Below are 55,984 nucleotides of genomic sequence, written 5' to 3' on the forward strand. Positions count from 1 at the left end.
AACCCTCCCCGGATCACCGGGCCAAATGGGCGCGACTGGACCTTGGACCGGACGTCAAGGGACTGTGGGGGATGAAGGAGCAGGTGCAGGTGGCCTTCCGATGCGACAGCCCGGCCAACGTGGATCCGGGGTACCCGTACCTGGAGGTCATGGTCGGCGCGTGGTCCGAGCAGGTCGACCCCAAGCAGGCGTCGGTTCACCAGGCCCGGCTGGACATCGCTCTGAAGGTGGCCAGGGCTGCCGCCGCGGCACGACCCTGTCAAAATCCTGTGGCCTTCCCGTCGGCGGATGTCGCCAGGAAGGTTCTGGAGACGGCATTTCAGGGAACCGCGATGACCCAGGCCGGCTCCGGCGCTCCGAGCACCCAAGCGGCGGGTGATCGCTGATGCAGATGGTCCGGCGCGCCCGAGGCGCGCCGGACCGTTTCTCTCGGTGGGGCGTCAGAGCAGGTCGAAGTCGAACTCGCCGTTGGCGACTGCGGCGATGAAGGCGGCGTGCGCGGAGGCTGTGAGGGCGAGAGCGGGCCCGGAAGCGTCCTTGGAGTCGCGAACGTACGTGACCGCGCCTCCGGGGGTGGCGAACTCGACGCAGTCGGCAGAATCGTTGCTTCTGGACGACTTGCGCCAGATCACGTTCAGTGCGGTCGAGTCGGGATGGAACGTCATGTGATCTTGTCCCTCTGATCGGTGATGATGGCGAGCGAGTCGTCGAGGCCGAGGGCATCGGCTCGAATGGCGTCGAACTTCGCTCCGTACATGTCCACGCCGGTGGCGTCCTCGACCCAGAGGTTGCTCAACGTGCCGTCGACCAGCACCACGTCGAGGTCCTGCCGTTGTGGAAAACCGAGGATCGTGAACGCGCCGCCCATTCCATGATGGGCAGGCGCACCGATCGGCATCACCTGGATGTTGATGTTCGGCCGGGCGGCGCGGTCGAGCAGCCGTGTCAGCTGCTCGGCCATGACACCCGGGCCGCCGACGCCCGCGCGGATGGCTGCTTCATGGATGACGGCCCAGAGCGTGATCGGCTCGGATCTCGTCAGAGCGCCTTGACGCGCCATTCGAACGTCGACCAACGCTTCGACGTTGACTTCGGGACGCATGTTGAGCTTCTTGATGATCTCGCGCGCATAGGCAGGCGTTTGGAACAATCCGGGGATGAAGGCGCCTTGGTAGGTGCGGATCGATGAGGCCGCGGCCTCCAGCGTGATCAGGTCGCCGAGCTCCGGGCTGATGTGGGCACCGTAGCTCTGCCACCACATGCCGCGCTGTGCTCCGTTCTTGGCGAGATCGACCAGGGTGGAGATCAGGTCGGTGTCCGCGCAGTTGTAGAGCGTCAGGAGCTTCTTGACGTCGTCGACCTTGGTGGCGCCTCTGCCGTTCTCAATGCGGGACAGCTTGGGCTGGCTCATGCCGCTCAGCGCTTCGGAGACTTCCTCGTGCGAGAGGCCGGCTTCCTCTCGTCTACGACGCAGCTCCGCGCCGAGTTGCCTCCGCCGAACCGTTGGACCTGTTGCTGCGGCCATCCCCGCCCTCTCTTGCTTTTCGGGGGCGAGCCGCCGGTCACACGGCGCCGAACTCCCCGGCCCGGACGGCGGATACGAAGGAGCGGGGCCTCGGGGAGTACTACCGAAGGCTCCGAAGCATGACCGCGTATCGCGGCGAGTCGGGAAACGGCTGTCGATCCCCCACCTTGCGGTAGCCCCATGATTCGTACAGTGCTTGAACCTTCGGGTGCTCCGGATCAACCAGCAGCACCGCCAGGGCCTCGGGGCGGTCCGCCATCAGTGCGGAGTGCAAGCGCTCAGCGACACCGGTCTTGCGCCACCGCGGGCGCACCATCAGCTCAGAAAACGAGAACGTCGAATCCCGCTCCGGGGCAGGCACCACGTGTTCCCGCCACCACTCCCGGCCGGTACGCGCTGGCGCGCCGTAGGCAAACCCGATTGGTTCCTCACCATCGAAACCCACCACGCACGCGAAGCCGTCCAGCGCTGACCAGTGATCAACGAACCAGGGGAAACGTTGCACGAACGGATCTTCCATCTCGGCCGCGTAGGCGTCCGCATGCACGTTGATCAACAGCTCTCGGAGACCTGCGGGCAGTTCGCCGTGATGGTAGTGCCGTAGTTCGATCATGGTCGGTTCCATTCGTTGCGGAAACGGTCCGCCCACTCTCGCGCACTGGGGGTGGTCGCGGAAAGGGTCAACAGCTCGCGGTGAAAGTCGCCCAGGGCTGTCCGGACCCGGCCCGATAGAGCGGCACCGCCCATCAAGTCGATGACGCTTGTAGCGGTGTGCGCGGCAAGCGCAGCGTCACCCTGGCGGACCTGCGCGAGTGCAAGTCGAGCTGTGGCCAGTGCGCGATTGCGGCGAAACTGCTCCGGCAACGTGCCCAACGCCCGGTGCGACGCACCCTCGGCCTGTTCAGCGTTACCAAGCCGTTCGTAGACGATAGCCGTCAACACGTGTAGCTCCGCGGGACCGTAGAACGCTACCCAGGACGGCCGAGGTTGGTCCGTCGTCCGTTCTAGCGCCTCGCCGGCGAACCCAATCGACCGCAAGGCGGCCTGACGATCTCCGAGGTTTGCTAGCGACACCGCCACCCGTGCGTGCGCCAGGGACGCGAACAGCGGGTCGCGGCGGGTGGTTCGGCTTGCCTGGGCTGCCCGCGCGGCCGCTACCGCATCGCCATACCGCTTCTGACTGTTGCCGAGGATCGCAATCGAGTTCCACACCCGAAGTTGGGCAGTTGAGTCCCGCGCGAGACCGGCCAGTGTCGCGCACCGGTCTAGGTGTTGCCGGGCTTGGTCGAACGCGCGGCTATCAATGCACGACCAAGCAGCGGTAGCGGTGTAAGCGGCAGCAACACCGAACAGGCGCTGACGTACGCGTTCGCTCGCGGTGCCGTTCTGTTGCAAGTCGATAGCTTGCTGAGCGCCCGCGAGTGCAGCGCGTTCAAGTGCGACGTGTCCGCCTTGGTGGTCGTCCAAGGCATCCAGAGTCTGAAGCCCGGCGTTCGCTCGCTCAACGTCAGCAAGTCCAACGGTGCGACGACTGGCGAGCATCGGAGCAACCACCGCCGCAACAGCGGGCGGTCCGGCGGTGATGAAGGTACGGCGTCGCACAGGTTCCTCCGGCGGCGACGCGGGGCGCTGGCCCCGGGGGGTGAAGCCGAGTTGTTCGGCCGGGCAGTCGAATACTGCCTCTAACCCTGCCCGCTGCTTGGCGTTCGGCCACCCGGTCTTACCCGCCACCCAGTTGTGCACCGTGCGTTCGTTGCAGGTTCCGTACTGCCCCGACACGGACTCTGTGTGCTCGTTGATCCGGTGGGCTAACTCGGCGTGACTGATGCCCAGCTCTGCGATGGCCTGGCGGAGCGCGATGTTATCTCCCACGTGCTCACCGTAGCGCCGAGGTTACCGGCCGTGCAGACCAACGAGTAAAGGGACCTTCAAAACTTCCGGTGCGTGGCAGGCAAATGGTCGTGAGTTCTTCCTCACGGCGCCCCGCTCGGCAGTCGTTCACTGGTTAGGCCCACCGCGGAGCAGTCACCTGCGGCTCATCGGTCGGCCGACAAGTAGCCCATGCGAAGCCGATATGACTGGCGCTCAGTGACCAAAGAGGATGTTGAACCATGGCTGAGTCGCATCTCTCCCGCATTGCCCGGGAGCAGCAGCGAGAGGCGGACGAAGCGCGCGCCGAGATCCGGGAGGCGGCCGAGGAAGCCGGGTGCCCGCTCCCGGATCTCGCCGTGGAACCGGCGGATCCGCTAACCGGGGTGGCGCGGGTTGACCTCGGGATGGTTGAACCGAGGACGGCTGCCCGCCTCGCCGAGGTCATCCGGGCCGGGGTCGACGCCCTCGCCGCCGAGGACCGGCCCGAGGGCGTGGTGACGCACCTCTGGCCTCCAGCTGTCGGCGACCTGTTGGTGGACGTCGTACGGGACCTAGTCGGCGAGTTCCGCGGCAAGGACGACACGGGACGGTGGCTGCTCGTCCCGCCGGCTGGTGGCGAGCCATGGCGTGCGGACCCCGAGGCCGTTCGGGTGGCGGGCCCGATGGACCAAGTCCGGGCCGATTCCGCCCGAGCAACTGCGCGCAGTAATAAGAGAGTTGGGTAGATGAGCCTAGGAACCCTGCCGCGCCGCGAGATTGGGGTCCGTCGGATCTTCCGGTTCCTTAACTGGACGATTCGGCAGGATCACGACCGCAAGGCGGTGCACCTGTTCTACTGCGAGGGCGAGGAAGAGGACGGCACTCGATGCCGGGCCGATTCCGGCGAGCTGACCGACCTTGAAGCCGCCCGAGAGTGGACGTTCACCCATCTCAAGGAACGCCAGGATCACCGGAGCTTCGGGCAGCTCGCCTACGTGCCAATGGAGATGGTCCCCGAACAGGCGCCGGAATGATGCGCTTACGCCGAGCACAGATCCTCGCGGGTGCGGTGGTCGTCCTGGTGGCAGTTACGGCCGCTTCCGTTGTCCTGGTGGCGGTCAACCCCGAGCCGGCGGGCTACCGGCGCGCGCTGTTCTGTTGGGTGCTGGTCCTGGTGCTTATGGTCGGGGTGCCCATCGGGGCCGATCTCGCAGACTGGTTGACCCGGCGGGGACGGCTACGGATCAACGTCCGCCACGTCTCCGGCCCGCGAGAGGACCAGCCGTGACCATGACGACCATGGCCCCTGCCGTGCTGTCCGAGGTGGCCGCGGCAGCCCTGCCGACTCCGCCCCGAGAGCACGACGGTAACCAGTGGGTCACTGGTGATTGCTGGCTCTACTGCCGCCGTACATCGGTGCCGGTGCTGTGGCTCGGCCCTGTTACTGCTGCGGGCGGGATCTGCGCGCCGCTGGTTGCCTGCGCGGACTGCATTGCTGAGCTTCACCGGCGAGCGGTAAAAGCGGTGATCAGCCGTGACGCACCCGCGCCCGTTCGACGTGGCAGCGCTCGGCATGCCAGACGCCGATGGCGCGCGCCGTGGGTGCCGTGGGCCCGTCTTCCCGCGGTCGAGCCCGCCCCCTAGACCGCCCGCTCTGGTGTCCCATCCATGAGGCTCCCCCACCCATGGACCAGAGCGGGCCCGAATCTCCCGTCCCGGACTTTGGTTGAGATCCATTCCGTCCGGGGCGGGGCTCCACCCCTGCCGACAGGCAGGTGATCGCTGCACAACGGCGTGCAGCAGCGCTGTTCCCCGGTGGGGAGTTCGCAACCGGCGCACGGCCATCCGCCAGACGTGGACGGGTGCACCGGCACCGGTCCCGCCCCGCCCGGCCGACGGGATGCCCCGCGAGGGGTGAGGAACAGCGGACGGTCCGCCCTGGTCGCCACACGGAAGGATGACCAGGGCGGACCAATCTTCGGCAACGACCAGTGAGAGGGAACGCCCCATGACCGCGATCATGGAACCGCCCGTCAGTGCAGGACTCGCAATACCGCACATGATCGAGCTGGAGATCACCGGAAAGTGCCAACTCCAGTGTGCGCACTGCCTGTCCGACTCGGCGCCGAGTGTTCCGCACGGCGTGATGAAGCTCGCCGACTGGTACGGAGTGATTGACCAGGCCGCCGAACTCGGCATCGGAAAGGTGCAGTTGATCGGTGGCGAGCCGACCACCTTCCCCGGGTGGGCCGATCTGGTCGACCACGCTCTGAGCCGGGGTCGCGCGGTCGAGGTGTTCACCAACCTGTTTCACGTGTCCGCCAAGGGGTGGGCCGTGTTCGAGCGCCCCGGCGTCAGCCTCGCCACGTCGTACTACTCGCCGAATCCCGGTGAGCACGACCGCGTGACGCTGGTCTCCGGCAGCCACGAACGAACCCGGGCCAACATCGCGGAAGCGGTGCGGCGCGGTATCCCGATCCGTGCCGGAGTTGTGGGCGTCCATGACGGACAGCTCGAACAGCTTGCGGTTGAGGAACTGCGCGCCCTCGGCGTCCAACACGTCACGCTCGACTATGCCCGTGGCGTCGGACGGGCAGCAAAGTCGACGCCCACGGTCGGCGAACTGTGCGGAAACTGTGGCCGTGGCCGGCTCGCAGTCATGCCGGACGGCTCGGTGTCCCCGTGCGTGCTCGGCAGGTGGATGAAGCCCGGACACGCGAAGCAACCCGGGGGAATTCGGGCGGTGCTTGACAGCCCCGAATGGGCCGCCGTGGTGGCGAGCATCCCTGAACGCCGACCGGCCACCCTCGGGGGCTGTCCGCCGAACGACTCGAACGACTGCTCTCCGGCCAACTCCCCGGCCTGTAACCCCGCGTACGGGTTCGCCCCGGCATCCCTCGGGGGCTGCCCGCCGAACGACTCGAACGACTGCTCACCTGCCAACACCCCGGCCTGTAACCCGGCGTACGGTGTCGCTCCCGTTGCCGTGGCGCTCGGGGGTTGCCCGCCGAACGACAGTCAGACTTGCAACCCGGCAAACCCCGCCCCGTGCAACCCTGTTTTCGGCGTCTCCGAGCTGTAGGAGAAGGAACCCATGAACTGGGAGCACCACGCCGCCACCCTGGCGGAACGTGTCACAGACCCGGACTCGCGGTGGCGCGCTGCCGTGGCCAGCACACCCCGACACACCCTGATTCCGAACTGGTGGGAGCAGGGCCCCAACGGATGGACGCTGCACCGAGGCGAGGACGACCCGAAGCGGTGGGCGCGCATGGCCTACGGCGCCGAGTCGGCCGTGACCAGCGTGGGCGGACACCATGCGGACCACGGCAAGCCCGACCAGCACCCGACCGGACTCCCCACGTCGTCCGCCACTCTCGCCGCCCTGGTGGTGAAGATGCTCCGCCACGGGCGCATCGGCCCGGAACACGACGTGCTCGACGTGGGCACCGGAGCCGGCGGGCTGACCGCCTACCTGTCCCACCGAATCGGCGACCGTCGCGTTACGAGCGTGGACGTGGACCCGTACCTAGTCGACGTGGCCCGGGAACGGCTTGCCGCCCTCGGACTTAACCCGCGCTTCGCCGCCGTGGACGCGACGGGCCCGCTTCCGGGCGACTTCGACCGCATCGTGTCGACCGTGGGCGTCCGACCCGTCCCGGCATCGTGGCTCGCCGCTCTCCGGAAGGGGGGCCGCCTAGTCACCACCATTCGTGACACCGCGCTGATCCTCACAGCGTGGGGAGCCCCGGACGGTGGAGCGGTCGGCCACATCGAACGGGACTGGGCCGGGTTCATGGGCACCAGACACGGCGCGAACTACCCGCCCGGACCGGTCGAGCTGTTCAAGACCGCTCGCGAGTCCGACGGCGAGGTAGTGACCACTGGCCGCTACCCCGTGGCGGACGTACGGGACGGGTGGGAAGTTTGGTCGTTCCTGTCTGTCTCGGTGCCCGGAATCGAGTACGACTACGAGGAACGGGACGGACTCCGGACCGCCTTCATGGTCCATCCGGATGGGTCATGGGCTCGGGCCAGTGCCACCGGGTTCGGACCGCCGACCGTCCACCAGGGCGGCCCCCGCCGGCTCTGGGCCGAGTTGGAGCGCATCCGGACCCGCAGCATGGTCGAGGGCGGACTACCGCTGTACGGATGCGACGCCACGGTGACCCCGGACGGGGTGATGCATCTGTCCCGGGGACGGTGGTCGGCCACGGTCGACTGACGGCGGGCGGTAGCCTCAGACCAGGGCGCGGGCGCCTAACTCACAGACGATCCAATGCCTACCCGCGCCTCTCGGCCCCGTCCCGCTGGTGAACTCCGGCAGGGCGGGGCTACGTCGTGCGGTCTGCGACGAAGCTCCCCATCCCCGTCTCAGTCCGGATCAGCCCATCTTCGCGAAGCGACGCCGTGACCTTCTGAACGGTCGCACGCGCCACGCCGAAGTCTCGTTCAAGCTGCACCGCCGAAATCAGGTGGCCGGGCGGGTACTCGCCGCTTTCAATCTTGCGGACGATCTCATCGCGGATCTGTCGCCATTTGGGGCGGGTCGGGTCGAACTCCATGTGACGAAGGTAGCCGTCGGCGGTGGCTGACGGGAGTCGGGTGCTATAGGGGGCCATGGACAGGGGTAGGGACCCATAGTAAGGTCGGCTCAAAAGAAACCCGGCGACGAAGGCGGCTGGTACCCGCTTGTCCGTCCCGGGGATGGCCCTAGCTTTCTCGGAGCTAAGACATGACTCAGCTTATCGTCCTGGCCACTGTCTGGGTGCTGCGCTGGTTACTGCCGGCACGCGGGGAGCACCGCGCCCCCGACGCCCAGGTGCCCCCGACACCGCCCGTCATCTGCGGGTGGCGCAAGCCGTTCGGCGCTCATCTGCTCATCCGTACGATGCCGCTCTCGGAGCCGCCCCGACTTGTCCCCCGATACCTCGAAGCCTGGGAACAGACCCCGGACGGCGAGAAGACGGCCGTGCTTCAGCGGCAAGCAAAGGAACAGGCGCCGTGCTGGGAGAAGATCCGACAGCGGGAACGGCAGGCGGCGGCGTTCGCGGCTGAGGCTGGCTTGCCGGACCCGCTCCACTACCTGGGTGACGCGACAAACAAGAACCGCGTGCTCGTTGGGGCGGTGGCGTGATGGCCGAGGAGACGCCCGAGAAGAAGTCGTTCTTCTGCTGCCAATGCGGTAAGGAGACCGCCGATGGTGTGGTGGTCGGCATCGTGGACCGCGTGAGCGGCCCGTCGTACGTCCGCTGGGCGTGCCGAACCCCATGTACCCCACGGCAACCCCGCTAGCCCGGTCCTTCGCACATGACGAGTTCGGATGAACGGGTGATGCGACCGGTACCCCGGCGGGGTGCCGGTCGTTGAACCCGGCGTGCCGATATCTCGTTCACGTCGCTCACGGGTCCAGCGTCCACGTTTCGCCGTGGAGTTGACGCCCGTGGTGGAGAGGCGTCTGGGCGCTCTGCCCGCCTCTGCCGAGTTTCTGCGCCGGCTGGACCTGGCCGGGATCGTCGACGGGCTGTGCCCGATCCGCGAGGTCGCGCACCTCACCCACGGCCAGGTGATCGAGGTGATGATCGCCAACCGGCTGTCCGCCCCGGCACCGCTGGTCAGAGTGGGCGACTGGGCCCGGGAGTGGGCCGTGGAGGAGGTCTTCGGCATCGACCCCGGCCTGCTGGGCGATGACCGGCTCGCGCGCGCCCTGGACGCGATCGCCCCGCACCTGGACGAGCTGGTCGGCACGGTCGGCGCTCGGGCCATCACGGAGTTCGGCATCGACGTGTCCCGGATCCACTGGGACATGACCTCGATGTCCCTCTTCGGCGCCTACGAGGACCAGGACGAGCAGTTCCCACAGGTCAAGTACGGTCACCCCAAGGACCGCCGGGTCGATCTGAAGCAGATCCAGGCCGGCCTCGCGGTCAGCGGCGACGGCGGCGTCCCGCTCTTCCACCGCGTCTACGACGGCGGCGCGGGCGAGGTCGCCCAAGTCGTCGGCGCCATGAACGCCCTGCGCAAGATGGCCGACCGCAGGAACTTCCTCCTGGTCGCGGACTCCAAGCTGGTGTCCTACCCCAACGTCACCGCCCTGCTGGAGGCGAAGGTCGCCTTCATCGCCCCCGCCCCGGCCTCCAAGATCCCGGACAGGGTCTATGCCGCCTTGAACCTCGACGACGCGCAGGTCGTGGACTACGTCCCGGAACGCGACGCCGGCAAACCAGCCGACCAGCGGGAGGTCTACCACGTCCTGGAGGACACCCACACCATCACCGGCCGCCGCAAGAGCGACCCGGTGCACACCCTGCGCAGAATCCTGGTCCACTCCGCCGGCAACGCCCGCGGCCAGCAGGCCGCCCGCGCCAAACGCCTGGCCCGCGCCACCGAGGACCTGGACAAACTCCAACACGGAGCTGGCGGACGCTTCTACGGCACCGCCGAGAAGATCACCGCCCGGATCGGCGTCATCGCCAAGACCCGCCGCGTCGAGGACTGCCTGCGCACCACCGTCACCACCGACGAGGCCGGCCGCCCCGCCCTGGAATGGCACTTCGACCAGGACGTCCTGACCGCCCAGGCCGCCACCGACGGCTGGTACGCACTGCTGACCACCCTCACCCCCGAACAGGCCACCGCCGAACAGGTCCTACTGCGGTACAAGGGCCAGGCCGTAGTCGAACGCCGCTACCACGACTTCAAGGGCCCCCTCGCGGTGGCGCCCGTCTTCCTCCAGCACAACCGGCGCATCGCCGCCCTCATCACCGTGATCTGCCTGGCCCTGCTCGTGTTCTGCCTGATCGAACGACAGGTCCGCCAAGCCCTCGGCCCCGAACAGACCATGCGCGGCCTCTACCCCGACAACCGCGCCGTCCGCCCCACCGGCCGCATGATCTTCTACCACCTGGCCAGCCTCATGATCCGGCCCGGCACCGCCACCAGCCCACCCATCGTCCTCATCAACCGAGGAGTCCAAGCACACCTGCTCGAACTCCTCGGCATCGACGAAACCCGACCCCGCTGGCTGGAGACCTAAAACCCCATGTGCGAAGTCACCAGCTAGCCCCTCACAGCCCCGTCCGGGCCACTCCGGGCGGGGCATTCATTCAGCCTCTCTTGCTACGGGAAGAGGCAGCAGGCGAATGCCTGGAAGCACGGGGGTAGTCCGGCTCCCCTGGTCGTCGTGGTTCTCCTGAACGACACCCTCCGGGTCTCCGTCAGCGACGGCAGCCCGAACCTCCCCGAGCAGCGCGACTCCGCCGACCCCTACGAGCTCTCCGGCCGGGGCCTCCACCTCGTCCGCTGCCTCACCCACCGGTTCGGGAGCGACCCCAGAAAGTCCGGCAAATCCGTCTGGTTCGAGTGCGCCCTGAAAGCGCCTGGTTGTATTCCCGGCAGAGCCGGGAGGAATTCGGAGGATATTCCTGGGTCCAATGGCTTACCTGGCGCCGAAAGGCTAAGGGGACCGTAGCATGCCAGAGAAGCGGTGGCCGGGTCCAGATATCAGGGACGGTGCACCGCGGGACCCGCGCGATACGGCGAAAGCTGGATTGCCTGAACCCCAATCTCCAGTCGATTCAAAGACAGATCCGCCGGAAAGATATCCGAAACCGGCGCCGCTCCCTGCATCGGGCTTCGAACACCGATGTAACTCCGGGGAGCGGGACGATGTCCAGCGAGGGCATTCGAGGAGATGAGTGGGGCGCCTAAGTCGCGCTAGCACGTACGGCCAGGATGAACAGGGGATCACCTAAAGGGCGCGAGCCCCATGGTGACGGAGTGTCCATAGTAGTCGCAGGAGTCACGACCTGCCAAGGAGGACGGGAAAGCCGCCCACAGGGCCAAGGGACACAGGTGACCGGATATCAATGAGACCGGAAGGTATGCGTAATGCAGAGCGCCGAAGCGGTACTTGATATCCTCCGTGAACGCGGCAGGCGAGGCCTGCCGTGCAATGAGCTCTATCGACAGATGTTCAACCCGCAGTTGTATCTCATGGCCTACGGGCGCATCTACTCCAACAAGGGGGCGATGACGCCCGGGGCGACAGGGGAAACCGCCGATGGAATGTCGCTAGCGAAGATCGGGCGCGTCATCGACGCGTTGCGCCACGAGCGCCACCGATTCAAGCCGGTCAAGCGGGTCTTCATCCCGAAGAAGAACGGGAAGCGAAGGCCGCTCGGCCTGCCATCATGGACGGACAAGCTGGTCGGCGAGGTGATGCGCCTCCTGTTGGAGGCGTACTACGAGCCGCAGTTCTCCGACCACTCCCACGGTTTCCGTCCCCGCCGGGGCTGCCACACCGCTTTACGCGACGTGGCCCGCACCTGGACCGGGACCAGCTGGTTCATCGAGGGCGATATCGCCCAGTGCTTCGACGCACTCGACCATCGGGTGATGCTCGAAACACTGGCGGAGAAGATCCACGACAACCGGTTCCTGCGGCTGGTGCGCAACATGCTCAAAGCCGGATACCTGGAGGACTGGAAATGGAATGCCACACTGAGCGGCGCTCCACAGGGCGGTACTCTGTCGCCCATCCTGTCCAACATCTACCTGCACCGGTTGGACACCTTCGTCGAGAAGGTTCTCGTGCCGGAATACACCCGGGGAAAACTCAGGGCGAGGAACCCCGAGTATCGCAGGGTCGAAAGCGATATTCAGCGTGCCCGGAGGCGCGGAGACCGCGTCTCCGTACGCGTCTTGCACAAGCGGCTGCATTCTCTCCCGAGTCAGGATATGAACGACCCGGGATACCGTCGCCTGCGCTATGTGAGATACGCCGATGACACCCTCCTCGGGTTCGCCGGACCCAAGGCTGAAGCCGACGAGATCAAACAGCGCCTCGCCCAGTTCCTGCGTGACGACCTCAAACTGGAACTGTCCGAGGAGAAGACCCTGGTCACCCATGCCAGAACACAGGCTGCCAGATTCCTCGGCTACGAGATCAGGACCCAACGGGACGATGGAAGGTCCGAGCGGAAGAAGGGAAACCGGCGGCTACGCCGTTCGGTGAACGGAACCATCGCTCTCCACGTCCCGAAAGACGTGATCAAAGCCAAATGCGCGCCCTACCTGACGCGCGGAAAGCCCGCGCACCAGCCATCGATGTACAAGCACGACGACTACAATCTCGTCGGCATCTTCGGCGCCAGGTATCGCGGGATCGTCCAGTACTACCTGCTGGCCGGCGACGTCCACCGACTGAACCGGCTGCACTGGGTCATGCAGTCCTCGCTGCTGTGCTCCCTGGCGGACAAGCACCGCTCGACCGTGTCGAAGATGGCCCGCAAGTACAAGGCCACCATCGACTCCCCGGCTGGGCCACGCAAGTGCCTCCAGGTCAGTCTCGCCCGTGCCCCGAGCAGCAGGCCACTGGTCGCCCGGTTCGGCGGAATCCCACTCCGACGCAGAAAGGACGCGGTCCTCAAAGACCGCGACCCCGCCCAAGCAGTCTCCGCGCCACGCCAACGCGAGCTGGTCAAAAGGCTGTTGGCCGGGTTCTGCGAGCTCTGCGGAGCGACCGACAACATCGCGGTCCACCAGATCCGCAAGCTCGCTGACCTCGACCTCTTCGGGCAGGGACAACCCAACTGGGCCGCCCTCATGGCCAGGAGACGGCGGAAGACCCTCGTGGTCTGTCCAACCTGCCATGACGGCATCCACGTTGACTGCGCAAACACACCTCACGGAAGTCACTGGAGAGCCCGTTGCGATTAACGTCGCACGACGGGTTCGGGAGGAGGCCGCTGGGAAAAGGACCAGCTCACGCGCTGGCACCTCGCCCGGCGGCCCACCTCACGCTGCAGTTGGCGGCCGCCGCATGAACGACAACCGCGCCCCGATCGCGCCGGACGACCCCCGGATGCGGGCCTACACCGAGGTCCAGGTCATGGCTCTTCTCGCCGAACTCCACGAGCGGGGCAAGAAGTCGGGCATCGTCTGGCCCTCCGCCACCACCGACAGCATCGTGGACGGCCGCGTCCTCATCCGCTTCGGCAACGCGCCCGTCTCCACCCTCCTCAACCTGCTGAACCGCCTTCTCGACCACGAGAAGGCGGCCGAGCAGTGTCCGTCCTGACCCACCCCGGCGTCGCCCGCGCTCTCGTCGGCCTCGCCCTGTTCCTCCTCCTGCTCCTCGCCTTCGGGACCGTCGCCCTCGGCGCGGTGGCCACTCTGCGGATGCCCCGCCGCCCGGAGGGCGAGGACCTGGTGAACGCCCCCGCACAGGAGAACCGCCCGACCCGCGGCAAACGTGCCTGAGAAGCACTGAAGCCGCCCGGCTCTCAGCACCGGGCGGCCTCAACTGTCTTACGTCCGAGGTGCTTGCTACTCGGTCACCTTCAGGGCCAGCGTCCGGGCGCCGTACTCGGCCCCGGAGATCCGGTAGCTCACCTTCGTGTCGCCGAGCGGTGCGTACGCGGCCACGACGTAGAAGGCCTGGTACAGACCCTCCCCGTTCACGGTGATGGTGCGCTCGACCTCGCAGCGGGCGTCGTCGTCCCCCTCCCACACCATCTGGAGGACGCTCCCCGCCGTCAGCGTCCCCATCGCCGGGACCACCACCGTGACCTGGGCCATCCGCCCCAGGGCGAGCGCACCCTCCCACGCCCCCTCGACCAGCGGCGCCGGCATCAGGCGCTCCGCGTCGCTCACGGTGAGGCCGAACACCGCCCGGTCGTCGCCCCAGGTGGCCGTCACCTCCACCGCACCGGGCTCCTCGCCGGCGATGAGCTCCACGGCGGCGAACCCGTCCTCGTCGGCCTTGACCGTGACCGTCGCCCCGGCTGCCCCTGCCGCGCCGGCGAACGAAGCCGCTCCGGAGACCGTGAACGTCACCTCCGCGTCCGGCACTGGCATCTCGTCGGTGAAGGCCCGCACCCTCAGCGCGTCCGGGAACCGCGAACCGACCGGCATCGTCCAGTCGTCGCCTCCGGTGATCTGCACCCTGTCCACGGTCGTCACCCTGCGCCACCCCATTCTGCTGCTGCCGGTTCCTGCCGTTGCGTACGGATCATTTCATCCGGCAGGCATCGGACTGTCCGTCAGATACGCATATCGACCGGACGGGCGGGGTGGAGCGGAACGTTTCCAGCCACCCCGGGTGACTGAAACGATCACCCCTGCCCGCATAATGCTCACCAATGCTCCGCAGACGCTCCATCAGCGCAACCGCGGCTCTCGCAGCGCAAGCGGGCCGAGCGCGACCGGGCCTCTATCACCCCTGGGGGAAGCACACCGTGCGTCTTCGTCATGCCGTCGGCCTGAGCGCCGCCGTGGTGTCCGCCGTCGTCGGGCTGCCGTTGCCCGCCGTCGCGGCCGAGCCGCCTGCCGTCCTGTATGTCAGGAGCAGCAACGGCTTCTGCACCGACAGTGGTCCGGGCACCGAGGCCAGGCCGTTCTGCACCATCCAGGCCGCTGCGGACAAGGTCCAGCCCGGGCAGACCGTGGATGTCTTCCAGGGCGACTACCTGGAGGACGTGGTCGTCCGGCGGTCCGGCGAGCCCGGCAAGCCGATCACCTTCCGGGGCCGGGGCCGGGGGCGGCTCGGCAGGGCCGCGTTGCACAGCCAGCCGAGCATCGCCGGCCCGTCGCGGCTGCCGGTGCGGATATCGGGCCAGCACGACATCGTCTTCTCCGGCTTCGAGGTGAAGGGCTTCGAGCTCGACAACGTCAGCCGGGTCGAGCTCTCGGGCAACTGGATCGGGAAGTCGGACAGTGAGACCGTCCGGCCTGGTGTCAGTGTCACGGGTCCGAGCGAGCAGGTCACGGTCGAGCGGTCGGTCTTCCACGAAACCACGGGTGGTGGCGTGAAGCTCGGCGCGGGCGTCACCGGGACGAGGATCTCCGGGAACGACTTCGCGACGGTCTTCGGCGCGCCCGCCGTCTCCGTGACCGACGCGCCCGGCACGCTGATCACCAGCAACACCGTGCACTGGCAGTGGTCGACCGCGATCGCCATCGACCTGGCCGGCGCCTCCGATCACGCGACGATCGCCAACAACCTCGTGACCATGGGAACGGTCCAGGTGTCCGCCGCTTCGACGGCTGGGACCAGTGTCGACTACAACAGTGTGAGCTCGGCCTCGCCGGGGGACCTCTATCCCGCTTACAAGTGGGCCGACGTCTCGTACATGCGGGCCGCGGACCTGACTGCCGCGACGGGGCAGGGCAAGCACGATGGCGGCGCCTCCGTCCAGTTCGACAGTGCCTACTGGCCGCTGTCCGTCCCCCTGGTGAATCTCTTCGGCGCCGGCCACGGCTCAACCGACTCCGCCGATCCGCAGGCTCCCGGCGTACCCGCCACCGACCTGCTCGGGCACGGCGCCGTCGACCACCCGGACGTCGCCAACACCGGCCCGGCCGGCAGCTTCCGCGACCGCGGGGCGTACGAGATCGTCGGCCTCGACGACGTGCGGCTGGAAGCCAAGGGCACCGTGTACGAGCCCCCGACCGGCCCCGCCCCGTTCACTGTCGAGCTGAAGGCCACCGCCACCAACACCTGGCCGACGAAGCTCGCCTACACCTTCGACTTCGGCGACGGCACCGCGCCGGTCACCACGGCCGATGCGACGGTCCGCCACACCTACACCACCCCGGCCGAGTACCACCCGCAGGTCACCGTCACCGACGACCGCGGAGGCAGGGTCACCGACCGGCTGGAGTGGCCGGTGCGGGTGGGCGAGGACAAGCCGCTGACCGCCAGCCTCACGGTGGCCGCGGACAGCGGACGCGACCCGCTCGCCGTCACGGCGGACGTCACCGCGACGGCGAGCAGCCCGTGGCCGATCTCGAACCTCTCCTACGACTTCGGCGACGGCACGGCCCAGCCGGTCGACGGCTACGGCCCCGCCCACCACGTGTACGCCAGGCCCGGCACGTACACCGTGAAGGGCACCGTGACCGACGCGTCCGGTGCCACCGTGACCAGCACCGGCCAGGTCACCGTCGCCTACACCCCGTCCGGCTTCACCGCGATCGCGCCGACCCGCATCCTGGACTCCCGCGAGCCCGGGAGCCGCTACCCGCGCCTCGGTCCCGGCGAGACCATGGACCTCTACGTCCGCGGCCGCAGCACCGGCGCGACCGACATCGTGCCGCCCGGCGCCACGGCCGTCGTGCTGAACCTGACCGCCACCGGGGGCACCGCCAACAGCCACCTGGACGTCTACCCGTCCCACCTCGCCCGGTCGGCCACCTCGAACGTCAACTTCGGCCCCGGCCAGGACGTCGCCAACCTGGTGACGGTCCCGATCGGCCCCGACGGGCTGGTGGTGGTCCGCAACAACGCGGGCTACGTCCACACCGTCGCCGACGTCCTGGGCTACTTCAAGGGCGACAGCCCCGACCGCTTCACCTCCGTCGCCCCGGCCCGGCTGCTCGACACCCGGAGCGACGACAGCGCGCTCGGCCAGGGCGCCACCCGCCGGCTGAAGGTGGCCGGGGCCGGCGGCGTCCCGGCCAACGCCACCTCGGTGGTGCTCAACGTGACGGCCACGGAGTCCACCTCCACCGGCTTCTTCACGGTCTACCCGGCGGGCACCGCGCGCCCCGCCGCGGGTTCCAACCTCAACACCGTCCCGGGCCGGAACATCCCCAACCAGGTGGTGGTCCCGCTGGGGGCGGACGGCAGCGTCGAGCTGTACAACCGGGCCGGCCGTTCGCACGCCGTGGTGGACGTCTTCGGCTACTACAGCCCGGACGGCAAGGGCCTGTTCACCCCCGTCACGCCCACCCGGCTGCTCGACTCGCGCGACGGGTCTCCGTTCGGCCCGGGCTCGGTCCGCACGGTGGGCGGCGTCCCGGCCGGCGCGACCGCCGCGGCCGTCAACCTGACCGCGACCGAGACCACGACGCCCACCCACCTCACGGCCTGGGCCGGCGGCAGCGCCCGCCCAGGCACCAGCAACCTCAACGCCACCCCCGGGCTGGACGTCCCCAACCACACCACGATCCCGGTCGACGCCCAGGGCCGGTTCGACCTCGCCAACAACGCCGGGACGACGCACGTCGTCGCGGACCTCTTCGGCTACTACCGGAACCAGTAGCCGCCCGGCCGCACGGCGGCCCGAGGCCCGGCACCCCGTCCACGGGGTGCCGGCCCTCGGGCGTTGCGGGGCGTTGCGGGTTGTTCCGGGTCGTTGCCGGGTCCGTGAGGCCGCCCGCAAAAACTTTCGGACCGACCTGCAACCCGGCCCGGGGCCGGACGTCCTAGGAATGCCGGAGCGTCCGGAACTGCCAGTCCAGCAGCATTACTTGGGGGGAACCAAGCATGCGCGCCCGCAACACGACCACCTTCGCCGTCCTCACGGCCCTCGCCCTGACCGTTCCCGTTCTGGCCGTCTCGCCGGCCGTCGCAGCCCCGACCGCGGCGTCGGGCTGGTCCGACAGCGTCACCGACGCGGGCGGCTTCGTGGGCATGGCCCCGACCCGGATGCTGGACACCCGGACCGACAACACGCCCAACCACTCGCCCCGCACGCCGATCGGCCCCGGTGAGCACTACGTCGCCCTGCTGCAGGGCGACGTGATCCCGCACGGGGCGACGGCCGTGGTGGTCAACGTGACCGCCACCAACCAGACCGCCACGGGCTACCTCACGCTCGGAGGCGGCGTGCCCGCGGGCGGCGGAGCGCCCGAAACCTCCAGTCTGAACTTCATCCCCGGCCAGACGATCTCCAACCTGGTCACGGTCGCGCTCGGTCAGGGCACGGGCCGGCCCACGGTCGACATCTTCAACAGCGCCGGGAGGACCGACGTCATCCTCGACGTGGTCGGCTACTACCAGCCCGGCGCGGGCGACGAGTTCGCCCCGCTGACCCCGACCCGGGTCACCGACACCCGGACCGACAGCGCCGGTCCGATCGGAGGCCGCACGACCCGCTCGATCAAGGTCGCCCGCCCCGAACTCGGCACCGCGGACGCCCGCGCGGTGGTCCTCAGCGTCACCGCCACCGAGAGCACCGCGGACACCTTCGTGACGGTCTACCCCGGCGGTACGGCGCGCCCGGCCGAGGGCTCGAACATCAACGTCCCGATCCGGCGCAGCACCCCGAACCAGGTGGTGGTGCCGGTCGGCGAGGACGGGCGGATCAACATCTACAACAACGCCGGCGCGGTGAACGTCGTCGTCGACGTCGTCGGCTACTACGGTCCCTCGGGCACCGGCCTGTTCCGCGCCCTCAAGCAGCCCGTCCGGCAGTTCGACAGCCGCGTCGCCGGCCGCGCGCTCGGCTACTACGAGACGAGGCGGATCGCGGTCCTCTCGTCGGACGGCTCCACCCCCGACGTCGTGGCCGTCGAGACCAACGTCACGGCCACCAACGTCTCCACCCCCGGCCACCTCACGGTGTACCCGGGCCCGAACCGGCCGGACACCTCCAACCTCAACGTCGAGCCGGCGACGACCTCGGCCAACTCGGTGACCACCGGGCTGAACGGGGGCACCTTCTCCGTCTTCAACGCCGGCGGCCCGCTCGACCTGATCACCGACCTGACCGGCTTCTTCACCACCGGCTGACCCCCAGGGCGAAAGGCCTCCCCGACCGGCCGGGGAGGCCGCGCGGTCAGAGCCCCTGCGGGTGCTTGGAGAGCCAGTCCGCGTGCCGCTCGCGGAGCCGGTCGCGCTCCTCCGTGCTCGTGAGCAGGACGTCGGCGCCGCCGTCGTACGGGTGGTGGATGCGCTCCAACTCCGTGTCGGTGATCAGTACATCGGCGGCCACGTCGTTGGCCACGGCGCGCAGCAGTCCGTCCAGGCAGCCGCGCTGCCAGGCGCGCCGGACGGCGTAGAGGTGCTGGTAGGTGCGGAACTTCGGGTTCGGGTCGTCGCTCATGAGCAGGGTCTGCCAGTAGCCCGCGCGTGGCCGGTGCCGTGGCGCGTCGGGCCCGGTCGTCCACTTGGAAGTGACGACGTGGACGTCCCGCCCGGCGAACAGCTCGTCCAGGACGGTGTTGTAGCGCTCCAGGACGATGGCGTACTCGCCCTCGTCGCCGGGGTAGCGCTTCGACTTCGGCAGGCTGTGGAAGCGCACCCACACCTCCCAGTACGGGTTGCTGACCATGTGCCCGACCGGCGGGCTGGCGGGCCAGCGGCTCTGCCAGAGCGCGGTCAGCTCCGGCTGCGCGTCGCGGACCAGCCGCGGGAGGCTCACGCCGCCGGCCCGGTGGCCGCGTCGACGGTGGGACGGAACGGGTCGTTGTTCATCCGGGGAGTCTAGGGCGCTTCCGGCAGTGCCCGGGCCCGCCCGGTCGGCGGGGCCAGACCCGGGGCCGGAGGCGCACCCGTCCCGAATCCTCGTCAGGGGGCTGCCACATGAGCACGGGTCAACGGCGTTAAAGGGTTATGAGTCAAACACCGAGTGCGGACACACCGGCCGAGCCGGCGCCGCCCGACTTCCCGGCGTTCGTGGTGTCCCGGGGCCGGCACCTGCAGCGGACCGCCTTCCTGCTCACCGGCGGCGACGCCCACCTGGCCGAGGACCTCGTCCAGGAGGCGCTCGGCCGCGTCTTCATGAAGTGGCGCAAGGTCTCCCGCCTCGACAACCCGAGCGGGTACGCGCAGACCGTCCTGGTCAACACCTTCCTGTCGTACCGCAGGAAGCGCAGCAGCTCCGAGCGGGTCACCGACAGCGTGCCCGAGACCGCCGTGGACGGTCCCGACCCGGCGCTGCGGCTGACGCTGCTGAGGGCGCTCGGCGAGATACCGGCGCAGGACCGGGCCGTGCTGGTGCTGCGGTTCTGGGAGGACCGCAGCGTCGAGGAGACGGCCGCCGCACTGCGTCTGAGCAGCACGGCCGTCCGCTCGCGCAGCAGCCGGGCGCTGGCCCGGATGCGCGCCGCGCTCGGCACCGACCTCGCCACGGCCGGGCCCGGCCGGGAACCGAACGCTCCGACCAGTGAGAAGGCGGTTGTTCGCCATGACCTTTGAGGACGATTTCGCCGTGACCCTGCGCGCCGCGGCGGACCTGGCGCCGGACCCGGCCCTGTACCGGCTCGTCGCCGACGCCGAGCGGCGCGCCCGGGTCCGGCGCAGCCGGCGGCTGGCGGCCGTGGCCGGCGGGCTGGCCGTCGTGGTCCTGGTCGTCGGGAGCTTCGCGGCCTTCGGCGGCGGCGTCGGGGCGGACGACGTCCGCCCGGCCACCGAGCCGGTGCGGCCGATGACCTCCGCAGAGGTGGTGGAGCTGGTCACCTCGCTCCTGCCGCAGGGCAAGGTCAGGTTCGAGCGCGTCGAGACGCCCGGTGTGCCCGGTCCCACCGGCGACAGGTACCGGACCGACGGCGGGCTCTACCTCGACGACGGCAAGGGGGAGAGCATCATCCACTACACCGTCGACCGTACCGAGCTGACCCCGGACGCCGCCGCCGTCTGCATGGACTCGTTCAGCACGCCGCAGGACTCCTGCGAGCGCACGACGGGCTCGGACGGCTCCGCGCTGGTGATCGACAAGTTGCGGGACAGGTCGGACGAACGCCTCCGCGAGTGGCGCGCGACCTGGGCGTCGGCGGACGGCCGGCGTGTGCAGGTCTTCGAGTACAACGGGCAGCGGGAGAACACCAACCGGGAGAACCCGCCGCTCGACGCCGACCAGCTGCGCGCCCTGGTCACCGCGCCGGCCTGGGACCGGGTCTTCGACGCGCTGCCGGCCCGGGAGAACCCGCCCAAGCCGCCGACCCCGGAGCCGGGCCCGAAGGCCGAGGAGCTGCTCGCGAAGCTCGTCCCGCTGCTTCCGCAGGGCGCGGTGCCGTCCGGGCAGGACGGTAAGAGCGACCCGCACCTCACGGTGACGTACGAGGGCCGCACCAGCATGCTCACGTTGAACGTCACCCAGCCGGGCAAGCGGGGGCAGCAGGACAAGGAGTACGCCGGGTCGCCGGGCTCGGCCGGACCGCTGGCGGTGCGGGAGCAGCGGGCCGACGGCAGCCTGGTCGTCACCAACAGCTTCGGGAACGGCAAGACGGCGACCGAACCGCTCCTGCACTGGTCGGCGGCGGTCTACTACGCGGACGGCCGGAAGATCGAGATCTTCGAGCAGAACGGCGAGAACGGCTACACCGCCCGGCCCGGCCAGCCCGCGCTCAGCCTCGAACAGCTCAAGGCGATCGTCACCGCCCCCTCCTGGCGTTCCTGAGCCCGTGGGCCTCGCGCCGCCGCTCAGGGGACGGCGGCGCGGGGCCTACCGTCCGTCGCCCGCGAGCGCCGCCCCGACGGCGGCCTCGGCGTGCAGGCGGGCCGTCGGGAAGAGCGGGACGGGGCTGTCCCCGACGCCGACCAGCAGCTCGATCTCGGTGCAGCCGAGGATCACGCCCTCGGCGCCGGCGGCGACCAGCTCCTCGATCACCTGCCGGTATCCGGCGCGCGACTCCTCGCGGACGACGCCCAGGCAGAGCTCCTCGTAGATGACCCGGTGGACGAGGGCGCGTCCGGCCGCGTCGGGGACGAGGACGGTGAGGCCGTGCGCCTCCAGCCGGCCGCGGTAGAAGTCCTGTTCCATCGTGAACGCCGTTCCCAGCAGGCCGACCCGGCGCAGGCCGGCGGCCCGGACGGCGTCGGCGGTCGCGTCGGCGAGGTGGAGCAGCGGGACGGAGACGGCCGCCTCGACCTGGTCGGCCACCCGGTGCATGGTGTTGGTGCAGATCAGCAGCAGTTCGGCGCCGGCCGCCTCCAGCGAGCTCGCCGCGTCGGCGAGGAGCTCGCCGGCCTCCGTCCAACGGCCCTCCGCCTGGAGGCGTTCGACGGCGGCGAAGTCGACGGAGTAGAGCACCAGCCGGGCGGAGTGCAGGCCGCCGAGGCGCTCGCGGGTGAGCTGGTTGAGCGTCCGGTAGTACTCGGCGGTGGACTCCCAGCTCATGCCGCCGATCAGGCCCAGTGTCTTCATGGGCACATATAAACACTTCCTTGATGGACGAGTAAAGCCATAAGGATTCCTTTTAGCCTCTATGCTGTCCTCCGCTTCGAGCACGAGGGGGAGAGCGGCGCATGGGTGGGACGACGGGCGTGACGCAGGGGCAACTGGCGGCTCTGGCGCGGGCGGCGTACGGGGCCGGGCGGCGGCTCGACGGCGTCGAACGGCTGCGGGGCGGGAGCAAGAAGGGCGTCTACCGGCTCGCGTTCGACGACGGCGGGACGGCGATCGCGTACGTCTGGGGCGACGCCGAGAACTACTGGCCCGGCGCGGTCGCGGACGACGCCGACCCGCTGGCGCACGCCTCCGGACTCGACCTCTTCGAAGCCGCGCACCGGCGGCTGACGGCCGTCGGCGTGCGGACACCGCGCCTGCACCTCGCCGACCGGAGCGGGGACCACGTCCCTGCGGACGCCGCGGTGGTCGAGGACGTCCCCGGCGAGAACCTCGAAACACTCCTCGACCGCGACCCGCGCGCGGCGCAGCCGGTCCTGGCCCGGCTCGGCCACACCCTCGACGTGCTGCGCGGCAACGGCGGCACGGCGGCCTACGGCAAGCTCGCGCTGCTCGACAACGGCGGTACGTCACGGGGTGGTTCCTGCGAACAGCTGGTCCACGACCGGGCCCTCGCCGACCTCGCCGAGGCGGCCCGCCGGGACGCGCGGATCGCCGCCGCCCGCGACCGGCTCGCGGCCCTGCTGCACACCCGGTACGCGGCGGTCCGCCCGCGCACCCGGTACGGGCTGGTGCACGGCGAACTCGGGCCCGACCACGTGCTCGTGGACACGGCCGGCGAACCGGTGCTCATCGACATCGAGGGGCTGATGCACTTCGACCCCGAATGGGAGCACGCCTTCCTCCGCATCCGCTTCGGCACCCACTACCACCACCTGCACACCGAAGACCTCGACCAACACCGCCTCGCCCTCTACGCGTTGGCGATGCGACTCTCCCTCGTCGCCGGCCCGCTGCGCCTGCTCGACGGGGACTTCCCGCACCGCGACGCGATGCGGGCGATCGCGGAGTACAACCTGGGGGAGGCGCTGGCGCTTGTGTTCCCGTAGGCGGCTGAGATCGGTCCCTGATCAGACCGTGAAGAGGCGGAGCTTGACTCCGATGGAGTCGGCCAGGTGGGTCAGGTCATCCGGGTCGCTGGTGACCACGGCGGCCTGGTGCTGGACGGCGGTTGCAACGACGATCGCATCGACGACGTCCGACGTTCCCGAGGCGCCGCAGGCGATGCCGGCGGCGCGGCCGATGCGCTGGTCATCGGGAAGGACATCGCAGCCCTTGAGTACTCGCGAGATCTGGTGCTGAGGTCCACCTCGCCAGGCCTGCGCGAGGACGACCACGGGAACGATCGGCCTGATGTGTGCAGCGGTCAGCTCGTCGTGCAGTGCCAGGAAGTCGGGGTTACGGCGCTCGGCGGCCAGGAGCGCGCCGGTGTCGTAGACGATGGTGCGCACTACCCGACCGCCGACCAGGGCTCGTCGTCCAGGAGCCCGGCCTCCAGGAGGAACTGGCGGGCCCGCTGTCGTGACTCCTGGGGCAGCTTGCCGTGCTCGCTCTCGTACTCCGCAACGAGCTCACGCGCGGCGGCGCGACCCTGTGCGTGAAGAGCGGCGACCTGAGCCTTCTCGACGGCGGCCTCCGCCAGCCAGGCGGACACCGGCTTGCCCTCTTCGGCCGCTGCTGCCTTGATCGTCTCCTCGACCTCCGGCGGAACCGAGATCGACAGTTTCCGTGCGGTCATGCCTCCACGGTAGCGCATGGTAGGAAGTCGTTCCTACCGTTTTACGTGACGTGGGTGGTGGCTTGTCAATCGCTCTCCCGGGGGATCTGCTGCTGCCAGTCGCGGGTGAAGACGACGTCGCCGGCTTCGAGGGCGGTCAGCCGGGTGTGGGCGAGGAAGTGGGTGGGGGTGCAGCGGAGTTCGGTGCGGGTCTGGAGGGTGATGTCCCAGCCGATGGCGGGGCGTTCGAGGCGGACGGTGCGGTCGGTGCGGGCCTGGGCGCTGGTGGGGGTGGCGGTGAGGATGCGGTAGGCGGTGACGGTGTGCTCGTCACGGACCAGGCCGTCGGGGTGGGTGCGGGTGCCGTCGGCGGCGGGGGAGAGCTCGGTGCGCCACTCGTGGCGGGCGATGTCGTGGATGGTGAGGCGCTCGGGGCGGGCGGTGAGGGGCTCGGTGGTGTGGACGGGGGGCGGGAACGGGAGGGTGGGGGAGGCGAAGGTGACGGGGGCGGCGCCGGAGTCGGCGGCGAGGTGGCGGACCGGGAGCGTCAGCGTGCTGTGCGACGGGTCGAGGCCGAAGCCGGCGGGGTCGGGGTCGGGCCAGAGCCACGGCCAGTAGGCGGAGGAGAGGGCGAGCCTCAGCCGGTGGCCGGGCGGGACGGTGGTGCCGGCGGCGGCGAGCTCCACGGTGGCGTCCGGCTCCGACGGGGAGGTGACGAGGGCGCCGCGGGTGAGCAGGACGGAGGTGCCGTCGGGGGCGACGTCGCAGAGGCGGGCGACGACCAGGCCGGGGGCGGGCGAGGGGCGCAGGCGCAGCCGCAGGGACGGCGTGCCGAGGAGTTCGAGCGGCTCGGGCAGGGGCTGGGAGTCGAAGCAGACGGAGCGCCCGTCCTCCTCCCGCTGGTCGGGCGGCTGGTCGGCGGGCCGGCCGGCCGGGACGTAGGCGCCGGCGTTGAGCCCGGTGTGCTGGGGGGAGCGGACCTGGACGTGGCGGTCGTCCGAGGCGGTGCCGGCGGTGCGCAGCGGGCCGTCGAGGCCGTAGTGGATGTCGCGGACGTCGGGGGAGGGCCAGGCCTCCTCGCCGGTCCAGCGGGTGCTGATCCAGCTGCGCAGGACGGGGGTCTTGAGGGCGCCGGCGTCGATGTCCCGGAGCCAGTGGTCCCACCAGCGGAGGGTCTCGGGGAGGATCTCGTCGGGCAGGCCGTGCGGCCAGGGCCCGAGGACGGCACGGACCGGGACGGCCCCGGAGGCGAGCAGGCGCAGCAGCAGCGCGCAGGACGGATCGCCCCAGCCGGCGACGGCGAGGGTGGGAACGGCGGCGGTGGCGGGCGGGTCGTCGGGCGGGGCGTCGGCGAGCCAGCCGGGGAAGGGCGGTTCCAGGGAGGCGAGCCGCTCCTGCCACCGGGGCCGCCAGTCGTCGCCGAGGTACTGCGGGTCCGGCGGGCGGGCCGCGTCGGCGAGGTGGGCGGTGGCGCGGGCGTGCAGGTCGGCGGCGGGGACGGCGCCGCCGGGGCGCAGGCCGGTCTCGGGGCAGGCGGCGACCACGGCGTGGACGGCGTCGGGGGCGTGGGCGGCGAGCCGCAGGGCGGTGGCGCCGGCGGGGCCGGTGCCGAGCAGGCCGATCCGGCCGCTGCACCAGGGGCGGCCGGCGAGCCAGGCGAGGACGGCGGCCCCGTCCGGGAGGTCGGTGGCGTCGCCGGGGGTGCCGCCGGAGTTGCCGTGGCCGCGCCGGTCGACCCGGGCGGAGGCGTAGCCGTGCCCGGCGTACCAGGGGTGGCGGCGCGCGTCGTCGGAGGCGGTCCAGTCGGTGAGGCGTCCGGCGGAGTACTCCAGTAGGGCGGGGACGGGGTCGTCGGTCACCGGGCGCCAGAGGCGGGCGTACAGCCCGGTGCCGTCGGGCAGCGGGACGCGCAGGTCCTCGCGGATGGTGCGGTAGGGGTACGAGGGCATGGCCGCTCCCATCGGGTCCCGGGAGTCCCGGGTCGGCGGGGAGCCCGGCTGGGGCGGGTCCCCGCTCGGCGGGCCACGGTGCGGGGCGGGCCGGGTGGGCCCGCCCGCGCCGCAGGCGTCAGCATTCCGACCCTAGGGGAGGATGCCGCCGATTTCCTGGTGAGCCGGAGCGGGCCCGGGCGTCACGCCCGGCCGGGCCCCGGAGCCCGGCCCAGGCGAGGCCCGGCGACCGGGCCCCGCCGAGGCCCGGTGCCGTGCTCTGACGGGCCCCGGTGTCACGCCTTGCTGAGCCAGGAGGTGGCGTTGAGCGCGAGGGCGGCGTCGGTGCCGGCCGGGTCGTTCCAGCCGTTGTAGAGGGTGTTGCCCGACTGTCCGGTGCCGTCGTCGGCGGGGGAGCTGTCGCCCCAGATCGCGACGCGGCCGGAGCCGTAGCCGCTGGTGACGAAGAAGGCGCCGGTGTTGCCGCTGTAGCCGGTGCGGTAGAGCAGGCCCTTGACCGACGGGTTGTCGGCCGGCTTGAGGGTGAACGTGGTGCCGGCGCGCAGGATGGAGCCGGTGACGGTGCCGAAGGGGCCGTGCAGCACCGGGTCGGCGGCGTCGTTGACCGCGCGCGGGTTGTCGGTGGAGATGTTGAGCAGGTCGACCGAGAAGCCGAAGGGGTCGTTGTTGTTCACCCCGTTGTTGGTGAGCAGGTCGTTGATGATCTTGGGGGAGTCCCAGCCGTCGTTGTTGCGGTCGCTCTGGTTGTGGTCGGAGATCAGGAAGAGCCCGCCGCCGTTCTGGACGAAGCGCATCAGGGCGGACTTCTCGGCCGTGCTGAACCGGATGTTCGGCTCGGGGATCACGAAGGTGTCGAAGTTGGCGAGGTCCAGCGCGGCGCCGGTGCCGTAGCTGATGGTGTTGCCGGCCGGGAGGGTCTTGAGGCTGTACTGGCCGGTCTTCTGGAGGGCGACGCCCCACGCGGAGAGGGCGCCGGTCCAGCTCTTCTCGGTGGTGGGGTTGGCGTTCTGGGCCAGCGGGTCGGGCTGGGCGGTGGAGATGATCCAGTCGGCGTTGCCGGCGGTCTCGCCCTTGCTGTTGTCGAACAGCACGCGGTGGGGGGTCGCGCTGACGGCGGTGGCGGCGGTGGCCGGGGCGGTCGCGGCCGAGGGGGTGGCCGAGGCGGTGGGGGCGAGGCTGGTGAGGCCCGCCGCGAGGAGAGTCGAGGCGGCCAGGGCAGCGGCCGTTCGAATGCGGATCATTTGCCGTTCCTCCGTGGGGAGTTGAGGTGTCGGCGCCCGAGTATTCGCGCGTAGAACCTGAGTATCCGCGCGTAGACGCGCAGGTGAAAGGTTTCGGAGGTTACGGGTGTTTGTACGGTGCATGACGATCTTCGGGAGGGCGTACGCGCTTCCGGAACGCACCCCTTCGCGCTCCCGTGCACCGCTCGCCCCCATCCCGTAGTTGCGCATGACTTGCAAGTACTTCCCCATCAGGGGAAAGATGGCCCGGCTCCGCATGTACCGCCGAAAGGACGACACGATGTCCAGCCCCGCCGCAGGTGCCACCGCCGTCAGATGGCGCGACCGGCTCACCCGCGAGGAGTGGATCCGCCTGGCCGGCATGGGCGGCTTCATCCTCGCCCTGCACGTGATCGGCTGGGTCACGCTGCTCGCGGTCATCGCGCCCGAGCACTACGACGTCGGCGGGCAGGTGTTCGGCGCCGGCATGGGCCTCACCGCCTACACCCTCGGTATGCGGCACGCCTTCGACGCGGACCACATCGCGGCCATCGACAACACCACCCGCAAGCTGATGGGCCAGGGCAAGCGGCCGCTCTCGGTCGGCTTCTGGTTCTCGCTGGGCCACTCGTCGATCGTCTTCGGCCTCTGCGCGCTGCTGGCCTTCGGGATCAAGTCGCTCGCCGGGCAGGTCGAGGCGGACGACTCCACCCTGCACGAGGCCACCGGCCTGATCGGCGTCACCGTCTCCGGGACGTTCCTGCTGCTGCTCGGTCTGATCAACCTGGGCGCCTTCAACGGCATCCTCAAGGTGTTCCGCAAGATGCGGGAGGGCGAGTACGACGAGGCCGAGCTGGAGGCGCAGCTGGAGCGGCGCGGCTTCATGAACCGCATCCTGGGCCGGGTGACCAGGGCCGTCACCAAGCCGTGGCACATGTACCCGGTCGGCCTGCTCTTCGGCCTCGGCTTCGACACCGCGACCGAGGTCTCGCTGCTGGTCCTGGCCGGCGGCGCGGCGGCCTTCCAGCTCCCCTGGTACGCGCTGCTGGTGCTGCCGGTCCTGTTCGCGGCCGGCATGAGCCTGCTGGACACCATCGACGGCTCGTTCATGAACTTCGCCTACGAGTGGGCGTTCTCCAAGCCGGTCCGGAAGATCTACTACAACCTGACCGTGACCGGCCTCTCGGTGCTGGTCGCGCTGGTCATCGGCTCGATCGAGCTGATCGGGCTGCTGGGCGAGAAGCTGGACATCACCAGCGGGCCGGTCGCCTGGGTCGGCGGGCTGGACCTCAACCTCGTCGGGTACGCCATCGTGGCCCTGTTCGTGCTGACCTGGGCGGCCGCGATCGCGTACTGGAAGTTCGGCAGGGTCGAGGAGAAGTGGTCGGCGGGGCTGGCCGCGGCGGCCACCGACGCCGAGTAGCCGCCCGCCCGCCCGTCCACGACGCGGACGAGGGCCCGCCGGCTCCGGGAGACCCCGGGGGCGGCGGGCCCTCGCCGTACCGGTGGCCCCGGGCCCGGTCGCCCCGGGCCCGGTGCCCGTCTACAGCCAGCCGCGCTGGGCCGCCTTGAGGCCCGCCTCGAAGCGGCTGGCGGCGTCGAGGCGCTCCATCAGGGCGGACATCTGGCGGCGTACGGTGCGCACCGAGATCCCGAGCCGCTTGCCGGCGGCCTCGTCGGTCAGGCCCGTCCCGAGCAGCCGGAGCAGGTCGCGCTCGGCCGGGGTGAGGCCGGTGTCGTGATGGGTGGGCTGGTCGGCGCCGAGCGGCACGGCGGTGGACCAGGCCTGTTCGAACAGGGCGACGAGGGAGGCGACCAGCCCGGGCTCGCTGGTGCAGAGGGCCCCGCGCCTGGTCTGCGTCGGGTCGATCGGGACCACGGCGGTGTGCCGGTCGAACACCAGCAGCCGGGGCGGCAGCAGCGGCGCCGTCCGCACCTGACCGCCGAGCCCGGTGAGCCACTGGGCGTACGCGTGGGTGGCCTGGTCGTTGCGGGCGCTGTCCTGGTAGAGCGTCCGCATGGCGACGCCGCGCTCCAGCGCGGCCCGGTCGAGCGGGCGGGCGGCGTCCATGCTGGCCCGGGACTGCGCCCCGCCCGAGATCGCGGCGAGGAACTCCTCCCGCAGGTCGCGCGCCAGCATTTCGAGCTTGGCCTGGATCGCGTCCATGCCGACCAGGCGCTCGGTGGCGTCCGAGGCGGTGTTGGGCACCAGGTCGGCGTAGGCGGCGACGGCCTGGGCGACGGCGGCCTTGCTGGCGGCCAGCTCCTGCTGGCGGCGGGCGAGGTCGTCCTCCTGGCGGCGGATCACGGCCTCCAGGCCCACGGCCGGGCTGACCGGGCGCAGCGCGCCGGAGACCTCCTGGGAGGGGCGCAGCAGCGTCAGGTCCGCGAGTTGGTCGAGGGCCTCCCTGACGGCGGTCTCGGAGAGGCCGAACCGGCGGCACAGGTCGGTGACCCGGCACCCGGGCTCGGCCAGCAGGGCCGCGTACACGGCTTCCGCGGTTGGGCCAAGTCCCAGCGCTTCGAGCACGATTCCCCCCGGTCCCGACGGTGCGCGCGGCCCTCTGTAAGGGCCGCATGTGCGATTCTCACAGTTCGTACATGTGTGTGCAAGGTGATCTGACGATGCGCCCGGGGGGCGGCGGGGGCGGCAGGGGCGGGTGGGGTGGCGCCATGCTGCCAGGCCTGATGATGCCTCAGGGAGGGGCTTCCGGAGCACCGGTCCGGGCTTGCAGGATGTGAGTCACCGAGTCGCGGGGCGCAGAGCCCCGGGTCCGGTGGACGGCGGGGACGAAGCCGCCGTCCGTCCGAAGTACCGACCGACCAGCAACCAGGGGGTTGTTCTCCATGCGGATTACCGCTCGCGTCTCCGGTGTCCTCGCGACTGCGGCAGTGGTGGCCACGTTCGCTCTGCCTGCCGTCGCCGCCTCCGCCTCCGCCGCCCCCGCCGCCGCACCGACCACCGTGGCGGGCGTGTCCGCGGCGAGCGACCCCGGCCTGGGCGACCCGGGCAGCATCAGCTGGGACGACAAGAAGTGACCGCCGCGGGCGGCACCGGCAGTCTGAACCGAGCCCGATGCACATTGTCCGACTCACCCTGACGAGCCCCGACCGGCGTGCGCCCACCGCCGCCGACGCCCATGTCCTGAAGGACGTGCTCTGGGCCCACGCCGATCCGTGCGGCGGCCTGGAGCACGTCCAGTCGAGAGCCGGCCAGGACTCGATCGACCTCGTCCTCTTCACCAGCGGCGGGAGTGGCGCCCACGCCCCCGCCCATTCGCTGGCCATGTGTTCCGCCGCCCTCTCGCGGTCTCCGGCCTTCCGGTCCTGGCGCGTTTCCCTCGTCTGCTGACGGCCGTCCACGCCGCGCTCTTCCACGCCGCGCTCTTCCCTGTGCCGCGCGTCCGCGAAGTGGCCGTCCACGCCGCACCCCGCCATGTCGTGCCGGGGTTCCTCCGGCGCTCTCCTTCCGGTGATCCGTGCGTCCCCGCGCCGCGCCGCGCCTCGGTGTCTCATTCCAGGAGTACTCATGTCCCGCAAGGCCTGCCTCCGCACGTCCGCCGTCGCCCTCACCCGGAGCGAGGCGGTCCGCCGCACACGGGTGGCTGGAACGGGACCTCCCACTGCGCCGGCGCGGACTTCACGGGCGGCGGCACCGGTGACCCGGCGGCGGGGGACTCCGGCCCGGGCGAAGACCCGTGCGCAACCGGGAAGCCCCACCTCTGCAGGGGCACCGGCCATGGCCTGAGCTCCCGCACCGAGATCGGCTCCGGCGGCTGGTAAACGGGGGTCGGACGGCGTCGGTCCGGTAGCGGGGTTCAGTACGGCGGGCCCGCCGGTCAGGGGATTCCCCGGCCGACGGGCCCGCGACTGTGTGACCGTCAGCACGGCCCGTGGCGGTGATTGTTCACCGCCGGGGTCTTGTCGCGTCATTTTCTACGCGCGTATCTTGAGAGCGCTGCGGGGGGCGGTTGCCGGCTCCCGTCTGCTCTCTACGCGGGTAGTGCGCGATGTGCGCCTGCCCGGCGTACCTCTGACCCACTCTCACGGTCCGGCGGCCCCACGTCCGCCGGACGAACGTGCCGCCCCCGTTGCCGTGCCGCCGTGCGCCACGGCAGACCAAGGAGTCCCGCCCAGGTGACCACGTCCCCCGCTCCCCGCCCCCGCTCGCGCCGCGCGCTGCTCCGTGCCACCCTCGTGCCGGCCGGCCTGGCCGCCTCGCTGGTGCTCGTCCCGCTCCCGGCCGCCGTGGCCGCGCCGTCGGCCGACGCGGCCCCGGCGGGTCCGACCGAGCCCGGGCCGCTGCGCATCCACGACATCCAGGGCACCACCCGGATATCCCCGCAGGTGGGCAAGGCCGTCGCCGGCGTGCCCGGCATCGTCACCGGCGTGCGCGGCTACGGCTCCAAGGGCTTCTGGATCCAGGACCCGAACCCGGACGCCGACCCGGCCACCAGCGAGGGCGTCTTCGTCTACACCGGCAGCGCCGCCCCGACCGTCAAGGTCGGCGACTCGGTCCTGGTGAGCGGCAAGGTGACGGAGTACTACCCGAACTTCGGCGGCGGCTCGCAGTCGCTCACCCAGCTGAGCGGCCCGGCCGTCACCGTGGTCTCCTCCGGCAACCCGCTGCCGGCGCCGGTCGTGGTGGACACCCGCAACATCCCCGGCACCTACAGCCCGGCGGCCGGTGCCGACGGCACCGTCAACGACGTCACCCTGAACCCGGAGAAGTACACCCTCGACTTCTACGAGTCGCTGGAGGGCATGCTCGTCGAGGTCAAGGACGTCCGGGTGGTCCAGGCGACCGACAAGTACAACGAGCTCTGGGTCGCCGCCGACAAGCAGGACCAGAAGAGCCGGCGCGGCGGCGTCCTCTACGAGTCGTACGCCGAGCCCAACGTCGGCCGCCTGATGGTGCAGCAGCAGGCGCCCGTCTCCCAGCAGCCGTTCCCGGTCGCCAACGTCGGCGACGAGCTGACCGGCACCACCAGCGGCCCGCTCGACTACAACCAGTTCGGCGGCTACACCCTGGTCGCCGGCGCCCTCGGCGCGCTGCGGGACAACCACCTCCAGCGCGAGGTGACGGCCCCGGCCGGCGACCGCGAACTCACCGTCGCCACCTACAACGTGGAGAACCTGGCCCCGGGCAACCCGGACGGCAAGTTCGCCGACCTGGCCCAGGCCGTGGTCACCAACCTGCGCTCGCCCGACGTCGTCGCCCTGGAGGAGATCCAGGACAACAACGGCTCCAAGAACGACGGCACGGTGGACGCGAGCCAGACCGTGGCCAAGTTCATCGCCGCGATCAAGGCGGCCGGCGGCCCGGCGTACGAGTGGCGCTCGATCGACCCGGAGAACGGCAAGGACGGCGGCGAGCCGGGCGGCAACATCCGCCAGGTCTTCCTCTTCAACCCGCAGCGGGTCTCCTTCACCGACATCCCCGGCGGCTCCGCCACCTCCGCGGTGGACGTGGCCGGCACCGGCGCGGCCACCGCGCTGACCGCCTCGCCCGGCCGGATCGACCCCGCCAACGAGGCCTGGGCCAACAGCCGCAAGCCGCTGGTCGGCCAGTTCTCCTTCCGCGGCAAGAAGGTCTTCGTCATCGCCAACCACTTCAACAGCAAGGGCGGCGACCAGGGCATCGACAGCCGCTTCCAGGCCCCGACCCGCAGCTCCGAGGTGCAGCGGGTCAAGCAGGCCACCGTCGAGCAGGCCTTCGTCGCCAAGCTGCTGGCCGCCGACAAGGAGGCCAAGGTGGTCTCGCTCGGCGACTTCAACGACTACCAGTTCTCGCCCGCGCTGGCCGCGCTCACCAAGGACGGCGTGCTCCGCGACCTGGTGAACGAACTGCCCGAGAAGGAGCAGTACTCCTACGTCTACCAGGGCAACTCGCAGGTGCTGGACCACGTCCTGGTGAGCCCCGAGGTCGGGTACGCCAAGTACGACGTGGTGCACATCAACAGCGAGTTCGCCGTGCAGGCGAGCGACCACGACCCGCAGGTGGTCCGCATCAAGCCGTAGTTCCCGCGGCATGACCGAGGGGGCGGTGACCGGGTCCGGTCACCGCCCCCTCGGGGTTTTCCCGCGGTGCGTCAGCGCAGGGCGGCGAGCACCGCGTCCGCCATCACCTTCTCGCCGGTGGCGTTCGGGTGGAACGGGACGGCCGGGGAGCCGGGCAGCGCGCCCTCGATCCAGCGGTCGTCCGAGCAGACGTCGTGGCCGGCGGTCGGGGTGGCGGTGTCCACGTAGGTGGCGCCGTTGGCGGCCGCGGTGGCCTTCAGCATGGCGTTCAGATTGCCGAGGACGCCGTACATGTACTCGACGTCGCCGGCGGTGACGGGCTGGCGGAGGAAGCACTTCGAGCCGTCGGCGGGCAGCACGGACGGGTAACCCACCAGCAGCACCCGGGCCTTGGGGGCCTTGGCGTGGATGCGCTTGAGCGTGTCGGCGATCTGCGGCTTCGCGGCCGCGGTCCGGTCCGCGAGGTCGTCGTTGCCGTACTGCCAGGACCAGGTGGACCAGTCCCAGTGGCCGTGGTGGAAGACGTCCTTGCAGGGGGTGCCGAGCGGGTTGACCGCCGCACCGGCGATGCAGACGCCGACCAGGTCGCCGAGCCCGAGGTCGGTGGCGCCGAGGTCGTTGCCGCCGATGCCGAGGGTCACCAGGTCGGTGTCGGCGGTGACGGCGTCCAGCTGGGGGTCGTTGACCCGGAGGAAGGCGTCGTACTGGGGCTGCGTCATCGCCTTCACCTTGGCGGCGGCGCAGGTGACGTCGGTGTAGGCGCCGGCCTTGAGCGCGGCGGCCACCAGGTGGCCGTAGTTGCGGTCCGAGCGCAGGCAGAGACCGGCCGACTGGCCGGGCACGCCGGCGCCGGCGGCGTACGAGTCGCCGAGCGCCACGTAGTGGTGGGGCGCCGGGGTGGCGGCCTGTGCACTGGTGGAGGTCAGGGCGAGCGCGGCGCCCAGCGCGGCGGCGCCGAGCAGGGCGGACTTCCGGGTCTTCGGCGCGGTGGCGCCGGACGCGGGGGTGGTGCGGAGTTTCCGGGCAGGGCGGAGCACGGTTCCTCCTGGGGGAGAGAAACGACGGTGGGTGGGGGGTCCTGCGAGCCGCGGCCACAGCTACTACTCACAAGTAAGTTACTGTCAGGTTTCGCGTTCGTCCATGCATTGCGCGGAAATTTCCGAAAAACCGTCAGAAGTATTTCGGAATTACGCTCCATCGCGTATCGAAGGTATTTCCGAAACGCCCCGGAGCGGAATTCACGCTACTGCTCGTTACCGAACTGCCGTCGTCACCCCTTGTTACCGGCCGGTTGACGCGCCCCGTCGCAAGCCGCAGTATCGGGCGCACGCGCACCGCCGGAGCACCGATGGAGGACCCCGCATGGCCCTGGACGCCGACGTCATCGTCATCGGAGCCGGACTGGCCGGGCTCGCCGCCACCGCCGAACTCGCCGACGCCGGACGGAAGGTGATCCTGCTCGACCAGGAGCCCGCGGCCTCCTTCGGCGGGCAGGCGCACTGGTCCTTCGGCGGCCTCTTCTTCGTCGACTCGCCCGAGCAGCGCCGGATGCGGATCCGCGACTCGCACGCGCTCGCCCGGCAGGACTGGCTCGGCACCGCCGGCTTCGACCGCCCCGAGGACGCCTGGCCACGCCGCTGGGCCGAGGCGTACGTCGACTTCGCGGCCGGCGAGAAGCGGGCCTGGCTGCACGGGATGGGCGTGCGGTTCTTCCCCGTCGTGGGCTGGGCCGAGCGCGGCGGGCTCCACGCCGACGGGCCCGGCAACTCCGTGCCCCGTTTCCACATCACCTGGGGCACCGGGCCCGGCCTGCTCGAACCCTTCGTCCGGCGGGTCCGGGACGCGGCCGCACGCGGGCTGGTCGACCTGCGGTTCCGGCACCGGGTCACCGGACTCGGCGCCAACGCCGGGGTGACGGACACCGTGAGCGGCGAGGTGCTGGTGCCCAGCGCCGCCGCCCGCGGCGAGGCCAGTTCGCGCGAGGTGGCCGGCCACTTCGAGCTGCGCGCCCAGGCCGTGATCGTCACCTCCGGCGGCATCGGCGGCAACCACGACCTGGTCCGCAAGGCCTGGCCCGCCCGGCTCGGCACCCCGCCCGGGCGGATGCTCTCCGGCGTTCCCGCGCACGTCGACGGGCTGATGCTCGGCATCACCGGCGAGGCCGGCGGCAACCTGATCAACGGCGACCGGATGTGGCACTACACCGAGGGCATCGAGAACTGGGACCCGATCTGGGCCCGGCACGGCATCCGCATCCTGCCCGGCCCCTCCTCCCTCTGGCTCGACGCGCGCGGGCGCCGGCTGCCCGTCCCGCTCTTCCCCGGCTTCGACACCCTCGGCACGCTCGAACACCTCCGCACCACCGGGTACGACCACACCTGGTTCGTGCTCAGCCAGAAGATCATCGAGAAGGAGTTCACCCTCTCCGGCTCCGAGCAGAACCCCGACCTCACCGGGCGCTCCCTGCGCGGCGTCCTCGGCCGCGCCCTGCCCGGAGCCCCCGGCCCGGTCCGGGCCCACCTGCGGCACGGACCCGACTTCGTGGTCGCCGGCAACCTGGCCGACCTCGCCCGCGGCATGAACGCCAGGACCCGCGAGGCGCTGATCGACCCCGACGAACTGCGCCGCACCGTCGAGGCCCGGGACCGCCAGCTCGCCAACCCGTTCGCCAAGGACCTCCAGGTCACCGCCATCCACGGCGCCCGCCGGTACCTCGGCGACAAGCTGATCCGCACCGCGGCCCCGCACCGCCTCCTCGACCCGGCCGCCGCCCCGCTGATCGCCGTCCGGCTGGGCATCCTGACCCGCAAGTCCCTCGGCGGGCTGGAGACCGACCTCTCCGCCCGGGTGCTGCGCCCCGGCGGCGAGGTGCTGGACGGCGTGTACGCGGCCGGCGAGGCGGCCGGCTTCGGCGGCGGCGGCGTCCACGGCTACCGCTCCCTGGAGGGGACGTTCCTCGGCGGCTGCCTCTTCTCCGGTCGTACGGCGGGCCGCGCGGCGGCCGCCGCGACGGCGTAGCGGGCGGGCGCCGAGTGCCGGAGCGCTCGCGAAAGTAGAGCTTCTTTCTAGAGAAGTCCTCCAACCCTGCCCTATGCTTGCCGAGTTGGCGGCCGAGTCCGTGCCGGGGGCCGCCCGGGGGTCGAGCGGAGGACCGGGGATGTCCCCCAAGCAGCAGCGGGGCGAGGCGACCGTCGAGCTGCTCCTGAGCACCGCGCTGCGCGTGTACGCGGAGTCGGGTCAGGAGGGGTTCACCGTCACCGCCGTCACCACGGCGAGCAAGGTCAGCCTGGGCAGCCTCTACCACCACTTCGGGAGTTTCGACGGTCTCGCCGCCGCGCTCTACATCCGGTGTTTGGAGCGGCTGTTCGACGAGATGACCGCCGCGCTGGAGCGCAGTCGCACCGCGCGTACCGGGGTGCGGGCGCTCGTCCTGGCCTACCTGCGCTTCACGCAGGAGCACCGCGACGCCGCCCTCTTCCTCCACGCCTCCGCCTACTCCGGCTACCTGGCCGCCCGGGCGGAGCAGATCCGGGCCGCGAAGGCGGCCCGGATGGCGGTCATCGGCGCCTGGATGCGGCCCCGGATGGAGCGGGGCGAGATCGCGCCCGTGCCCGGCCCGATGGTCGAGGTCCTGGTCATGGGGCCGGTCGCGGAGGCGGCCCGCCGCTGGCTGTCCGACACCTACGACCTGGACCTGGCCGAGGCGGCGCGGGTCCTGCCCGAGAGCATCTGGCGCTCGCTGCGGCCCGAGCCGCCGGGTCCGAGCGGTACCGGCGGGGCGACGGACGGGGGAGACTGATGGCGGCACGGGCACGGTTGTTGACGATCCGTTGGGGCGGGGTACCGGGAAAGGGCGGGGCATGACTGGTCGGGGGGCCGTACTCGGAGGTCGCTACACGCTGACCGAGCGGATCGGCGGCGGGGGCATGGGCGCGGTCTGGCGCGCCGACGACCGGGTGCTGGAACGGCAGGTCGCGGTGAAGATCCTGCACGCGGGGCTGCTGGAGGAGGGGACGTTCGCCAGACGGTTCCGGCGCGAGGCCCAACTGCTCGCGGCGATCAGCCACCCGGGCATCGTGGACGTCCACGACTACGGCGAGAACGACGCGGAGGGCGAGCGGATCGCCTACATCGTCATGGAGCTGGTCGAGGGACGGCCGCTGGACAAGGTCCTCGCCGAGGACGGGGCGATGCCCGCCGAGCAGGTCCTGGGGATGCTCGCCACGGCGCTCGACGCCCTGCACGCCGCGCACCAGCAGGAGATCGTGCACCGGGACGTCAAGCCCTCCAACCTGATGCTGGGGGCCGACGGCCGGGTGACGGTGACGGACTTCGGCATCGCGCGGGCGCTGGTGAGCACCACGCTCACGGCGACCAACGTGGTGATCGGCACCGCGCTGTACATGGCGCCCGAGCAGGCCGGGGGCGGGGGCGTCACACCGGCCTCGGACCTCTACTCGCTCGGCGTGGTCTGCTACGAACTGCTCACCGGCGTACCGCCGTTCACCGGCGAGAGCGTGGTCGAGGTGGCGCTCAAGCACGTTCAGCAACCTGCTCCGGAGCTGCCGGAGGAGTTCGCGCCGGCGGTACGGGAGTTCGTCGCGCGCGCGTTGGCCAAACAGCCCGGTGACCGGTTCGCGGACGCGGCCGCCATGGCGGCCGCGGCACGGGCCGCGGTCGGCGACCGGTCGGCGCCGGTCGCCGCGGTCGTGCGCCCCGTGCCTCCCCCCGGTCCCGGGGCCCCGGCGGCCGGCGCCGCCGGGGCCGAGGTCGCGACGGTGGGGCCGCGGACGGCCGCGGAGTCCGGCGCGGGCCGCTCCTGGCGCCGGTTCCTGGTGCCCGTCGTCGTCCCGGTGATCATCACCACGGGTGCCGCTACGGCCCTGCTGGTCGACCGGAGCCCGTTCCAGTCGCAGGCGCAGACCCCCGGCGCGCAGCCCGTCGTCTCGGCCCCCGCCACCACGGTCGGCGATCCGTCGGCGGCCACCACGTCGCCGGCCGGGCAGACCCCGACCACGCCGCAGCCGAGCGCCGACGCGACACCGAGCGCCCCGGCCTCCGCGCAGCCCGAGACCACCGCCGCGCCGAACGCCGGCGGCCAGTCCCAGGGTTCGGCGCCGCAGTCCGGCGGCGGGGCGGCGGGCGGCACGGGGTCGTCGGCGGGTGCGGCCGGCGGAGCGGCCAGTGGATCGGGTGGCACCGCGCCGAAGGCGGGCGGTGGCGGTGGGGGCGGCAGCAACGGTGGCGGGAACGCCGGTGGTGGCGGTGGTGGTGGCGGTGGATCCACAGCCAACCAGCCCGCCCCACCGGCCCCCGTGCCCGCTCCGGCGACGCAGGCGCCCAACCCGCCGGTGCCCGACCCGCCCGCCCCCAAGCCGTCGGCACCGACCGTGCCCGCCGGGTGCGGCGGTGCGAAGTGGGGCGACATCGTCAACGTGGCCGACGGCCAGAAGCTCGGTCTGGCCACCGGCAGCCCGGCGGCGGGCGCCGCGGCCGTCATGGGCGGGACGACCGTCTACGGCTGGGTGCGTTCGGACCCGGACCCCGGCGGCTGGTACCAGATCTTCCCGTGCAACCTGAGCAGCCCGGCCCTCGTCCAGGACACCGACTTCTCGAACCAGTCGAGCCAGAAGGTGCTGCTCTCGTCGGGGTTCAGCTTCATGAACGACTGGTCGGTGGTCGGCGCGGGCACCTCGGGCGTCTACTACCTCAAGAACTACTCGGGGTCGACCTGCCTGACCGACAACGGCGCGGGCAAGCAGGTCACCATGACCACCTGCACCCCGGGCAACAAGTTCCAGCAGTGGCGCATCCCCTGACCCCGCCTCCGCTCAGTCCCGTCCGCCCGCGTGAACCAACGGCGGGAAGACGGCCTGGGCGTCCCGGCCGGCGAACCAGAGGCCGAGCACGAACGCCGTGGTCGCCTCCAGCAGCCGCGCCGCGGCCAGGCCGCCGAACACCACCTCGTGCCCGGCCCGGGCCCACTGTCCGCCGAGTGCCTGCGCCACGTTCCCCGCCCCGATGATGCCGATCCGCATCCGAATCTCCCGTTCGCTCAGGCCTGTTCGGCCGGTACGGGATGACTCCAGGAACGGCGGTGGTTACCGATCGGTGCGTGACGGACCTGCTAGGGGAGCGGTGGACGAGGTGCCGGGCGGGACGTACCTGGCGGACTGCCGGGCGCGGGTCGCCTTCGACCTGTTGGCCAACACCTGGAGCTCGGTCGTGCTCTGGGCGCTGCGCGACGCCCCCGAACGCCCCGGCGAACTGCGGGCCCGGATCGGCGGCATCAGCGCCAAGGTCCTCACCGAGACGCTGCGCCGCCTGGAGTACAACGGCCTGGTCGTGCGCCGCAGTTACGCCGAGACCCCGCCCCGCGTCGAGTACGCGCTCACCCCGCTCGGCCGCACCCTCCTCCCGGCCCTGGAGGCGCTCGGCGCGTGGGGTTACCGGCACGGCGACGAAGTCCTGGAGGCCCAGGACCGGGCGGAAGCGTGATCCCCCGGGCGATTGCCCGCCGGCCGGTACTCGCCGCCCGGCGCCCGGCGCTCAGCGCTCGTCGGTGAGGCCGAGGCGCAGGTGGTCGACGTGGTAGACGGCCTGGTCGAGCAGGGCGGCGACGTGGTCGTCGTGGAGGGAGTAGACCACCGAGCGGCCGCGGCGCTCGCCGACGACCAGGCCGAGGTTGCGGAGCAGGCGGAGCTGGTGGGAGCAGGCGGACTGCTCCATGCCGACGGCGTCGGCGAGTTCGGTGGCGGCCCGCGGGCCCTCGCGGAGCTGGGCGAGTATCAGCAGGCGGGAGGGGGTGGCGAGGGCCTGGAGCGTGCTCGCCACCTTGGCCGCGTTGGATGCGTCCAGGCGCATCTGCGGCACGGTGTTCTCGGCGGCTGCGTGTCCCATGGGGGCATCCTACGGGGCGGGTGCCGGGCGGGACGGGCACACATGAACGAATGAAAGTGTGTTCATATGTTCCTGTATGGTGGCGCCCATGTCCGCCACCGTGCTCACCCGACCGCCGGCCCCCACCGCAGCCGCGACACCACAGCCGCGCCGCACCCGGGTACTGGCCCTGCCCGAGGCGCGCTGGGCGGCCGCCGCCACGGCCGCCTTCCTGGCCGCCCTCGTCGTGCAGCTCGTCGGCGGACCGGGCTGGATGTCCGGGGCGCTGTACGCCGTGGCCTACCTGGCCGGCGGCTGGGAGCCGGCCTGGGCCGGGTTGCAGGCACTGCGCGAGCGGACCCTCGACGTCGACCTGCTGATGGTGGTGGCCGCGATCGGCGCCGTCGCGATCGGCCAGGTGCTGGACGGCGCCCTGCTGATCGTGATCTTCGCGACCAGCGGCGCCCTGGAGGCGCTCGCCACCGCCCGCACCGCCGACTCCGTCCGCGGCCTGCTCGACCTCGCCCCCGCCACCGCCTGCCGGATCGGCGCCGACGGCCGTGAGGAGACCGTGCCCACCGCCGGACTCGCCGTCGGCGACGTCGTGCTGGTCCGCCCCGGCGAGCGGGTCGGCGCCGACGGCCGCGTCCTCGACGGCGCGAGCGACGTCGACCAAGCCACCATCACCGGCGAGCCGCTGCCCGTCGCCAGGACCGCCGGGGACGAGGTGTACGCGGGCACGCTCAACGGCACGGGCGCGCTGCGCGTCCGGGTCGGACGGGACGCCGCCGACACCGTGATCGCCCGGATCGTCGCCCTGGTCGAGGAGGCCTCGGAGACCAAGGCGCCCACCCAGCTCTTCATCGAGAAGGTCGAACAGCGCTACGCCGCCGCCCTGGTGACCGCGACCCTGCTGCTCTTCGCCGTCCCGCTCGCCTTCGGCGGCGAACTGACCGGCACCCTGCTGCGCGCCATGACCTTCATGATCGTCGCCTCGCCGTGCGCCGTGGTGCTGGCCACCATGCCCCCGCTGCTCTCCGCGATCGCCAACGCCGGCCGGCACGGCGTGCTGGTCAAGTCGGCGGTGGTGATGGAGCGGCTGGGCCAGGTCGACACCGTCGCCCTCGACAAGACCGGCACCCTCACCGAGGGAACGCCCCGGGTCACCGAGGTGCTCCCGCTGGCCGGTCCCGGGGAGGAGCGGCCGACGGAGGACGAGCTGCTCGCCCTCGCGGCCGCCGCCGAGCACCCCAGCGAGCACCCGCTGGCCCGCGCCGTGGTCGCCGCCGCACGCGAGCGCGGCCTCGCGGTGCCCGCGGCCGACGGGTTCACCTCCACCCCGGGCGTCGGCGTCCGGGCGGTGGTCGGCGCAGCGGTGGTCGCGGTCGGCGCACCCGGCCCGTACCGGACGCACCCCGCCGTCACCGGACTGGAGGAGGCCGGCCGTACCGCCGTCCTGGTCCTGCGCGACAGCGAACCGGTCGGCGTGCTCGGCCTCGCCGACCGCCCGCGCGAGCAGGCCGCCACCGCCGTCCGCGGCCTGGCCGCGCTCACCGGCCGCCCGCCGGTCCTGCTCACCGGCGACAACCAGCGCGCCGCCGACCGCCTCGCCCGGGAGGTCGGCCTGACCGAGGTCCGCGGCGGGCTGCTGCCGCACGACAAGCTGACCGCGGTCCGCGAGCTCGCCGACGGCGGACGCCGGGTGCTGATGGTCGGCGACGGCGTCAACGACGCACCCGCGCTGGCCGCCGCGCACACCGGCATCGCGATGGGCCGGGCCGGCTCTGACCTCGCCCTGGAGACCGCCGACGCGGTCGTGGTGCGCGACGAACTGACCGCCGTCCCGGCGGTGGTGGCGCTCTCCCGGCGGGCCCGCCGGCTGGTCGTCCAGAACCTCGTGATCGCCGGAGCGTTCATCACCGTGCTGGTGGTCTGGGACCTGGCAGGTACGCTGCCGTTGCCGCTCGGCGTCGCCGGGCACGAGGGCTCCACCGTGATCGTCGGCCTCAACGGCCTTCGGCTGCTGCGCGAACGCGCGTGGCGGCGGGCCCTGCCGAACGAGGAGGGGGAGACACGATGAGCCGTCGGGACCGTGAGCGCGGCGGGCAGGCCTCCGGCGCGCGGGGGCCCGCCGCCCCGGTGACCGTCACCGTCTGCCGGGGCTGCTGCTGCGGCACCCAGGAGAAGCACCCCGGCGTCGACCACGCCGGCCAGTACGAGCGGCTGCGCGAGGCCGTCGGCCCGGCGGGCAGGGTCCGGGCCGTCAAGTGCCTGGACGTGTGCGCGCACTCCAACGTCGTCGTGGTCGGCCCCTCCAGCGAGGGCCGCGCGGCGGGCGGCCGTCCGGTCTGGCTGGGCTGGGTACTGGCGGACGACATGGTCGAGGAGATAGCCGAGTGGGTGCACGCCGGCGGCCCCGGCCTGGCCGATCCGCCGGGGCTGCTCGACCTCCAGCAGATCAGCGTCTCCCGCCGCGTCCGCGACGGCCTGCCCGGCTGAGGCCGGTCTCCGCGGCCCGGCCGCGGAGCCGGACCGGCGGACCGTTGGGCGGCCGTCCGCCGACCGCGGCACGCTCCTCGGCGGTCCGCGCGGCGGGCCGGGGCACTACCATTTCCTGGGGCGCCCCGGCTTGGGAGGAAAGACGACGTGACCACGGTCTGCCGTATCTGCGCGGGCACCGGCCGCACCGCCGGTCTCAGCTGCCGCACCTGCCAGGGCACCGGCACCACCGAGGTCGGCGGCGGGGGCGGCAACTGCTTCCTCTGCGACGGCACGGGCGTCTACGTCCGCTACCGGGTCGACGCCGCCGGCGCCAAGCACGCCTACCGCGACGAGATCTGCCGCACCTGCGACGGCACCGGCAACCGCGCCCCCTCCACCTGGGACGAGGCCTCCTGACCGTCCGGCCGTCCGGCGGTGTGGCCGCCCCCGCCTTCCGGGCACCCTGCCTTCCGGGCCCCGGCGGTGTGGCCGTCCGGGCGTCCGCACCACCGCCCGTCCGCATTACCGTCCGTCCGCACCGCCACCGTCCGTCCGGCGCCTGACGGTGTGACTCCTGACCGGCCGGCACGTGCGGGTGCATCAGGGCCGGTGGGAGGGCGGATGATCGCGTCCGGTCCGCACACGCACCGAGGCTTTGCCGAAGCATGGTCGAACATTGGCGTTCGACTGACCGGCGCGCCGGTGCTCGTTCACCGCACGTCCGTGTCCGGTCCACGCTCCGCTGGAAGAGTCCCGCCCATGGATATCCCCAACATGGGCGTGCCCGCGAAGCTCGCCGACCGCATGAGCATGGCCGAGCAGCACGAGTACCTGCGGGCCCGTTTCTCCCGCCGCCGGATGCTGCGCACCGGCGCCGTCACCGTCGGCGCGCTGGCCGTGGGCGGTGCGCTGGGCAGCGGCACCGCGACCGCCGCGCCGGCCTCCCCGCAGCTGCTGACGGGCGGTGTGACCGACGGCGTCGACGGCTCGCTGGTCGCCCCGATCGGCCGTCACCTCGCCTTCGGCCCCGAGCCGGACACCCAGTTCCGGGTCTCCTGGCAGGTCCCGGCCCCGGTGAAGAAGCCGTTCCTGCGCTACGGCAAGCACCCGTGGGACCTCAGCCACAAGGTCCAGGCCGAGGTGCGCGCCCTGCACACCCCCGCGCTGACCCCGACCGGCCAGCCGGTGGACCAGTACTACCTGCACGTGGCGCTGGAGGACCTCCAGCCCGACACCACGTACTACTACGGTGTCGGCCACCAGGGCTTCGACCCCGCCTCGCAGCAGGCGATCTCCACCCTCAACACCTTCCGCACCGCGCCCTCGCGCGACCACCGCTGGGGCAAGGTGTACGAGCCGTTCACCTTCACCGCCTTCGGCGACCAGGGCGTCAGCTCGCACGCGGCCGGCAACGACCACATCATCCTGGCCCAGAACCCGGCCTTCCACCTGCACGCCGGCGACATCTGCTACGCCGACCCGGCCGGCTCCGGCACCGACCCCGACAAGTCGGTCTACAACGCCCGTACCTGGGACGACTTCCTGGTGCAGACCGAGACGGTCGCGTCGAAGGTGCCGTGGATGGTCTCCTACGGCAACCACGACATGGAGGCCTGGTACTCGCACAACGGCTACGGCGGCGAGAACACCCGGTTCTACCTGCCGGACAACGGCCCGGACCCGCGGACCGTCCCCGGCGTCTACTCCTTCCGCTACAAGAACGTCGGTGTCATCTCGCTGGACGCCAACGACGTCTCCTACGAGATCCCGGTCAACCTGGGGATCTCGGCGGGCAAGCAGACCTCGTGGCTGCAGCGCACCCTCAAGGACCTGCGCAACGACGAGACCATCGACTTCATCGTGGTCTTCTTCCACCACTGCGCCTTCTCCACCACCCACCAGCACGCCTCCGAGGGCGGTGTCCGCGAGGCGTGGGTGCCGCTGTTCGAGAAGTACCGGGTCGACCTGGTCATCAACGGTCACAACCACGTCTACGAGCGCACCGACGCGATCCTCGGCAACAAGGTCTCCAAGGCGGTGCCGAGCGGCGCCACCATCGAGCCCGCCACCGACGGCGTCGTCTACGTGACGGCGGGCGCGGCCGGCCGGAGCCTGTACCGCTTCGACGCCCCGGACACCTACGAGGGCCACGAGAAGCGCCTCGACTCGGTGGAGACCTACCACTTCGCCAAGGGCGGCGTGAAGGTCACCGAGACGGTCGAGTGGTCGCGGGTCCGCTACACCGGCTACTCCTTCATCAAGGTCGACGTCACCCCGGCCCACCTGGGCCAGAAGTCGTCCATGAAGGTCACCGCACTGGCCGAGGACGGCACGCAGGTCGACCACTACACGGTCCTGCGCAAGGTCGGCGAGGGCTGGGACGGCAAGACGGACGACGACGGCGAGGGCGGCGGCTGGGGCTGGTAACGGACCGCGCCCGGAAGGCGCTCCGGCGCGCCCCTGCTCCGGCGCGCCCCTGCTCCGACGACGGCCCGGCCGGGACTCCCCGGCCGGGCCGTCGCGCGTCGTCAGAGGGCGGCCAGCTGCTCCGCGAGGGTGTCGCTGTGCTGGAAGGTCAGCCCGGCCAGCGCGACGTGCTTCCACCGCACCGTGCCGTCGGAGTCCAGGACGAACACCGACCGGCGCAGCCCGAGCCCGGGCACCGCGATGCCGTACGCGCGGACGACGGTCCGCTCCGGGTCGGCGAGCAGCGGGAAACCCAGACGGTGCTTGCGGGCGAACTGCTCGTGGCAGTCCAGCCCCTGGGGGCTGATGCCCCACACGGTGGCGCCGAGCCCGCGGAACCGGTCCAGGTCGGAGCTGTACGAGCAGAGCTGTTTCGTGCAGACGGGGGTGTCGTCGCCCGGGTAGAAGACCAGCACCAGCGGGCTGCCCTTCGCCTCGGCGAGCCGGTACTCCCGGCGTTCCGTGGTCCCGCTCTCCTCGTCCAGCAGCAGCCCGGGCAGGGTGAACCCGGGTGCCGGGGCGCCGATCTCGGGTGGTTTCGCCATGGTCGTCCCGTCCTTCGCAAGCGGCAGCGCGGTCGCCGCCCACCCTATGGCCGCCCGGCCCGGGCCCGCCCACCCCGTCGTCGTCCGCCGGATCCTCTCCAATGCCCCTTCCACGTTGAAGAATTGACATCGATGCGTGGTGATGTCATGTCTGTCGTGCAACGATGTCCGCCAAGTCTTCACTTCATAACGAATCGAGCAGCCCGATAACGAGTTGTCCCTTCGGTTATTGACGTGGGCCCCGGGTGCGGCTTGACTCCGTCCTCTGCCGCAACGCCGCGGCGCAGTCAGGAGGCAACCCCCACCATGAAGAGAACGACCCGGCGCGCGGCCAGAACGACCCGCTGCGTCGCCGCGGGCACGGCAGCCGTGTCGCTGGCCCTCACCCTCGCGGCCTGCGGCGGGAGCGACGCAGGGCCCCGGCCGGACGGCGTGGCGAGCACGACCGTCGGTCTGCTGCTGCCCGAAAAGGCGTCCTCCACCCGGTATGAGGCCTTCGACAAGCCGCTGATCGAGTCCACGGTGGGGTCGCTCTGCACCGGCTGCGTCGTCGACTACGCCAATGCGGACGGCAACGAGGCCGCCCAGAAGCAGCAGTTCGACGACCTGCTGGCCAAGGGTGTCAAGGTCATCCTGCTCGACCCGGTGAACGCCAAGGTCACCGCACCCTGGGTCGAGGCCGCCGCCGCGAAGGGGGCGAAGGTCATCGCCTACGACCGGCTGGCCGAGGGCAAGGTCGCCGCGTACGTCTCCTTCGACAACCAGCGCACCGGCGAGATCCAGGGCCAGGCCCTGCTGGAGGCGCTCGGCCCGAAGGCCTCCTCGGCCTCGGTCGTGATGATCAACGGCGCCGAGTCCGACCCCAACGCCGCGATGTTCAAGACCGGCGCGCACCGGGCGCTCGACGAGAAGGTCAAGAAGATCGTCTACGAGCAGTCCGGCGAGTGGAAGCCGGAGGTGGCCACGGCGAAGATGAACGAGGCCATCCGCACCCTCGGCAAGGACGGCTTCCAGGCCGTGTACGCCGCCAACGACGGCATGGCGGCCTCCGTCATCGAGACGCTGAAGGCGGCCGGGATCAGGAACGTCCCGGTCGGCGGGCAGGACGCCTCGCTGGACGCGGTGCGCCGGGTGCTCTCGGGCGAGCAGGCCTTCACCGTCTACAAGCCGTACAAGCCCGAGACGGACGCCGCGGGCAGCATCGCCGTTCAGCTGCTGAAGGGGATGGACATCAGCTCGTCGGTCAGCGCGGCCGTCGACAGCGGCGGGCTGCGCATCCCCTCGCTGCTGCTCACCCCGATCGTGGTGACCAAGGCGAAGGTGCAGGCGACGGTGGTCGGCGGCGGCCTCTACAAGGCGACCGAGATCTGCACCCCGCAGTACGCGGACGCCTGCGCGGCGGCCGGCGTCAGGTAACGCGGGGAGGCCTGCGGCGGGGCGGCCGTCCGGGTGTCCGGCGTTCCGGCACCCGGGCGGCCGTCCGGCCGCGGAGCCGTCCGGCCGTGGAGCTGGCCGGTCGGTCGGTCAGTCGTTCAGCGCCGGGGTCCGTACATGATCACGGCTACCCCGGCCAGGCAGATCAGCGCCCCGGCCACGTCGTAGCGGGTGGGCCGGAACCCGTCCACCACCACGCCCCAGAGCAGCGAGCCGGCCACGAAGACGCCCCCGTAGGCGGCCAGCACCCGGCCGAAGTGGCTGTCCGGCTGGAGCGCGGCGACGAAGCCGTACCCGCCGAGCAGCACCACCCCGAGCCCGGCCAGCCACCACGGCCGGGACTCGCGCACGCTCTGCCAGACCAGCCAGCAGCCGCCGATCTCGGCGAGCGCGGCGAGGGCGAACAGGGCGGCGGAGCGCAGGACGGTCATGGGCGCCAAGCCTACGAGCCGTAGAGGTCGCCCCCGTAGGACGGGCCGTAGTACTCCTCCAGGACGGCCAGGGGTTCGTCCTTGCGCTCCAGCGCCTTGGAGATCAGCGCGCGCGACGGCGCGGCCTCCGGGTCCCAGGTCTCGGGCTTCCAGAGGGCGGAGCGCAGGAACGCCTTCGAGCAGTGGTAGAAGACCGCCTCGATCTCGACCAGGACGGCGAGTCGCGGGCGGTGGCCCTTGACCGCCATGGCGTCGAAGAAGGGCGCGTCGCTGAGCAGCCGGGCGCGGCCGTTGACGCGCAGGGTGTCGCCGCGGCCGGGGACCAGGTAGATCAGCCCGATGTGCGGGTTGGTCAGGATGTTGTGGAAGCCGTCCGCGCGGCGATTGCCCGGCCGTTCGGGGAGGACGATGCGGGTGTCGTCCAGGATGTGGGTGAAGCCGGCCGGGTCGCCCTTGGGGGAGACGTCGCAGGTGCCGTCGGCGGCGGAGGTGGCGACCAGGCACAGCGGCGAGGCGGCGATGAAGGCCCGGTCGTGTTCGTGCAGGGCGCGGCGCTCCTTGGCGGCGTCGCGGGCGCTGGGTTCGCCGAGCAGGGCGCGCAGTTCGGCGGCGTCGGTGATCTCGGTGATCCCGGTGATCCCGGTCAGTGCGTCGGCCATCGGTCGTCCCCCTCGGATCCGGTGTCGGGCCGATGGTACGCCCGGGGCCCCGGAGCGCTTCCGGGGCCCCGCGGGGGCAGGGCGGTGTCGGATCCGGCGGCGGGGCGTCAGACCTGGCGGTAGGTGGTGAGGAAGCGGCCGATGCGGTTGATCGCCGTCTCCAGGTCGTCGGCGCGGGGGAGGGTGACGAAGCGGAAGTGGTCCGGGCGGGGCCAGTTGAAGCCGGTGCCCTGGACGACGTGGATCTTCTCGCGCAGCAGCAGGTCCAGCACGAACTGCTCGTCGTCGACGATCTTGTGCACGGCGGGGTCGAGCTTGGCGAACGCGTACAGCGCGCCCTTGGGCTTGACGCAGCTGACGCCGGGGATCTCGTTCAGCGCCTTGTGGGCGACGTCGCGCTGCTCGGTGAGCCGGCCGCCGGGCAGGACGAGGTCGTTGATGGACTGGTGGCCGCCGAGTGCGGCCTGCACGGCGTACTGGGCCGGGACGTTGGGGCAGAGCCGCATGCCGGAGAGCATGGTCAGCCCCTCCAGGTAGTCGGCGGCGAGCTGCTTGGGCCCGGAGACCACCAGCCAGCCGCTGCGGAATCCCGCCACCCGGTAGGACTTGGAGAGGCCGTTGAAGGTGAGGGTGAGCACGTCCTCGGCGAGGGCGGCCAGGCAGTGGTGCTCGGTGCCGTCGTAGAGGATCTTGTCGTAGATCTCGTCCGCGAGGACCATCAGGTGGTGCCGGCGGGCGAGTTCGAGGATGCCCTCCAGCAGCTCCTTCGGATAGACCGCGCCGGTCGGGTTGTTCGGGTTGATGACCACGATGGCCTTGGTGCGGGCGGTGATCTTCGCCGCGATGTCGTCGAGGTCGGGGTACCACTCCGCCTCCTCGTCGCAGGCGTAGTGCACCGCCTTGCCGCCGGCCAGCCGGACCACGGCCGTCCAGAGCGGGTAGTCCGGCATCGGGACGAGTACCTCGTCGCCGTCGTCCACCAGCGCCGTGACGGCCATCTGGATCAGCTCGGAGACGCCGTTGCCGAGGTAGACGTCGTTGACGGTGACCCCGTTGACGCCGCGCTGCTGGTAGTACTGCACGACGGCGCGGCGGGCGGGCAGGATGCCGCGGGAGTCGCTGTAGCCGTGTGCGTTGGGCAGGTTGCGGATGATGTCCTGGATGATCTCTTCCGGCGCCTCGAAGCCGAACGTCGCCGGGTTCCCGGTGTTCAGCCGGAGCACGCTGTGCCCGGCCTCCTCCAGGGCGTTGGCCCGGTCGACCACCGGGCCCCGGATCTCGTAGCACACGTCCGTCAGCTTGCTGGACTGCCGAAACTCCATCTGCGGCCTCCCGACCGTCACCCCGCATGGTTCATGGTTACTTTGTTCTACCAAGTAAGCACTTGGAAAGTCCAACCTTTTGGCTATGCTGATCCACATGTCACGCCGAAGCTACGACCAGTACTGCGCCGTCGCCCGCGCCCTGGACGCGGTGGGGGAGCGCTGGAGCCTCCTGATCGTCCGTGAACTCCTGGCCGGCCCGCGCCGCTACACGGACCTGCACGCCGACCTGCCCGGCGTCTCCACCGACATCCTCGCCGCGCGGCTCAAGCAGCTGGAGGGCGAGGGCCTGGTCCTGCGCCGCCGGCTCGAACGTCCCGCCAACGCCACCGTGTACGAGCTCACCGAGCGCGGAGTGACGCTCCGTCAGGTGGTCGACGCGCTGGGGGTCTGGGGCCTCGACGCCCTCGGCGAGCAGCGGCCGACCGACGCGGTGCGGGCGCACTGGGTCACCGGCGCGGCGGGCGGGTTCGGGGCGGAGGAACCATGCGGGACGGAGGAACCACGCGGGACGGAGGAACCGCACGGGGCCGAGGGGCCGAACGGGGCGCAGGGACCGCACGGGGCCGAGGCCGGGCGCGCCGTGACGGAGGCAGGGCGTGAGACGGCCGCAGACACGGTGGCGGCGGCGGGCTAGCGTTCAGCGGGTGACGTCCTACGAACTCGCCCAGGTGAACATCTCGCGGATGCTCGAACCCATCGACAGTCCGCTGCTCGCGAACTTCGTCGCCGCCCTCGGACGGGTCAACGCCCTGGCCGACGAGGCCGACGGCTTCGTCTGGCGCCTCAAGGAGGACGGCGGCTACGCCACCGGATTCCGGATCTTCGACGACGAGTGGCTGCTGGTCAACCTCTCCGTCTGGCGGGACCCCAAAGCACTCGACGCCTACGTCTACCACCCCGAACACCGGGCGGTCATGCGACGCCGCCGCGAGTGGTTCGCCCGTCCCACCGAGGCGATGACCGTCCTCTGGTGGGTGCCGGCGGGCCACCGCCCCACCCCGCAGGAGGCCCAGCAGAAGCTCACCCTGCTGCGGGCGGAGGGGCCGACCCCGGAGGCGTTCACCATGAGGACGCTGTTCGAGCCGCCGGCGGTCTGACGGCCGCGGTGCGCGGTGCGCGGTGCGCGGTGCGCGGGGTCGGACCGGGCCGGGCCGGTGACGGCCGTGTGCGGGACGGGTCGTGGCCCGGGCCGCGACCGGAACCCCCGTCCCCGGTCGTGGCCCCGCGCGTACGGCTCGAATCGCCGCGCACGCGCGCACCGCCCGCCCCTGCTTCCGGGCTGCCCGGCGCGGTGGCCGGGGCCCGGGGAGCGGGCGGTGAGGTCGCATCACTGTGCCGGTCACCGATAAACGGGTGATCGGTGCTCGATGAGCGGTCGCGTTGATGCGACTCTGCTGCGGTCCCGTCGATGCGGTCCTGCTGAGGCACTCCTGCCGACGCGTACCCGTCCGGGCCGGAAGCGGATGAGCCCCCCCGGAAGCGGATGAGCCCCGCCGTCGCACGCCGGGACCCTGCGCGTACGATCGTCGGGCTATGGAGAACACAGCGGAGAAGAGCGCGCCCAGCGTGCCCACCACGCCCACCGGAGAGCCCATTCCCGCCGCTCCCAGCGGTCGGACCGGTCGGACCGGATACGCCGGCTACGTCGCCGTCGGGGACTCCTTCACCGAGGGCATGTGCGACGAGCTGCTCCCCGACGGCCACTACCGCGGCTGGGCCGACCGGGTCGCCGACCGCCTCGCCGCCGAGCAGCCCGCCGGCGCCTTCCGGTACGCCAACCTCGCCGTCCGGGGCAAGCTCATCGGCCAGATCCACGACGAGCAGGTTCCCGCCGCCACCGCGATGGGCGCCGAACTGGTCACCCTGGCCGGCGGCCTCAACGACGTGCTGCGCCCGCGCTGCGACATCGCCCGGGTCGAGGAGCTGCTCGGCCGCTCCGCCGCCGCGCTGCGCGCCGGCGGCGCCACCGTGGTGATGTTCACCAGTACCGACCCCACCCGCAGGATGGCCGGCAGCGCCCGGTTGCTCCCGGCGATCCTGCGGATGAAGGCCTTCGTGCACGAGCTCGGCCAGGACCCGGGCATCGCGGTGGTCGACCTGTTCTCCGCGCCCTGCTTCGACGACCGCCGGCTCTGGGCCGAGGACCGCCTCCACCTCTCGCCCGAGGGCCACCGCAGGGTCGCCGAGGCCGTACTGGAGTCGCTCGGCCGGCCCGCCACCTTCGACTGGCGCGCCCCGCTGCCGGCCGCCGCGCCGCGCGGCCGCTCCGAGAAGCTGGCCGCCGACGCCCGTTGGGCCCGCACCCACCTCGGCCCCTGGCTCGGCCGCCGCCTCACCGGCCGCTCGTCCGGTGACGGCCGGCCCCCGAAGCGCGCCGAACTGCTGCCGTACGAGCCGTCCGACCGCTAGTTGGTCCGGGCCGTCCGGGCCGTTCGAGTAGCTGGTTCAAGCAGTCCGAGCAGTCCGCGTGGCCGGGGCGGGCGCTCGTCCGGCGGGGCCGGTGCGCAGGTGGCGCGCCGGTCAGCCGCGGAAGAGGTTGTGGCCGACGTCGGACGGCACCTCGTCCTGGTACGGGGTGCTGTCCGGGCCGGGAACCTGCTCGCCGGGGACCGGCTCGGAGCCCTCCCGGTGCAGCAGCACGACGCCGCCCTCGGACCAGATCTGCCGGTAGCCGTGCGCCAGCAGCAGCTCGATCCGGGCCGCCTGCTCGCGGTCCGTCTTGAACGGGAACGCCCGCTTGTCGGAGCGGATCAGCACGTACTCGCGGCCGCGCGGCTTCTCGTCCACGAGGACGACGTCGGTCCGGGCGGAGAGCCGCGGTGCGGCCTGGTTGTCGGCCTCGACCGTGGCGCCGTCCGGGATCTGCCCGGCACCCCGGAGCAGCGCCGCCTCGCTGGGCTTGGGCTGCCAGTAGGAGGGGACGAACAGGTTCGCCGCGCCCAGCGGCAGCGCCGCCACGACCGTCAGGGCCGCCGCCGCCACGCCGAGCCGGCGGGTCAGCGCGTGGCCGTGGTGGCGGCCCAGCACCTCCAGCGCCGCCACCAGCAGGATCGGCCAGAGGAACGCGTCGTAGTGCCGGGCGATCGACCAGTGGTTCGGGTTGCTGGACAGCACCCGCTCCGCGAGCAGCGGCAGGGCGCAGAGCACCGTCGCCGAGCGGAGCGGGAGAAGGAACAGGGTGCCGAAGATCCAGAGCAGCAGCAGCGGCTTCAGCGGTGCGTCGAAGAGCGCGGAGACGAGGAGGGTGGGGTCCCGGAGGACGTGGGAGAGGGCGTCGCCGCCGTCCGTGCCCAGCGACTGGTAGTTCCAGTAGTAGCCCGGCGCCCCGCCCATCGCCGGGATCAGCCAGGCGATCGCGGCGGCGGCGGCCAGCGGACCGCCCACCAGGAAGCCGGTGCCCCACCGGGCGGTCTGCCGGCGGCGCTCGCGGTCCTCGTCCCGGCGGGCCCGCAGCAGCAGCACCAGCCCGTACGCGCCGACCGCCAGGCCCATGTCCTCCTTGGTGCAGCAGAGCAGCAGCCCCGCCAGCGCGGCCGTGCCGTAGCGGCGGGCCATCCCGCGCTCCAGCATCAGCAGGGTGAGCGGCACGGCGAACGCCACCTCGTGGAACCCGCCGCGCGAGGCCACCAGCAGCGGCCAGCCCAGCCCGTACGCGAGCCCCGCCAGGTCGGCGGCACGGCGGGCGGTGCGCGGGTCGGCGTCGGCGAAGCAGCGGTCCGCCACCCGCCGGATCAGCGGCACCCCGGCCGCGAAGCAGAGTGCCTGGCCGATCAGCAGGGACCGCGGGTCGTCCCATATCCAGTAGAGCGGCGCCATCAGAGCGATCACCGGCGAGAAGTGGTCGCCGAGGAGGGAGAAGCCCGGGGGGAACTCGTGGTGGAAGCTCTTCAGCGACGACACCGGCAGACCGAAGTGCGCGTAGCCGCGCACGCCCTGGTCGAAGATGCCCAGGTCGAACCCGCCCAGCTGGAGGGTGGTCCACTGCTGGGCGGCGATGCCGAGGCAGACCGCGAAGCAGAGCAGGGTGAGGGCGGCGGTGCGGGCCCGGGGGGAGAGGCGCAGAGCGTCGCCGGCCCGGGTGGGACCGGCCCCAGCGGCCTCGGCGCCCCGGGCGGCCTCGGCGCCCTGGGTTCCCTCGGTGTCCGGGTACGCCGTCACGTCGTGCCGGGACATGCCTGCTTCCTCCAGTGATCGGTTGCCGACCGGGGTCGTGATCGGCTCGCTCCGGGTGTCTCCGGTGCCCCGATTCCGCACAGACCCGAACCGAACCCGCTCCGGACTTGAACCGACACCGGCCGACCACACTAACGGACCGCCGTGACCGGGCCCCCGGTTCCCGGCCCGCCGCGGACGCGACGATGGTGTCGGTACGCTCTAGCGGGGACCGGACCGGCCGGGTCCCGCCGCAGTACGGAGGACCAGCAGCACCGTGACCGAGCCCACGCCTGATTCCCCGGCCACCTCCGCGCCCGCGCCGCTGAACCTGCTCTCCGACTGCGGGAACTGCTTCGGGCTGTGCTGCGCCGCGCTGCCGTTCGCCGCCGGCGCCGACTTCGCCGTCGACAAGCCCGCCGGCACCCCGTGCCGCAACCTGAAGACCGACTTCAGCTGCGGCATCCACGCCCAGTTGCGCGACCGGGGCTTCCAGGGCTGCACCGTGTACGACTGCTTCGGCGCGGGCCAGCACGTCTCGCAGGTCACCTTCGGTGGCCGGAGCTGGCGCGAGGAGCCGGCGAGCGCGAAGCGGATGTTCGACGTGTTCCCCGTCGTACGCCAGCTCCACGAGCTGCTCTGGTACCTCACCGAGGCGCTCACCTTCGCCCCCGCCCGCCCCGTCCACGCCGAGCTGCGGCGGGCCCTGGCGGAGACCGAACGGCTCGCCGCCGGCACCCCCGAGGAGATCCTCGGGGTCGACGTCCCCGCCCACCGGCAGGCCGTGGCCGAGCTGCTGCTCAAGGCGAGCGAACTCGTCCGCGCGGCGGTGCCCCGCCGACGCGAGCACCGGGGCGCGGACCTGTTCGGCGCCCGCCTGCGCGGTGCTGACCTGCGCGGTGCCAACCTGCGCGGCGCGCTGCTGGTCGCCGCCGACCTCTCCGGCGCCGACCTGCGCCTCGCCGACCTCATCGGCGCCGACCTGCGCGATGCCGACCTCGCCGGCGCCGACCTCACCGAGGCCCTCTTCCTCACCCAGGCCCAGCTCAACGCCGCCCGCGGCGACGCCACCACCCGCCTGCCGGAGACGCTCGCCCGCCCTGCCCACTGGCCCGCCACGGCAGCCGCGTCGGCCCCTTCGGCCCGCCGGCCCCAGGCCGGGCGTCACCGGCCGCGCAAGCCCCAGCAGGGCTCCGGCCAGGGCAGGCCCCGCCGCTGAGGACGCGGTGCCGTGAACACGCGGTGGTGCTGAGCCCGCGCTGAGCAGGACGCAGGACGCAGCACGCGGGGCCCGGCAGCCGCGCGGCCGTGCGGATCACCTGGTCCGACGTCCTGCAGGTCGAGGTGGTGGACGACGGAGCCGGCCGTCGGCCCGAGGCCCGGCGGGAGCTGTCGACCGGCCACGGGCTGATCGGGCTCGCCGAGCGGATCGCGCTGTTCGGAGGGGAGCTGACCGCCACGCCGTACCGCTCGGGCTTCCGGGTCACCGCCACGCTGCCGCTCTCCCCGGAGCCGGCACCTTCGCCGGGGGTGTGACAACGCGTCGGGCCGTGCGGACCGTTCCGTTCCCTGCCGAGGCCAACGCGACCCGGCCGGCGCACCCCGGCCGGCGCACCTCCGGCCGCAGCGCCCGCCGAGCCGAATCCCTCCCCGGTGGGAGCGGGTACGGACGGACGCGCGTGAGGTCCGGCGCAGGTGAGCCGGGCCGCTCGGCCGGGCCCGCCTCAGCCCGCCGGAGTGAGCAGCCGCGCGCGCAGGTCGCCGATCAGTCCCTCGTCGATGCCGAGCTTGCCGGTGGCGTAGGCACGCACCGAGCCGTGGGCCCGGGTGAGGTCGGCGAGCGCGAGCCGGATCACCGTCTCCGGTGCGCGCCCGAAGCCCGGCCAGCGCAGCTCGCGCCCGGGGTTGGCGGCGTGCCAGTCGGCCACCAGCTGCGGGGTGGCCAGTTCGGTGAGCGCGAAGTCCGCGGCCACGTCGTCCTCGGAGACCCCGAGCAGGGTCAGCACCAGTGCGGCGATCAGCCCCGTGCGGTCCTTGCCCGAGGCGCAGTGGAACACCACCGGCCGGTCGGCCGTGGCGATCGACTCCAGCACCTCCCGGATCTCCACCACCCCGTCCTCGGCCACCTCGGCGAACCGGTCGGCCAGGTAGCGCCAGGGGTCGAGCCCCGGGTCGATCTCGGCCTGGTCGTACGGCCGGTGCTCGATCGAGAGGTTGTGGTACGCCACCCCGTCCAGCTCGGCGATCCGCCCCCGGCGGGCGATCTCCCAGGGGTAGCGCAGGTCGATCACGGTTCCGATGCCGAGCTCCCGGAACCGTTCCAGGTCGGCGGAGGAGGAGAGCTTCCCGAGCGAGTCCGACCGGTAGAGCCGGCCCCAACGCGTCGAAAGTCCGTCAGCTGTCGAATAGCCG

The 55,984-nt window shown here is 71.7% G+C and carries 52 protein-coding genes and 3 pseudogenes (2 of these 55 only partly in view); 33 read left to right on the forward strand and 22 right to left on the reverse strand.

What is annotated here, in order from left to right; all coding sequences use genetic code 11:
• A protein-coding gene (locus tag C2142_RS29055) for a hypothetical protein (protein ID WP_148645679.1) crosses the window boundary here: on the forward strand, positions 1–386 show its 3' portion. It extends 370 nt beyond the left edge of the window; only the last 386 of its 756 coding nucleotides appear in the window; its start codon lies off the left edge, out of view; the stop codon is at positions 384–386.
• A 54-nt stretch (positions 387–440) separates the two neighbouring features.
• Here C2142_RS29055 and C2142_RS29060 read toward each other — a convergent pair whose 3' ends face one another.
• The 4 genes from C2142_RS29060 to C2142_RS29075 all read right to left on the reverse strand — a co-directional run bounded on the left by C2142_RS29060 (position 441) and on the right by C2142_RS29075 (position 3,397).
• Complete coding sequence (locus C2142_RS29060; RefSeq protein WP_206671033.1) at positions 441–665, reverse strand: DUF397 domain-containing protein; 225 nt, start codon at positions 663–665, stop codon at positions 441–443.
• Positions 662–1,525: a helix-turn-helix transcriptional regulator gene (locus C2142_RS29065; RefSeq protein ID WP_148645680.1), complete on the reverse strand. Its 864-nt coding sequence runs from the start codon at positions 1,523–1,525 to the stop codon at positions 662–664. The genes C2142_RS29060 and C2142_RS29065 overlap by 4 nt, the downstream gene beginning before the upstream one ends.
• A gap of 100 nt (positions 1,526–1,625) precedes the next feature.
• The gene (locus C2142_RS29070) at positions 1,626–2,150 is read right to left on the reverse strand and encodes a GNAT family N-acetyltransferase (protein ID WP_148645681.1); all 525 of its coding nucleotides are present in this window, start codon (positions 2,148–2,150) and stop codon (positions 1,626–1,628) included.
• The gene (locus C2142_RS29075) at positions 2,135–3,397 is read right to left on the reverse strand and encodes an XRE family transcriptional regulator (protein ID WP_148645682.1); all 1,263 of its coding nucleotides are present in this window, start codon (positions 3,395–3,397) and stop codon (positions 2,135–2,137) included. Before C2142_RS29075 ends, C2142_RS29070 begins: the two co-directional genes overlap by 16 nt.
• 239 nt (positions 3,398–3,636) lie before the next feature.
• Between C2142_RS29075 and C2142_RS40510 the strand changes: the two genes are divergently transcribed.
• The 4 genes from C2142_RS40510 (at position 3,637) to C2142_RS29095 (ending at position 7,601) form a co-directional block, all read left to right on the forward strand.
• Positions 3,637–4,122: a hypothetical protein gene (locus C2142_RS40510; protein ID WP_241002839.1), complete on the forward strand. Its 486-nt coding sequence runs from the start codon at positions 3,637–3,639 to the stop codon at positions 4,120–4,122.
• The gene (locus C2142_RS29085; RefSeq protein WP_148645683.1) at positions 4,123–4,410 is read left to right on the forward strand and encodes a hypothetical protein; all 288 of its coding nucleotides are present in this window, start codon (positions 4,123–4,125) and stop codon (positions 4,408–4,410) included.
• A gap of 1,025 nt (positions 4,411–5,435) precedes the next feature.
• On the forward strand, positions 5,436–6,458 hold the full coding sequence (locus tag C2142_RS29090) for a radical SAM protein (RefSeq protein ID WP_241002840.1): 1,023 nt from the start codon (positions 5,436–5,438) through the stop codon (positions 6,456–6,458).
• 12 nt (positions 6,459–6,470) lie between these two features.
• A complete protein-coding gene (locus C2142_RS29095; protein WP_148645685.1) occupies positions 6,471–7,601 on the forward strand; it encodes a methyltransferase domain-containing protein in 1,131 nt (376 codons plus the stop codon).
• Between the two features lie 109 nt (positions 7,602–7,710).
• Here the strand turns inward: C2142_RS29095 and C2142_RS29100 are convergent, their stop codons facing one another.
• Positions 7,711–7,941 (reverse strand): GntR family transcriptional regulator, encoded by a 231-nt coding sequence (locus C2142_RS29100; protein ID WP_148645686.1) that lies wholly within the window; start codon positions 7,939–7,941, stop codon positions 7,711–7,713.
• Between the two features lie 170 nt (positions 7,942–8,111).
• Here C2142_RS29100 and C2142_RS29105 point away from each other — a divergent pair, with 170 nt between their 5' ends.
• The 5 genes from C2142_RS29105 (at position 8,112) to C2142_RS29125 (ending at position 13,639) form a co-directional block, all read left to right on the forward strand.
• Positions 8,112–8,513, forward strand: a complete 402-nt coding sequence (locus C2142_RS29105) for a hypothetical protein (protein ID WP_148645687.1) — start codon at positions 8,112–8,114, stop codon at positions 8,511–8,513.
• A 306-nt stretch (positions 8,514–8,819) separates the two neighbouring features.
• Positions 8,820–10,412 carry an IS1634 family transposase gene (locus tag C2142_RS29110; protein ID WP_241002841.1) on the forward strand — a complete coding sequence of 531 codons (1,593 nt, stop codon included), beginning with the start codon at positions 8,820–8,822 and terminating at the stop codon, positions 10,410–10,412.
• A gap of 854 nt (positions 10,413–11,266) precedes the next feature.
• Positions 11,267–13,096 (forward strand): reverse transcriptase/maturase family protein, encoded by a 1,830-nt coding sequence (locus C2142_RS29115; protein WP_174315765.1) that lies wholly within the window; start codon positions 11,267–11,269, stop codon positions 13,094–13,096.
• A 103-nt stretch (positions 13,097–13,199) separates the two neighbouring features.
• On the forward strand, positions 13,200–13,457 hold the full coding sequence (locus C2142_RS29120) for a hypothetical protein (RefSeq protein WP_148645688.1): 258 nt from the start codon (positions 13,200–13,202) through the stop codon (positions 13,455–13,457).
• Positions 13,445–13,639: a hypothetical protein gene (locus tag C2142_RS29125; protein WP_148645689.1), complete on the forward strand. Its 195-nt coding sequence runs from the start codon at positions 13,445–13,447 to the stop codon at positions 13,637–13,639. The genes C2142_RS29120 and C2142_RS29125 overlap by 13 nt, the downstream gene beginning before the upstream one ends.
• 66 nt (positions 13,640–13,705) lie before the next feature.
• On the opposite strand, the gene C2142_RS41715 is transcribed toward C2142_RS29125, so the two are convergent.
• Positions 13,706–14,332 (reverse strand): hypothetical protein, encoded by a 627-nt coding sequence (locus C2142_RS41715; protein ID WP_148645690.1) that lies wholly within the window; start codon positions 14,330–14,332, stop codon positions 13,706–13,708.
• Between the two features lie 284 nt (positions 14,333–14,616).
• Between C2142_RS41715 and C2142_RS29135 the strand changes: the two genes are divergently transcribed.
• Both C2142_RS29135 and C2142_RS29140 read left to right on the forward strand, forming a co-directional pair.
• Positions 14,617–17,424, forward strand: coding sequence for a PKD domain-containing protein (locus C2142_RS29135; RefSeq protein WP_148645691.1), 2,808 nt, complete (start codon positions 14,617–14,619; stop codon positions 17,422–17,424).
• 224 nt (positions 17,425–17,648) lie between these two features.
• Complete coding sequence (locus C2142_RS29140) at positions 17,649–18,896, forward strand: hypothetical protein (protein WP_148645692.1); 1,248 nt, start codon at positions 17,649–17,651, stop codon at positions 18,894–18,896.
• Between the two features lie 46 nt (positions 18,897–18,942).
• Here the strand turns inward: C2142_RS29140 and C2142_RS29145 are convergent, their stop codons facing one another.
• Positions 18,943–19,527 carry a hypothetical protein gene (locus tag C2142_RS29145; protein ID WP_241002842.1) on the reverse strand — a complete coding sequence of 195 codons (585 nt, stop codon included), beginning with the start codon at positions 19,525–19,527 and terminating at the stop codon, positions 18,943–18,945.
• 191 nt (positions 19,528–19,718) lie between these two features.
• On the opposite strand from C2142_RS29145, the gene C2142_RS29150 reads away from it, so the two are divergent.
• Positions 19,719–20,303 carry a SigE family RNA polymerase sigma factor gene (locus tag C2142_RS29150; protein ID WP_148645693.1) on the forward strand — a complete coding sequence of 195 codons (585 nt, stop codon included), beginning with the start codon at positions 19,719–19,721 and terminating at the stop codon, positions 20,301–20,303.
• Positions 20,293–21,504, forward strand: coding sequence for a hypothetical protein (locus C2142_RS29155; protein WP_148645694.1), 1,212 nt, complete (start codon positions 20,293–20,295; stop codon positions 21,502–21,504). Before C2142_RS29150 ends, C2142_RS29155 begins: the two co-directional genes overlap by 11 nt.
• Before the next feature lie 45 nt (positions 21,505–21,549).
• Here the strand turns inward: C2142_RS29155 and C2142_RS29160 are convergent, their stop codons facing one another.
• Positions 21,550–22,251 (reverse strand): aspartate/glutamate racemase family protein, encoded by a 702-nt coding sequence (locus tag C2142_RS29160; protein ID WP_148645996.1) that lies wholly within the window; start codon positions 22,249–22,251, stop codon positions 21,550–21,552.
• Between the two features lie 101 nt (positions 22,252–22,352).
• Between C2142_RS29160 and C2142_RS29165 the strand changes: the two genes are divergently transcribed.
• A complete protein-coding gene (locus C2142_RS29165; RefSeq protein WP_174315766.1) occupies positions 22,353–23,342 on the forward strand; it encodes a phosphotransferase in 990 nt (329 codons plus the stop codon).
• 21 nt (positions 23,343–23,363) lie between these two features.
• Here C2142_RS29165 and C2142_RS29170 read toward each other — a convergent pair whose 3' ends face one another.
• The 4 genes and pseudogenes from C2142_RS29170 to C2142_RS29185 all read right to left on the reverse strand — a co-directional run.
• Entirely contained in the window at positions 23,364–23,744 is a 381-nt protein-coding gene (locus C2142_RS29170; protein ID WP_148645695.1) for a PIN domain-containing protein, read from the reverse strand.
• Positions 23,744–24,031, reverse strand: a complete 288-nt coding sequence (locus C2142_RS29175) for a DUF1778 domain-containing protein (protein ID WP_148645696.1) — start codon at positions 24,029–24,031, stop codon at positions 23,744–23,746. Before C2142_RS29175 ends, C2142_RS29170 begins: the two co-directional genes overlap by 1 nt.
• A gap of 65 nt (positions 24,032–24,096) precedes the next feature.
• A complete protein-coding gene (locus tag C2142_RS29180; RefSeq protein WP_148645697.1) occupies positions 24,097–25,959 on the reverse strand; it encodes a CocE/NonD family hydrolase in 1,863 nt (620 codons plus the stop codon).
• A gap of 278 nt (positions 25,960–26,237) precedes the next feature.
• A pseudogene (locus C2142_RS29185) lies at positions 26,238–27,200 on the reverse strand (hydrolase); the annotation flags it as partial.
• A 280-nt stretch (positions 27,201–27,480) separates the two neighbouring features.
• Here C2142_RS29185 and C2142_RS29190 point away from each other — a divergent pair.
• Positions 27,481–28,602 carry a HoxN/HupN/NixA family nickel/cobalt transporter gene (locus tag C2142_RS29190; protein WP_148645699.1) on the forward strand — a complete coding sequence of 374 codons (1,122 nt, stop codon included), beginning with the start codon at positions 27,481–27,483 and terminating at the stop codon, positions 28,600–28,602.
• Positions 28,603–28,722: 120 nt separating this feature from the next.
• On the opposite strand, the gene C2142_RS29195 is transcribed toward C2142_RS29190, so the two are convergent.
• Positions 28,723–29,670, reverse strand: coding sequence for a LuxR C-terminal-related transcriptional regulator (locus C2142_RS29195; protein WP_346766399.1), 948 nt, complete (start codon positions 29,668–29,670; stop codon positions 28,723–28,725).
• 356 nt (positions 29,671–30,026) lie between these two features.
• On the opposite strand from C2142_RS29195, the gene C2142_RS29200 reads away from it, so the two are divergent.
• The 3 genes from C2142_RS29200 (at position 30,027) to C2142_RS29210 (ending at position 33,200) form a co-directional block, all read left to right on the forward strand.
• Positions 30,027–30,218, forward strand: coding sequence for a hypothetical protein (locus C2142_RS29200; RefSeq protein ID WP_148645701.1), 192 nt, complete (start codon positions 30,027–30,029; stop codon positions 30,216–30,218).
• Positions 30,219–30,255: 37 nt separating this feature from the next.
• Entirely contained in the window at positions 30,256–30,531 is a 276-nt protein-coding gene (locus C2142_RS29205) for a hypothetical protein (RefSeq protein ID WP_148645702.1), read from the forward strand.
• 896 nt (positions 30,532–31,427) lie between these two features.
• A complete protein-coding gene (locus C2142_RS29210; RefSeq protein WP_241003293.1) occupies positions 31,428–33,200 on the forward strand; it encodes an endonuclease/exonuclease/phosphatase family protein in 1,773 nt (590 codons plus the stop codon).
• A 71-nt stretch (positions 33,201–33,271) separates the two neighbouring features.
• Here C2142_RS29210 and C2142_RS29215 read toward each other — a convergent pair whose 3' ends face one another.
• Positions 33,272–34,237, reverse strand: a complete 966-nt coding sequence (locus tag C2142_RS29215; RefSeq protein WP_148645703.1) for an SGNH/GDSL hydrolase family protein — start codon at positions 34,235–34,237, stop codon at positions 33,272–33,274.
• A 325-nt stretch (positions 34,238–34,562) separates the two neighbouring features.
• Between C2142_RS29215 and C2142_RS29220 the strand changes: the two genes are divergently transcribed.
• The 3 genes from C2142_RS29220 to C2142_RS41720 all read left to right on the forward strand — a co-directional run bounded on the left by C2142_RS29220 (position 34,563) and on the right by C2142_RS41720 (position 39,019).
• Complete coding sequence (locus C2142_RS29220) at positions 34,563–36,218, forward strand: FAD-binding dehydrogenase (protein WP_148645704.1); 1,656 nt, start codon at positions 34,563–34,565, stop codon at positions 36,216–36,218.
• A gap of 139 nt (positions 36,219–36,357) precedes the next feature.
• Positions 36,358–36,999, forward strand: a complete 642-nt coding sequence (locus tag C2142_RS29225) for a TetR/AcrR family transcriptional regulator (RefSeq protein WP_148645705.1) — start codon at positions 36,358–36,360, stop codon at positions 36,997–36,999.
• Positions 37,000–37,060: 61 nt separating this feature from the next.
• Positions 37,061–39,019, forward strand: coding sequence for a serine/threonine-protein kinase (locus tag C2142_RS41720; protein WP_148645706.1), 1,959 nt, complete (start codon positions 37,061–37,063; stop codon positions 39,017–39,019).
• Between the two features lie 129 nt (positions 39,020–39,148).
• Here the strand turns inward: C2142_RS41720 and C2142_RS40525 are convergent.
• Positions 39,149–39,259: pseudogene (locus tag C2142_RS40525) on the reverse strand (NAD(P)-binding domain-containing protein); the annotation flags it as partial.
• A gap of 79 nt (positions 39,260–39,338) precedes the next feature.
• Here C2142_RS40525 and C2142_RS29240 point away from each other — a divergent pair.
• Positions 39,339–39,698 (forward strand): helix-turn-helix domain-containing protein, encoded by a 360-nt coding sequence (locus C2142_RS29240; RefSeq protein WP_241002843.1) that lies wholly within the window; start codon positions 39,339–39,341, stop codon positions 39,696–39,698.
• A gap of 51 nt (positions 39,699–39,749) precedes the next feature.
• Here C2142_RS29240 and C2142_RS29245 read toward each other — a convergent pair whose 3' ends face one another.
• Complete coding sequence (locus C2142_RS29245; protein ID WP_148645708.1) at positions 39,750–40,100, reverse strand: metalloregulator ArsR/SmtB family transcription factor; 351 nt, start codon at positions 40,098–40,100, stop codon at positions 39,750–39,752.
• 88 nt (positions 40,101–40,188) lie between these two features.
• Between C2142_RS29245 and C2142_RS29250 the strand changes: the two genes are divergently transcribed.
• The 4 genes from C2142_RS29250 (at position 40,189) to C2142_RS29265 (ending at position 44,987) form a co-directional block, all read left to right on the forward strand.
• On the forward strand, positions 40,189–42,159 hold the full coding sequence (locus tag C2142_RS29250) for a heavy metal translocating P-type ATPase (protein WP_148645709.1): 1,971 nt from the start codon (positions 40,189–40,191) through the stop codon (positions 42,157–42,159).
• Positions 42,156–42,578 carry a (2Fe-2S) ferredoxin domain-containing protein gene (locus C2142_RS29255; protein ID WP_148645710.1) on the forward strand — a complete coding sequence of 141 codons (423 nt, stop codon included), beginning with the start codon at positions 42,156–42,158 and terminating at the stop codon, positions 42,576–42,578. The genes C2142_RS29250 and C2142_RS29255 overlap by 4 nt, the downstream gene beginning before the upstream one ends.
• 147 nt (positions 42,579–42,725) lie before the next feature.
• Positions 42,726–42,977 (forward strand): hypothetical protein, encoded by a 252-nt coding sequence (locus C2142_RS29260; protein ID WP_148645711.1) that lies wholly within the window; start codon positions 42,726–42,728, stop codon positions 42,975–42,977.
• A 342-nt stretch (positions 42,978–43,319) separates the two neighbouring features.
• A complete protein-coding gene (locus tag C2142_RS29265; RefSeq protein ID WP_148645712.1) occupies positions 43,320–44,987 on the forward strand; it encodes a metallophosphoesterase family protein in 1,668 nt (555 codons plus the stop codon).
• 101 nt (positions 44,988–45,088) lie between these two features.
• Here C2142_RS29265 and C2142_RS29270 read toward each other — a convergent pair whose 3' ends face one another.
• Entirely contained in the window at positions 45,089–45,571 is a 483-nt protein-coding gene (locus C2142_RS29270) for a peroxiredoxin (RefSeq protein ID WP_148645713.1), read from the reverse strand.
• 306 nt (positions 45,572–45,877) lie between these two features.
• On the opposite strand from C2142_RS29270, the gene C2142_RS29275 reads away from it, so the two are divergent.
• Entirely contained in the window at positions 45,878–46,987 is a 1,110-nt protein-coding gene (locus C2142_RS29275; RefSeq protein ID WP_148645714.1) for a substrate-binding domain-containing protein, read from the forward strand.
• A 116-nt stretch (positions 46,988–47,103) separates the two neighbouring features.
• On the opposite strand, the gene C2142_RS29280 is transcribed toward C2142_RS29275, so the two are convergent.
• The 3 genes from C2142_RS29280 to C2142_RS29290 all read right to left on the reverse strand — a co-directional run bounded on the left by C2142_RS29280 (position 47,104) and on the right by C2142_RS29290 (position 49,417).
• Entirely contained in the window at positions 47,104–47,436 is a 333-nt protein-coding gene (locus C2142_RS29280) for a YnfA family protein (protein ID WP_148645715.1), read from the reverse strand.
• Positions 47,437–47,447: 11 nt separating this feature from the next.
• A complete protein-coding gene (locus C2142_RS29285; RefSeq protein WP_148645716.1) occupies positions 47,448–48,095 on the reverse strand; it encodes a pyridoxamine 5'-phosphate oxidase family protein in 648 nt (215 codons plus the stop codon).
• A 107-nt stretch (positions 48,096–48,202) separates the two neighbouring features.
• Positions 48,203–49,417: a pyridoxal phosphate-dependent aminotransferase gene (locus C2142_RS29290; RefSeq protein WP_148645717.1), complete on the reverse strand. Its 1,215-nt coding sequence runs from the start codon at positions 49,415–49,417 to the stop codon at positions 48,203–48,205.
• 97 nt (positions 49,418–49,514) lie between these two features.
• Here C2142_RS29290 and C2142_RS29295 point away from each other — a divergent pair, with 97 nt between their 5' ends.
• The 3 genes from C2142_RS29295 to C2142_RS29305 all read left to right on the forward strand — a co-directional run bounded on the left by C2142_RS29295 (position 49,515) and on the right by C2142_RS29305 (position 51,829).
• Entirely contained in the window at positions 49,515–50,054 is a 540-nt protein-coding gene (locus C2142_RS29295; protein WP_148645718.1) for a helix-turn-helix domain-containing protein, read from the forward strand.
• A gap of 10 nt (positions 50,055–50,064) precedes the next feature.
• Positions 50,065–50,517, forward strand: a complete 453-nt coding sequence (locus tag C2142_RS29300) for a DUF3291 domain-containing protein (RefSeq protein ID WP_148645719.1) — start codon at positions 50,065–50,067, stop codon at positions 50,515–50,517.
• Positions 50,518–50,953: 436 nt separating this feature from the next.
• Complete coding sequence (locus C2142_RS29305; protein ID WP_148645720.1) at positions 50,954–51,829, forward strand: SGNH/GDSL hydrolase family protein; 876 nt, start codon at positions 50,954–50,956, stop codon at positions 51,827–51,829.
• Positions 51,830–51,940: 111 nt separating this feature from the next.
• On the opposite strand, the gene C2142_RS29310 is transcribed toward C2142_RS29305, so the two are convergent.
• Positions 51,941–53,593, reverse strand: a complete 1,653-nt coding sequence (locus tag C2142_RS29310) for a DUF2079 domain-containing protein (RefSeq protein WP_148645721.1) — start codon at positions 53,591–53,593, stop codon at positions 51,941–51,943.
• A gap of 256 nt (positions 53,594–53,849) precedes the next feature.
• On the opposite strand from C2142_RS29310, the gene C2142_RS29315 reads away from it, so the two are divergent.
• Both C2142_RS29315 and C2142_RS29320 read left to right on the forward strand, forming a co-directional pair.
• Positions 53,850–54,791, forward strand: a complete 942-nt coding sequence (locus C2142_RS29315; protein ID WP_148645722.1) for a pentapeptide repeat-containing protein — start codon at positions 53,850–53,852, stop codon at positions 54,789–54,791.
• Positions 54,792–54,862: 71 nt separating this feature from the next.
• Positions 54,863–55,108, forward strand: a pseudogene (locus C2142_RS29320) (sensor histidine kinase); the annotation flags it as partial.
• Positions 55,109–55,296: 188 nt separating this feature from the next.
• On the opposite strand, the gene C2142_RS29325 reads toward C2142_RS29320, so the two are convergent.
• Positions 55,297–55,984 carry the 3' portion of a tyrosine-protein phosphatase gene (locus tag C2142_RS29325; RefSeq protein ID WP_148645724.1) on the reverse strand. Its footprint extends 50 nt past the window's final position, so 688 of the gene's 738 nt are visible here — the last part of the coding sequence; the start codon falls outside the window, past its right edge — the gene reads right to left on this strand; its stop codon occupies positions 55,297–55,299.

The organism is Streptomyces sp. CB01881 (genome assembly GCF_002953255.1).
In the GTDB taxonomy this organism is placed as follows: Bacteria; Actinomycetota; Actinomycetes; order Streptomycetales; family Streptomycetaceae; genus Kitasatospora.

Excerpts from the sequence above, each read along its gene's own strand:
- C2142_RS29270 (WP_148645713.1), bottom strand. The coding sequence starts at position 45,571 with ATGGCGAAACCACCCGAGATCGGCGCCCCGGCACCCGGGTTCACCCTG.
- C2142_RS29095 (WP_148645685.1), top strand. The coding sequence starts at position 6,471 with ATGAACTGGGAGCACCACGCCGCCACCCTGGCGGAACGTGTCACAGAC.
- C2142_RS29250 (WP_148645709.1), top strand. The coding sequence starts at position 40,189 with ATGTCCGCCACCGTGCTCACCCGACCGCCGGCCCCCACCGCAGCCGCG.
- C2142_RS29190 (WP_148645699.1), top strand. The coding sequence starts at position 27,481 with ATGTCCAGCCCCGCCGCAGGTGCCACCGCCGTCAGATGGCGCGACCGG.
- C2142_RS29220 (WP_148645704.1), top strand. The coding sequence starts at position 34,563 with ATGGCCCTGGACGCCGACGTCATCGTCATCGGAGCCGGACTGGCCGGG.
- C2142_RS29310 (WP_148645721.1), bottom strand. The coding sequence starts at position 53,593 with ATGTCCCGGCACGACGTGACGGCGTACCCGGACACCGAGGGAACCCAG.
- C2142_RS29225 (WP_148645705.1), top strand. The coding sequence starts at position 36,358 with ATGTCCCCCAAGCAGCAGCGGGGCGAGGCGACCGTCGAGCTGCTCCTG.
- C2142_RS29070 (WP_148645681.1), bottom strand. The coding sequence starts at position 2,150 with ATGGAACCGACCATGATCGAACTACGGCACTACCATCACGGCGAACTG.
- C2142_RS29060 (WP_206671033.1), bottom strand. The coding sequence starts at position 665 with ATGACGTTCCATCCCGACTCGACCGCACTGAACGTGATCTGGCGCAAG.
- C2142_RS29305 (WP_148645720.1), top strand. The coding sequence starts at position 50,954 with ATGGAGAACACAGCGGAGAAGAGCGCGCCCAGCGTGCCCACCACGCCC.
- C2142_RS29120 (WP_148645688.1), top strand. The coding sequence starts at position 13,200 with ATGAACGACAACCGCGCCCCGATCGCGCCGGACGACCCCCGGATGCGG.
- C2142_RS29285 (WP_148645716.1), bottom strand. The coding sequence starts at position 48,095 with ATGGCCGACGCACTGACCGGGATCACCGGGATCACCGAGATCACCGAC.
- C2142_RS29085 (WP_148645683.1), top strand. The coding sequence starts at position 4,123 with ATGAGCCTAGGAACCCTGCCGCGCCGCGAGATTGGGGTCCGTCGGATC.
- C2142_RS29155 (WP_148645694.1), top strand. The coding sequence starts at position 20,293 with ATGACCTTTGAGGACGATTTCGCCGTGACCCTGCGCGCCGCGGCGGAC.
- C2142_RS29175 (WP_148645696.1), bottom strand. The coding sequence starts at position 24,031 with ATGACCGCACGGAAACTGTCGATCTCGGTTCCGCCGGAGGTCGAGGAG.
- C2142_RS29090 (WP_241002840.1), top strand. The coding sequence starts at position 5,436 with ATGATCGAGCTGGAGATCACCGGAAAGTGCCAACTCCAGTGTGCGCAC.
- C2142_RS29200 (WP_148645701.1), top strand. The coding sequence starts at position 30,027 with ATGCGGATTACCGCTCGCGTCTCCGGTGTCCTCGCGACTGCGGCAGTG.
- C2142_RS29180 (WP_148645697.1), bottom strand. The coding sequence starts at position 25,959 with ATGCCCTCGTACCCCTACCGCACCATCCGCGAGGACCTGCGCGTCCCG.
- C2142_RS29205 (WP_148645702.1), top strand. The coding sequence starts at position 30,256 with ATGCACATTGTCCGACTCACCCTGACGAGCCCCGACCGGCGTGCGCCC.
- C2142_RS29245 (WP_148645708.1), bottom strand. The coding sequence starts at position 40,100 with ATGGGACACGCAGCCGCCGAGAACACCGTGCCGCAGATGCGCCTGGAC.
- C2142_RS29295 (WP_148645718.1), top strand. The coding sequence starts at position 49,515 with ATGTCACGCCGAAGCTACGACCAGTACTGCGCCGTCGCCCGCGCCCTG.
- C2142_RS29255 (WP_148645710.1), top strand. The coding sequence starts at position 42,156 with ATGAGCCGTCGGGACCGTGAGCGCGGCGGGCAGGCCTCCGGCGCGCGG.
- C2142_RS40510 (WP_241002839.1), top strand. The coding sequence starts at position 3,637 with ATGGCTGAGTCGCATCTCTCCCGCATTGCCCGGGAGCAGCAGCGAGAG.
- C2142_RS29275 (WP_148645714.1), top strand. The coding sequence starts at position 45,878 with ATGAAGAGAACGACCCGGCGCGCGGCCAGAACGACCCGCTGCGTCGCC.
- C2142_RS29150 (WP_148645693.1), top strand. The coding sequence starts at position 19,719 with ATGAGTCAAACACCGAGTGCGGACACACCGGCCGAGCCGGCGCCGCCC.
- C2142_RS29290 (WP_148645717.1), bottom strand. The coding sequence starts at position 49,417 with ATGGAGTTTCGGCAGTCCAGCAAGCTGACGGACGTGTGCTACGAGATC.
- C2142_RS29165 (WP_174315766.1), top strand. The coding sequence starts at position 22,353 with ATGGGTGGGACGACGGGCGTGACGCAGGGGCAACTGGCGGCTCTGGCG.
- C2142_RS29140 (WP_148645692.1), top strand. The coding sequence starts at position 17,649 with ATGCGCGCCCGCAACACGACCACCTTCGCCGTCCTCACGGCCCTCGCC.
- C2142_RS29280 (WP_148645715.1), bottom strand. The coding sequence starts at position 47,436 with ATGACCGTCCTGCGCTCCGCCGCCCTGTTCGCCCTCGCCGCGCTCGCC.
- C2142_RS41720 (WP_148645706.1), top strand. The coding sequence starts at position 37,061 with ATGACTGGTCGGGGGGCCGTACTCGGAGGTCGCTACACGCTGACCGAG.
- C2142_RS29100 (WP_148645686.1), bottom strand. The coding sequence starts at position 7,941 with ATGGAGTTCGACCCGACCCGCCCCAAATGGCGACAGATCCGCGATGAG.
- C2142_RS29265 (WP_148645712.1), top strand. The coding sequence starts at position 43,320 with ATGGATATCCCCAACATGGGCGTGCCCGCGAAGCTCGCCGACCGCATG.
- C2142_RS29160 (WP_148645996.1), bottom strand. The coding sequence starts at position 22,251 with ATGAAGACACTGGGCCTGATCGGCGGCATGAGCTGGGAGTCCACCGCC.
- C2142_RS29105 (WP_148645687.1), top strand. The coding sequence starts at position 8,112 with ATGACTCAGCTTATCGTCCTGGCCACTGTCTGGGTGCTGCGCTGGTTA.
- C2142_RS29115 (WP_174315765.1), top strand. The coding sequence starts at position 11,267 with ATGCAGAGCGCCGAAGCGGTACTTGATATCCTCCGTGAACGCGGCAGG.
- C2142_RS29065 (WP_148645680.1), bottom strand. The coding sequence starts at position 1,525 with ATGGCCGCAGCAACAGGTCCAACGGTTCGGCGGAGGCAACTCGGCGCG.